Below are 57671 nucleotides of genomic sequence, written 5' to 3'. Positions count from 1 at the left end.
GCCGAGGTAGCGGGCGGTGAGGACGCGCAGGAAGTGCGAGTGGGCGACGAGCGCGATGTCCGCGTCCCCCAGCCCCTCGGCGGCCGACCGCACACCCGCGAGCACCTGGTCGGCGCGCTGCCCGACATCGGCGGGGCTCTCGCCGGGGTGCTCGTCGGAGCCGGGGTCGACGCCGTCGGTCCAGAGGTTCCAGAAGGGGCGGGTGCGGCGGATCGCCAGGGTGGTGATGCCCTCGTAGCCGCCGTAGTCCCACTCCCGCAGCTCGGGGGTGACCCGGGGGGCGTGCAGCCCGGCCAGCTCGGCGGTGCGGCGGGCCCGGATCGAGGGGCTGACGAGGGTGAGGCCGATGTTCCGGTCGGCGAGGAGCGGCACGAGGGCGCGGGCCTGGCGCTCGCCGGTGGCGGTCAGGGGGAGGTCGGTGTAGCTCGTGTGCTGCCCGGAGCGGGACCACTCGGTCTCGCCGTGCCGGATGAGGATCAGCTCGCCCATGGGGGTCCGTTCGCTTTCTGTACGGGTGGTGCGGGGTTGGTGCCGGAGGGTCGGGCGGTGCGGTTCGGTGCTGGAGGGTCGGGCGGTGCGGGGTTGGTGCCGGAGGGTCGGGCGGTGCGGTTCGGTGCTGGAGGGTCGGGCGGTGCGGGGTTGGTGCCGGAGGGTCGGGCGGTGCCGGGGCTGTGGGTGGGGCCACGTACCGTAAGTCCCTCACCTGATCGACTTCCCGTGGGGGGACCGCATGTCCGACAACTTTCCGCCTCCGCCGCCCGAACAGCCGCAGCCTCAGCCGCAGCCTTCGCCCGAGGCCGGGCAGCAACAGCACCCGGTGGGGGCGCCTCAGCCGTCCCCGTGGGCGGCCCCCGCCGCACCTCCGCGCAAGCAGCGTACGGGGCTGATCGTGACGCTCGCCGTGGGCGGCGGGCTCGTCGTGGCGGGGGCGGTGGTGGCGCTGGTCTACTCGGTGATGAACTCGCTCTCGGACGAACTGGCCCTGCGATCCGACCGGTCGGACGCCCCCTTCTCCACCCCGTACGACGAGGAGCCGGAGGAGGGGTACGAGGACGAGTACGACGCGGAGCCCGTCGAGCCGGAGCCGGAGGCCATCGTGCCGGAGCCGTCCGCCGAGAAGGACGTCACCATCACGAAGTGCACGCGGGACTCCACGATCGGCTGGCCGCACGCCGAGCTGAAGGTCGTGAACGAGTCCGGCGGGACGGCGAGCTACGTCGTGTTCGTCACGTTCGTGGACGGCAAGGGTGCCAAGGTGACCGACGGCATCGCGACCACCGACGAGCTCGCCCCCGGTAAGTCGGCCACGGTGAAGGCCCAGGGGCTCGGCGAGGTGCCCGCGGGCACGAAGTGCCGGATCGACCAGGTCGAGCGGTACCCGCTGTAACGATCCGCCGTTCCGGTTCGGACGATCCGCCGTTCCGGTCCGACGCCGAAGGGCCGCACCCCGGGGAGACCCGGGATGCGGCCCTTGTGCTGTCTGCCGCCTGCCGCCTACTTGCGGATCAGGCTGCGGAGCACGTACTGCAGGATGCCGCCGTTGCGGTAGTAGTCCGCCTCGCCGGGGGTGTCGATACGGACGACGCCGTCGAACTCCACACCGGTGTCGGTGGTGACCTTGACCGTGCGCGGGGTGGTGCCGTTGTTCAGCTCGGTGACGCCGGTGAAGGAGAAGGTCTCCTCGCCGGTGAGGCCGAGGGTCTCGGCGGTCTGGCCCTCGGGGAACTGGAGCGGGAGGACGCCCATGCCGATGAGGTTCGAGCGGTGGATGCGCTCGTAGGACTCGGCGATGACGGCCTTGACGCCGAGGAGCGCGGTGCCCTTGGCGGCCCAGTCGCGGGACGAGCCGGAGCCGTACTCCTTGCCCGCGAGGATCGCGAGGGGGGTGCCGGCGGCCTGGTAGTTCTGCGAGGCGTCGTAGATGAACGACACCGGGCCGTCACCCTTGGTGAAGTCGCGGGTGTAGCCGCCCTCGGTGCCCGGCGCGATCTGGTTGCGCAGGCGGATGTTGGCGAACGTGCCGCGGATCATGACCTCGTGGTTGCCTCGGCGCGAGCCGTAGGAGTTGAAGTCACGGCGCTCGATGCCGTGCTCCGTGAGGTACTTGCCGGCCGGGGTGTCGGCCTTGATGGCGCCGGCCGGGGAGATGTGGTCGGTGGTGACCGAGTCGCCGAGCTTGGCGAGCACCCGGGCGCCGGTGATGTCCTCGACCGGGGTCGTCTCCATCGTCATGCCGTCGAAGTACGGGGGCTTGCGCACGTAGGTGGACTCGGCGTCCCACTCGAAGGTGTTGCCGGTCGGGATCGGCAGCGCCTGCCACTGGGCGTCGCCCGCGAAGACGTCCTGGTAGGACTTGTTGAACATGTCCTCGCCGATGGCGTTCGCCACGACGTCGTTGACCTCGGCCTCGGTGGGCCAGATGTCGGCCAGGTAGACCGGCTTGCCGTCCTGGTCGACGCCGAGGGCGTCCTTGGTGATGTCGACCTTCATCGAACCGGCGATGGCGTACGCGACGACCAGCGGCGGGGAGGCCAGGTAGTTCATCTTGACGTCGGGGTTGATCCGGCCCTCGAAGTTACGGTTGCCGGAGAGCACCGAGGTGACGGCGAGGTCGTTCTCGTTGACCGCCTTGGAGACCTCCTCCGGCAGCGGGCCGGAGTTGCCGATGCAGGTGGTGCAGCCGTAGCCGACGAGGTTGAAGCCGACCTTGTCGAGGTACGGGGTCAGGCCCGCCTTGTCGAAGTAGTCGGTGACGACCTTCGAGCCCGGGGCGAGGGTGGTCTTGACCCACGGCTTGCGGTTCAGGCCCTTCTCGACGGCCTTCTTCGCCACGAGCGCGGCGGCGACCATGACGTAGGGGTTCGAGGTGTTGGTGCAGGAGGTGATCGCGGCGACGGTGACGGCGCCGTGGTCGATCTCGTACGTCGAGCCGTCGGGGGCCGTGACGGTGGTCGGCTTCGACGGGACGCCGTTGGAGGTCGCCGGGGAGTCGGAGGCCGGGAAGGACTCCTTGCCCGCCTCCTCGTCGTCGGAGACGTAGTTGCGTACGTCCTGGGCGAACTGCGCCTTGGCGTTGGCCAGGACGATACGGTCCTGCGGGCGCTTCGGGCCGGCGATGGAGGGGACCACCGTGGAGAGGTCGAGCTCCAGCTTCTCGGAGAAGTCCGGCTCGGCGGCCGGGTCCAGCCAGAGGCCCTGCTCCTTGGCGTACGCCTCGACGAGGGCGACCTGCTGGGCGTCGCGGCCGGTCAGGCGCAGGTACTTCAGCGTCTCGTCGTCGATCGGGAAGATCGCGGCGGTGGAGCCGAACTCCGGCGACATGTTGCCGATGGTGGCGCGGTTGGCGAGGGAGGTCGCGGCGACGCCCTCACCGTAGAACTCGACGAACTTGCCGACGACGCCGTGCTTGCGGAGCATCTCGGTGATGGTCAGCACGAGGTCGGTGGCGGTGGTGCCGGCCGGGAGCTCGCCGGTCAGCTTGAAGCCGACGACGCGCGGGATGAGCATGGAGACCGGCTGGCCGAGCATCGCGGCCTCGGCCTCGATGCCGCCGACGCCCCAGCCCAGCACACCGAGGCCGTTGACCATGGTGGTGTGCGAGTCGGTGCCGACGAGCGTGTCGGGGTACGCCTGGCCGTTGCGGACCATGACCGTACGGGCGAGGTGCTCGATGTTCACCTGGTGGACGATGCCGGTGCCCGGGGGGACGACCTTGAACTCGTCGAAGGCGGTCTGGCCCCAGCGCAGGAACTGGTAGCGCTCCTTGTTGCGGCCGTACTCCAGCTCGACGTTCTGGGCGAACGCCTCGTTGGTGCCGAACTTGTCGGCGATGACGGAGTGGTCGATGACCAGCTCGGCCGGGGCCAGCGGGTTGATCTTCGCCGGGTCGCCGCCCAGCTCCTTCACGGCCTCACGCATGGTGGCGAGGTCCACGACACACGGCACGCCGGTGAAGTCCTGCATGATCACGCGGGCCGGCGTGAACTGGATCTCCTGGCTGGGCTGCGCCTGGGAGTCCCAGCCGCCGATGGCCCGGATGTGGTCGGCGGTGATGTTCGCGCCGTCCTCGGTACGGAGCAGGTTCTCCAGCAGGACCTTCAGGCTGTACGGGAGGCGCGCGGAGCCCTCTACCTTGTCCAGCTTGAAGATCTCGTACGACTCGTCGCCCACGCGCAGCGTGCTGCGGGCGTCGAAGCTGTTCGCCGACACGACAGTCTCCTTCTTCAATGTGCGCGTTCTACCGCGCCGCGCCTCATTGGCAGCGGGCGCCGCGTTGTGCCGCCTACGGCCCCGACCATCCGCTAAGGTAAGGCTTAGTTAGGTATGCCTTACCGGGCGGCGGCTGCGGTGCGCCTCGGCAGATATCTCGATGTCGAGATAACTCTAGTACATAGCCGCCGCTCGGTCATGCCCAGGTGTCCTGGTGCTCTCCTACCCGGGCCGCCGGACGCGATGCCGGCGGTAGTAGGAGAACGTGACGGCCGCCGTCAGCGGGCCCCAGAGGAACAGCGGCTGGTAGAGGATGCCGACGACCAGATTCCCGGTGCCCGTCATCTCCTCGTGCGGATACGTCCACCAGAGGGGCACGGTTCCCCAGGTCAGGGTCAGCGCCGCCGCGCCCAGGGCGGCGGGGACGACAGCGGCCATGGGGCGCACCCTGCGCCCGCCGATCCACGGGATCCAGCGCGGTACGGTCCCGCCCCACGGGCGGACCAGGCCGATGGTCAGGAGGGCGACCAGCTCGCTGACCACGCTGAGGGCCAGCATCCAGACCTTGGCGTCGGCCGTCGCGAAGGGCTCGAAGCCCGCCTCGGTGTAGCCGGCGGGGTGTCCGAGCACCAGGGCGATGCGCCACAGCCCGCTCGGCAGGACCACCAGCGCGGTGAGGTGCGCGGCCCGGACCGCCCAGCGGGGCGGCGGCGCCACGGGTGTCGGCGAGGTGGCAGGAGGCTTCCGTAAGGTCATGCGACTCATCGTGGCCGCCCGTCCCCGCACGTTCATCGGCCTGTGCGGCGGACCTCATGAGCCTCCGGTACGAAGGGTGCGCGGCGGAGTCGGCCGGGCGGCGGAGGCACGGTCATCCCCCGGAAGGCCCCGGACAGCGGTCCGGCCCCTCCGCACGATCGCGGAGGGGCCGGACCTGGTGCGCCGGACGGACTACGGCGCGTCGCGGACCGTGCCCTCGAGGGGCGGGCCGAGCGGCTCGCCCTCGTCGTCGGTGGGCTGGAGCCGGACGTACTCGGCCGGCTCCTTCACCTGGTCACGGATGGTCGGGACGGTCAGCTCCGCGGACTGCTCGCCCGCCGGGACCGTCGTCCACAGCGTCCCGTACTCGACCTTCGAGAGCGGGATCGCCGGGTTCGGGACCTCCTCCACGAGCTGGGACAGCCACTCCTGGTCGACGTCGGCCGTGGACAGCTCCGGGCGGCCGCCGGTGACGGGGACCAGCTGGGCCAGGGTCCAGATCTCGATGTCCGCCTTCTCCGAGAGGGAGATGCGCCACGTCAGCGGCGCGCCCTCGGTGACGTCGGCGGCCACCGGCTCGACGGTCACCTTGGGCATCGGGTCGTCGTTCTGGGCGGTGACACCGCCGGCGTCCGCGCCGATGACCGTTCCCCGGACCGCCTTGACCAGGATGTCGTGGGGCTTGTCCCAGCCGTAGCGCTTGTTGCCCACGACCTTCACCTTGACGTCGATCCCGGCGGTGCCGGGGCCGACCTTGACCAGGCGGCCGGTCGAACTGCCGGTGTCCGGGTCGACGACGTACAGCCGGACGGCGCCGGCGTTCTTGCCGGTGGTGCGGACGGGCACCTTGTACGTGATGACGCCCGCGTCGCCCTCCTTGACGGTGAGGCGGCCGATGTCGACACGGGCGAGCGGCGCGGCCTTCACCGCGGGGGTGCCCGGCTTCCACGACCAGGCGTCCATCAGCCACGCCTTGCCGGATCGGGACCTCGGGGTCAGCTCCAGGGCGGCGACCTTGCCGAGGTTCAGCTTGGCGCGGGTCGCGGCGGTCAGCGGAACGCGGACCTCCTGCGCCCAGTACGAGGTGGTGCGGTCGGTGCCGGGGAGCCCGTCGATACGGACGCTGCCCAGCTTGGCCCGCTTGCCCTTGGTGTCCTTGACGCTCACGTCGAACCGGGTGCCGCTGGTGTTCGGCGGTACGGCGACGCGCAGCGCGAGGCTCTTGGCGCCCTTGACGGAGAGCGGCTTCTTCGGGGTGACACGGGCGACCGTGCCGGGCTTCTTCCAGTCCAGGGCGACCGCGCGGCGGCCGGCCTCGTGCTCGGGGCGCCACTGGGCGAAGTGCGGCGAGGAGCCGGGGTCCTTCTCGCTCATGCAGGCGGAGCGGCCGGGGGCGACGGCGTCGCACAGCTTGGCGCCGCTGACCTTCAGCGGGCCCTGCGGGTCGTCGGGGAGGAAGCCGGCGCCCCGGTTGCCGCCGACCGCGTGGGTCAGCACCCGGGCGGGATCGGCGGAGGGGGCGCGGCGGCCGGTGCCGTCGACGAGCTGGCGTACGCGGTCGTCACCGCCGACGAACAGCCGTGCGGCGGCGGCGATGTAGGTCGCCCCCGCCTTGTGCTGCTGGTTGGCGGAGAGCCGGCCGGCGGCGCCGGGCGAGCAGAGCGGGTCGGGCGACTCGGGCTCGTGCCAGAAGTCGTCGTCGGCCGGGGCCTTGGCCTGGCCCGGGGTCCACTCGGTGTTGAAGTAGTTGTGGTTGGCGCCGACCATGTAGACCGAGCTGTGCAGGGCCTTGCCCCGGCTGACGCCCCGGGTGCCGTCCGTGAACACCTGGCCCTGGAGGTCGGAGACGTCACCGTCGCAGCCCGGCAGGATCGTGAGCGAGGGGACGTCCGGCACCGGGTTCTGGCCGAAGATGGTGGGGCCGATGTGGACGGTGCCGCGGATCTTCCAGCGGGCCTTGGAACGGTAGCCGTCCTGGGCGGCCGGCGGCTTGTACAGGCTGTCCATCACCGCGCGGTTGACGCCTTCGCCGCCGCGCGAGTGCCCGACGAGGAGCACCCGGGACAGGTCGGTCTTCGGGCCCTTGCGTACGGCGGCGGGCGCGGAGGCGGGCTTGGCGGCCCAGTCGGCCCAGCGGCCGAGGTGGTTGCGGATCAGCGAGGAGCGGGCCTGCGCGCCGCCGTCCTCGGCGTTCCAGTCCTGGCCGTTGATGCCGTTGGCGGAGATCGAGACGGTCACGTACCCCTGGGAGGCCAGCAGTTTCTGGTCACGCAGATAGCCGCGGTGGCTGGGTATCGGCTTGCTGCCCTTGGCGCAGGGCCAGTCGATGGACGTCTCCTCGCTCTTGCCGGGGACGTAGCAGGTGGAGTGGCGGCCGTGCAGGAAGAGGGCGACGGGCCGCTTGCCGGGGGCCTTCTTCGGGGCGACGACGACACCGCGCATCTCGACCGGCGCGGGGAGGCCCGGGAGTCTGACGGAGGAGAGGCTGTACTCACCGGTGGTGGTGGCGTACTTTCCGGCCTTGCCCGGGTCGACGGTCCCCGCGGGCAGCTTGGGCGGGAGCTTCGGGGCGGGCGGCTCGGCCTTGCGACTCGTGCCCGCGTCCGGGGCCTCGTCGAGGCGGCGTCCGGCGGCCTGGACCTGGAGGTCGTTCAGGTCGGCGGTGCGGACCGCGTCCATCGGGAGCCGGAAGGTCCGGCCGTCGTCCTGCGGTTCGGGCACGCCCACGAGTTCGCCGTTCGCGCGGAACTCCACGCGGGCGTCGCCCATGGGGACCGGCTTGGGCGCGCGCCACTCCAGGTGGTTCCGCCCGTCCTCACCGGCGATGCGCCAGCCGGGCGGCAGTGCGTTCCCGGTGTTCTGTGCAGCGGTGGCGGTGGGTATCTCCGGCGGCGCCGGGGCGGCGTACGCCCCCGCAGGCGCCACCCCCGCCACTGTCAGCACCGCTATCGCGGTGGCCCATGCTTTCCGGCCACGTATCAAAGCTCCTCCTCAACCCTGGTCACCCGCACGTCCGTTCCGGTGGTCTGTTCCGGGCCGAACGCGCTCTCGGACTTCGAGACGGGGAGGCGAACCTGTGGGTTGCCTCTGCGGGCGGAGTGATCGGCGGGGCCGCTGTCGTAGACGGTCGGTAGGGTCGTGAGGCGGATACGTTCTGCGTGGCGGAGGGGTGGCGGAGTGAGGGTCAGGGAGAGCGATCTGCGGCTGGGCGACGGCCGCAGGCTCCATGTGTACGACACCGGCGGCGACGGCGGCCCGGACGACGGGCTCGTCGTCTTCTGGCACCACGGCACGCCGAACATCGGCTCACCACCCGCGCCGCTCTTCCCCGCCGCCGAGAAGCTGTCCATCCGCTGGGTGTCGTACGACCGTCCCGGCTACGGCGGTTCGTCCCCGCTCCCCGGCCGGGACGTCGCGTCGGCCGCCGCCGACGTACGGGCGATCGCCGATGCGCTGGCCATCGGCCGGTTCGCCGTCCTGGGTCATTCCGGCGGCGGTCCGCACGCACTTGCCTGCGGCGCGCTGCTGCCCGACCGGGTCGTCGGGGTGGCGACCGCCGCGGGGCTCGCCCCGTACGACGCCGAGGGGCTCGACTGGTTCGCCGGCATGGTGCCGTCCTCGGCGGCGTCCCTGCGGGCGGCCGCCGAGGGGCGTGCGGCGAAGGAGGCGTACGAGGCGGGCGCCGGGTACGACCCGGAGATGTTCACCGGCGCCGACCACGACGCGCTGGCCGGTACGTGGTCCTGGTTCGACCAGGTGGTGGGCCCGGCCCTGGAGGGCGGGCCGGACGGCCTGATCACCGACGACCTGGCGTACGTCGCTCCGTGGGGCTTCGATCCTGCGCGGATCGCCGCGCCCCTGCTCCTGCTCCACGGCGGGCAGGACCGGATCGCGCCCGCCGCCCACAGCCGCTGGCTCGCCGGGCGCTGCCCGACGGCCGAACTGCGGGTGCGCCCGGGGGACGGTCACATCTCGGTGCTCGACGCGGGGCCGGAGGCTCTGGAGTGGCTGGCGGCGCGGGCGGGGTGAGGGGACGCAAGGTGGGGTCGCGACGGCTCAACTCCCCTGCGGGCCGGGGCTTTGCGCGGCCCGCAGGCATATCCCCGCCGCTTCGGGACACCCGTGGGTCCTGACACAAGGAGGCCCAGATGGCGATCACCTTCCGCAAGAGCTTCCGGATCCTGCCCGGGGTGCGGCTGAACATCAACCGGCGCTCCTGGTCGGTCACCACCGGCGGCGGACGCGGCCCGCGGCGCACGGTCAGCAGCACCGGCCGGCGCACCACGTCCATGGACCTGCCGGGCCCGTTCGGCTGGCGGAGGACGACCCGTCGGCGCAGCGGCTGAGCCAGGCCGCCACCCCGTACGGCCGCGCGCCCCGCGCCCCATCGCCCCCACCGGGGGACGATGGCGGCGCGGGGCGCGTTCGCGCGTTCCGCGAGGGGAGCGGTGAGCCGCCCTCCCGGGAACGGTTGCACTCCCGTCACTCGAACGGCACACCCCCACAGCAGCCTCATCTCATATCTGAGATAACCTGCCGTCATGTCAGACGACTACCTCGCACGCATCGGCAAGCTCATCCGTGACGCCCGACAGCACCGGGGCTGGACACAGACCCAGCTGGCCGAGGCGCTCGCCACGAGCCAGAGCGCCGTCAACCGCATCGAGCGCGGCAACCAGAACATCAGCCTTGAGATGATCGCCCGCATCGGCGAAGCCCTCGACAGCGAGATCGTGTCGCTCGGCTACTCCGGGCCCATGCATCTGCGGGTCGTCGGCGGCCGCCGGCTCTCCGGCGCCATCGATGTCAAGACCAGCAAGAACGCCTGTGTCGCGCTGCTGTGCGCCTCGCTCCTGAACAAGGGCCGCACGGTCCTGCGCCGGGTGGCCAGGATCGAGGAGGTGTTCCGGCTCCTGGAGGTGCTGAACTCCATCGGGGTGCGCACGCGCTGGGTCAACGACGGGGTGGACCTGGAGATCGTGCCGCCCGCGCAGCTGGAGATGGAGGCGATCGACGCCGACGCCGCGCGCCGCACCCGCTCGATCATCATGTTCCTGGGCCCGCTGCTGCACCGTATGGAGCAGTTCACCCTCCCCTACGCCGGCGGCTGCGACCTCGGCACCCGCACGATCGAGCCGCACATGATCGCGCTGCGCCGGTTCGGCCTGGAGATCGCCGCCACGGAGGGGCTGTACCACGCGCAGGTGGACCGCTCGGTCTCCCCCGGCCGGCCCATCGTGCTGACCGAGCGCGGCGACACCGTGACCGAGAACGCCCTGCTGGCCGCCGCCCGCCACGACGGCACGACGGTCATCCGCAACGCCTCCTCCAACTACATGGTCCAGGACCTCTGCTTCTTCCTGGAGGCGCTGGGCGTACGGGTCGACGGGGTCGGCACGACGACGCTCACCGTGCACGGGGTCCCGCAGATCGACGTGGACGTGGACTACTCCCCCTCCGAGGACCCGGTCGAGGCGATGAGCCTGCTGGCCGCCGCGGTGGTGACGGAGTCCGAACTCACCATCCGCCGGGTGCCGATCGAGTTCCTGGAGATCGAGCTCGCGGTACTGGAGGAGATGGGCGTCGACTGCGACCGCACCCCGGAGTACGCGGCCGACAACGCCCGTACCCGGCTGGTGGACCTGACGGTGAGGCCCTCCAAGCTGGAGGCGCCGATCGACAAGATCCACCCGATGCCGTTCCCCGGCCTCAACATCGACAACGTCCCGTTCTTCGCGGCGATCGCGGCCTCCGCGCACGGCCAGACCCTGATCCACGACTGGGTCTACGACAACCGCGCGATCTACCTCACCGACCTCAACCGCCTCGGCGGCCGCCTCCAGCTCCTCGACCCGCACCGGGTCCTGGTCGAAGGCCCCACCCGCTGGCGCGCCGCCGAAATGATGTGCCCGCCCGCCCTGCGGCCCGCCGTGGTGGTGCTGCTGGCGATGATGGCGGCCGAGGGGACATCCGTACTGCGCAACGTCTATGTCATCAACCGGGGGTACGAGGAGCTGGCGGAGCGGCTCAACTCGGTGGGGGCGCAGATCGAGATCTTCCGGGACATCTGATCGGCAGGGTGTCGTGCCCCTTGGCAGCAAGGGGCACGACACCTCAATATGCCACCTGACCTGCGGATACCTACCTTCACGGCCTTTCGCTGATCTCTGTCATTTTTCAGCACCTTGTGCAGCGCATGTGCAAGATGATCTTGAATGATTGACGGCACGTCAGGAAAGACTGAGTAACCGTCAGCCTTTACGGAGGGTTACCGCCGAAACGGTCTCGCAACATCCGATGTCGGTCGCGTCGCGCCGACCGCGTCTGGGCGACGAGGCGAACCGCCATCCGCTCGACGTCTCCGGCCTCACGACGCAGCCTGGGTAGACCGCGCATCCGAGTCATCCGGCTGACCACTTCGCCACGCAGAAGAGGACCCGCACCACGCGGGCGCGGGTCCTCTGTCGTAGACGGGCGCCGTGTCACGGGCTGAGCCTGCGCCCACCTCGTCGGAGCACCCGCCGCGACGTCCGGGCCGGCGGGGTGTAGGGCCGCCCTACGATGAGCAGCGTGACAAGTCTCCGCGCCCCAGGCTCGCCTTCAGCACATAGCCGTGGGGACGGCCGACACCAACCGCCAGCTGACCGACGCCACCCGCCTGATGTACTCCTCCGACATGGCCGCCTTCATTGCCTGGTGCGCGAGCGTCGGTCGGCGGCCGCTGCCTGCTACCCCGGAGGCTGAGTACGCTGGCGCACTTGACCGTAACCCCGTCGCCGCGGACCGGCCGCCCGCTCGCCCCCGGGTCCATCAATCGCGTCCTGACCGCCGTCCGCCGCGCTGCGCGCCGGTCCCACGCGGACCGTGCGGTCCAGCCTGCCCCGGGAGGCACGCGGGACGAATCTGTCTCCCTCCCTCAAGGGCGCCCCGAACATCAGGGCCTGGGGCAGCTCCGCTACGTCGTCGAGCAGACTTTCGCCCTGCTCCACCAGTGCAAACGTCTCGCTGTCCGATGGGAACGACGCCTCGAACTCCAGGACACCTTGGTCTCATTGGGCTGCAGACTCATCTGCTGGAGGCGCCTCAAGAAGATTGAATCGCGAACTTGTGCTGCAACTCTAGGATTTACGGCTCACGGTTGAGTTGGCGTATGACGCGAGATCGTGGACCCAAACCTGTAGACGCCGGCTCCTGAGCATGTCCAAGAGAGAGAGGGTGTGCCGGTAGGTCGCTGACCAAGTGATGTCGGTGCCGCCATGGGGGGGCTCGGGTCAGGTCCACAGACCCTCGATGAGATGTGAACAGCCCTGCGGCCTGTTCATAGCTGAACCGCCGGCCGGGAACCATCTCGACGACCCGCTCGCGGCAGCACACACGTCCAATGCGGGAACGGATGGTGCGCAGGTCATCTACTCGTGCCGGTCGGTCGACTCCGGCAGGCACATCCCACTCGACGTCGGCGTAGGCGGACCACAACGGCCAGGATTCTGCATCCAGGAGTGCCGCGTAGACGATGGCGGCAGACGCCGACGAGTGTGAAGAAGCAGTAACAGCGAGGGACGACACCCCAACGAGGGTAGACCGCGTCTCACCATGATCGTGTTACGAGCTCATAAGGTTGTCCCATTGCGCAGAATGGTCACCACCGAAAGGCAGGTCAGCATGCTTTTCCGGCACCCTGGGTACGTCAGTGGCTTCATCCAGCTGCGCCCCGAGGCAGAACAAGACCTCGCCAAGTTACCGAAGTCCCGCCGGGAAGAGTGGGAGGCCGCGATCGAGGCCGCCGAAAATGACATCCTCCATGACACGGTCGAGCTGACCCGTGAGGAGCACCGCGGCACCTACGACCCGAAGTGGCAGTCGTGGAAGATGCCGGTTGAGCTCGGCATCGGGATTAGCGCCGTCGAGGACGGCGTGGCGACAGTGCGGCTCGTGCAGCGCCGCGTAGCCGGGTTCGAGACGATCTACCAGGTCGTCTCCTACCTGAGCGGCGCGAGCATCCGCCACCAGGTAACTGTCGGCGAGGTCGTAGCCACAGGCGAGAGGTCCCGCATCCACGCTTCCCTGCCGCAGCAGAGAACTACTGCCGCCCCCGGGGATGCCGCGTACAGCTTTGGCGCGTATGTGCGGCTCCTAGGCGAGGTCGAGGCATCCTGCCACGACCTCGTTGCGAAGTATCGGACGGTGAACGCCGAGCAGCATGAGGCGAGCTATCGGGAGCTTCGGCAGCTCGCCGCGTTCCTGGCAGAGCAGACCAGGCTCCTGGAGAAAAAGGCAGCCGCCTCTCCTGCCAAGCCGAAGTTCCGCGCGGTAAAGGACTGGTTCGACCTGACGCCCTCCGAGTTCGAGCAGGCCATCGCCGACCTGTGCCGTGAAGGCGGCTGTTACCGGGTCGAGACGCCCGGCGGCGCGGGTGACCTCGGCGCGGACGTCATCGCATACACCCCTGAGGGCCGTAAGGTCGTCATCCAGTGCAAGCAGTACCGCGGCAAGGTCAGCAGTCCGGAGATGCAGAAGTTCGCCGGCACGGTCTTCAGCGTCCACCAGGCCGACATCGCGCTGATGGTCACGACCGGGTTTGTCACCGGGCCGGCAGCTGCCTACGCAAGCGTCATCGGCATCCAAATCGTTGACTCCAACGTTCTACGCCGGTGGGCCGACGGCATCGATCAGCCACCTTGGAAGTAGAGGCGAACGGCAAATGAATCACTTGCGGCGGCGCGTGGTAGACGGGCCGCCGATATCCGCAAGCGCAGGCGGCGGCCCCCGCGGGTGAGGCGGGTGGCGACGTGCAGCAGCCGGTCGCGGATCTTCTTCGGCTCGGCAGCCGCGAGTTCGCCGTCCCGGAGCAAGACGCGGGTCCAGGCCAGCAGATCGATCGCTGTGAGACTGAGTTCGAGCCAGACGGCATTGATGCCGAAGTCTCGAGAGGGGAAGCGGCCGAATCCGGTGGTATTGCCTCACCGGATGTGGTCCTCGACGGTGGCTCGCCCACGGTGACGGACCTCGAGGAACTGGGCGGAGCCGCCGTCGGAGTGGGGGGGTCGGTGAGGAACACCTGATGCCGTAGGCCCTCGTCCTGGACGAACAGGGACAGTTGGGCTCTGGGGTGGGGCCGCTCGCGGCACACGATGCGGGTGCCGGCCGGGTAGCCGTTTAGGTCGACCATGCCGGTCAGCTCGGCGCCGTCCCGCATGGTCCCGTCCTGGTCCAGGGCGGGATGCCAGAGGCGCCCGGGCATAGCCCGGACAGCGCGGCGGACCGGCTCGGTGATGGCGTATCCGACACGGACGGCCCGAGGGAGCTTTTATATGGGTTCCATGCGCCGCTGAACAGTGCCAGTTCCAGTAGGTCGGGAGCGAGCGGCCAGTGCGTGGAGCCGGCCAGCTGGTCGGTGGCGCCGTGTGCCCATCTCAGGTACACGTCGTAGCGGTGCGGAGTCCACCCGCCGTCGCTCCACAGCCAGGCAGCGAGCTTCGCGGGTTCCTCAAGCCCGATCCCCTCCCCCAGTCGTGTCGTGTAAGCGCGCAGGACACGAGCTATGCGCTGGTCGAGGATGAGCGGGCGCGGCCCCGGCGCATCCACTACGGCGCCGCCGGCGAAGTAGAGGAACTTGGTAAAGAACGCAGGTCCAAGGCCTGCGATCGCGCCGCTCAGCCTGCGGTAGCCCGCCACGGCGCCATCGGTGGCCAGCAGCGCAATAGTCTGTGCCAGCACCGCCTCGACCTGGCCTGGGCCCAGGATCTCACCCAGCCGGTAGGCCCCGTACCCGTTGTCACCTTGTCCCCAGACGTAGCTGGCGACGAGTGTCTCGGTCCAGCTAGCCGTTGCTACCCCAGGCCGGGCCACCGCCAACACCTGGGCCCGGCTCAGCAAGGTTGGCTTACGTCCGACCTGCTCAGCCAACCCCGAGGGCCACGGCCGGATGCCGGCCCAGGACCCCGGGATGTAGCGAACTGCGTGCGCGCCTGTCCCGTCCGCGTACGGCGCCCCGTCTTCGGCCAGCCAGGCTCCCAGCTTTCCCACTGCATCCGAAAAAAGCGGACGCTCGAGCATCCGCGCGTCCAGTTCCCCGGCGCCCTCTCGCCACCCCATCCGAACCTTCTCCTTTGGTTCCACCAGTTCGCCGCGACAGCAGGCGTCACCAGTTCGTGACGGATTCTGTCGCGAAGAAGTGCACCCCCGCACGAGTGCGGGACGGTTCAGCTGATCTTGCGGGCGGAAAGTGGGCTGGACCCAGGTACGGCCCGGATACCAGGAACGTTGTCGGCGCGAAGTCTGGCGGCCACAGCGCCGGGACTGATCTCCCCGCCCTCGTACTGGCTCGTGGGGACCGCCGTTATCTGCGACACCGTCAGAACGCTTCCGACCGGCAGCCCAGAGAAGGCCTCTCGCATGTGGCGTGCGACATCGCGCCGGGACCGGGGCATCTGAACCGTCGCCGGCCTACCGACGGGGGTAGCCTCCCGCGCCCCCAGTCGGGGTGCCGGGAAGCCTACGACCGAGGAGTTGGGCGCGCCTCCATCCGGGCGTTGCCAGCGCTGGGAGAACGCCTCGGCCAGATGGTCAGCCCGGGCCAGGATGCTCTCCTCGTCCCACTGGGCAGGCAGGGAACGGTTCAACGAAAGTGCACTGTGCACGAGGATGTCGTTCCTCTTGCGCTCCCAGGGACCATTGGAAACCGATGTGTTCAGCCTGCCGGTGAGCAGAGTCAGATTTCCCACGGTGTGGAGGAGGGACTGCCGGCGCTCATGAGCCTCGACGCTTACGCGGCCTCCGCCCTCGGGAAGGGGCCAGTGTTCCTCCCAGGCCTGGGGCAGTAGGTGCTCGATCGTCAACTCCCCGTTGTGAACCTGTCGCTCGGTCTTGCCCGAATACAGCGAGTCCTCCAACTCGGCCAGCAGCAGCCGCATCCGGGTCCGCGTGAGTTGCTTGTACAACGGCTGAGACCGAAAGACATCTCGGATATCGCGATCGCGGGGCCAGAACCCGGAGTCGGCTTCCTGTCGGAGTAGAAAGTCCGCCACGACCGACGGGTCGTCCTTCGCCTTCAGTTCCTTGAGCAGTTCCAGGAAGAGCCGGTTGTAGTTCTTCGTCGTCAGGCGGCAGACGGTGCGTCGCACCAGGTAGGAGTCCAGGGTGGCCACCGCGCCGGCCCGGTCGTCCTCGTCGAAACGGCTTACCAGCCACAGGAGTACGGGCATCACGGTGTTGGCGTCCAGAACACCAACAGTGCGCAGAAAGCGGCCTTCCGGTGTCAGCGGCTGTTCCTCGGCCGTCAGCCTTCGGTAGGCACCTGCCCGCTCCACCAGGCGCCTCATCAGATTGACCAGGCCCATATCAGCGGCCTTGACGTACCTGCGAAAGGTCAGGAAGAGCTCTGGAGCCATCACCTCCTCGGCGAGTTCACCCGTGAGGTACTGCATGAGGAAGACGTCCAGACGAGGCCGCTTCAGCCTTCCCTGCCGCACCTCCTTGCGCCAGTCAGGCGTCTCTAGCTGCGCCCACAGGTCCCTGTACAGCTCCTCCACCGGGAGCCCTTGCTCCTCCGCCTGCTGGAAGACCAGGTTCTTGACCAGGTCGGATGCCTGCAACGGGGTGCCTCGGTCGTTCAGAGCCTCGAAGATGACCTGGGCGTTGTCCTCGGGCTTGAGATCGATAACGACCAACTCGAACTTGTCACGAAGCACGCGCACCAAGGCATCAAAGCCCTTGTCCAGCCTGCCTTCGTAGTTCAGCTCTTGCGCCCACTCGACCGTGCGGTTGCGAAAGAACCAGTACGCCTGGACGATCGCCGAGGCGTCTGGAGCGACGGGGAATGCGACGTCGACGGGCCGCCGGAGCCGACCGTCCATAACCATGCGGAACGAGTCACGGTCAATGTTGGTAGGCCACACCTTGTAGGCGGCATGCGGTTCGTCGGTCATGTCGTCGTCGTTGGCGGTCAGTTTGACGAGCGCACGTACGTACCTGTCCTGGACATCGAGCTCCCGTCCGACATCGCGGACCGCGGCAAGCAGAACCTGAAGTGTTGTCAGCCTCTGCTGTCCGTCGATGACCTGTCTGGCGGGCATCGACCCCGTAAGTGTCAGTAGCTGATCCAGCACGACCGCGCCAAGAAAGTGCGGATGAACCTCCTCATCAGCCATTCTTTGGTGGACCAGAGCGGTGACGTCCTCCCACAAGGGGCGCCAGTTCCGGTCCTCCGTCCAGACGTACGGCCTCTGGAAGACCGGCACGACGAGTCGCCGGTCCGGCCCGAACAGATCGCGCAGGGTCATCGATTTCGCTTCCACACTGTCCTCCAATAGGGGCTGTTCACACGGGCCGAGTACCTACCGTTAAGGTCCTTTCGGCCGATTCAGGGACTAGCGTCAACCTGCAGCCAGTGGCCCGCCCGCTCCGCCGACCTACGGAAGCGGCCTTGAAGCACACCGCGCAACCGAATCCGGCTCGAGATCGCGCAGATCACACGCAACCTCCCGGCCTGGATGCCGATACTCGCGTTGACCAACCGGCACTCGGGCCACCATCCTGCCCGCGCACGGCTACAGCCTGTGACATGGGTCGTCGCCACCCTCGGCAGCCCAGCACGAATGAGCGTCAGGACTCGGTGGGCTCGGTGGTCTCCTGTTTCGCCAATCTGTCCCGCAGCTTCCTCGCAACAGGTTTCACCTTGTTGTCCCAGAAAGGCTTGACATGAGGAGCGATGAAAATAGCGCCTACTACGGCCCCGCCGATGGCCAACTCTTTCCAACTGAGCTGAGGGTCATCGTCGCCACCATCACGGCTGTCGTCCACGATGGGCTCAGGCCCGAAAATTGCCTCCTCTTCAGCGGGAGACCCTCCGTCATCGAAGCCACCAGGATTCGCTTCCATATCGGCCCTAAGTGCCGCTACCGTATCCTCGCTCCAGGTACGAGTTTCCCAGTTCCGGTTGTACTGAGCGTAACCGCCCGTGCCGCGTGAATGGTATTGCTCCTTCGCGTACTGCTGCCCCTTCTCGGTGATCCCATAAGCGCCGGGGTTTCCGTCCAGGTAGCCGTACTCCTTGAGGAGCGCATTCATTTCTCGAGCCGTTCGGCCGAACTCCTCGCCCAACACCCGTGCCGATTTCCCCATGACTCAGCGCCCCCTCTTACACTTCGGCCGCACGCGGGCCGCCGCTGACGATATGGACGACGTTACTGGCAGCACACTGCACTGCGGGGCTAGTTCTGTCAGACGCGTACCGCCGTCGCTGGGACGCCGAGCAGGCCTGGCCTTCAACGGCCGCAGCGACTCCCCGAGCCCCATAGCGACGCCCTCACCGCGGCAGGACCTGCGCGAGCGGACGGCGCTCGCCGACCTACCTTCGTGAGTACGTTGGCTGTCTCCCGTCGGGCCAACTCGTCCACCCTTGAGTCTGCGCACGTCAAGGGCCGGAAACCCGCCCTGTTCCCGTAGCCGCAGGGATAGGGTGGCCTTCGGTGATGGTGCAACACGGTGACGCTGTCGCGAGAGGGTGACGCAGAGAACATGGCAGAGGTGCCCACGCAGATCGGCCGCTACGTGGTCGAGCGCGAGCTGGGCTCGGGGGGCATGGGAGAGGTCTATCTGGCCTATTCGCCCGGCGGGGACCCGGTCGCGGTGAAGGTGATCCGACGGGATCGCCTCGACCAGGCCACGCGCGCCCGTTTCGAGAAGGAAGCGCTCATCGCGCGAACGGTCGTGGGTACGAACCGGGTGGCACGCTTCCTCGATGCCGATCCGTACGCCGAGCAGCCCTGGATGGCTGTCGAGTACGTCCCAGGACATACGGTTCACGAGCAAGTACAGGGCCGAGGCACGCTCCCTACCCCCCTCGTCGCCAGCCTCGGCGCGCTGCTCGCCGAAGGGCTCGAAGCAGTTCATAAGGTGGGCCTACTCCACCGCGACCTCAAACCGCAGAACGTCATGCTCAGCGAGTACGGTCCGATACTGATCGATTTCGGTCTCGGGGCCTTCGTTGACGCTGACAAGGACAACCTGACGCAGGCCGGGATGATCATCGGCACCATTCGGTGTATACCTCCCGAGCAAGCGCTCGCCCGCACCAAGCCGAAAGAACCTGCCGATGTGTACGGGCTCGGCACAGTGCTGCTCTATGCGGCGACCGGCCACTACCCGTACGAGGGCGCGGACTGGCTCGGAATCGCCACTCAGGTGGCGGACGAGGAGCAGCTCCCAAATCTGGCCGGACTGCCTGATGCTCTTCTCCCGCTGATCACAGCGATGCTCGCGTACGCGCCGGCCGACCGTCCCATGCTGGCCGAGGTGACCCGGCAGTGTGTGGCCCTCGTAGAGGATGCAGGACTGTCGGCGGCACAAGCCCGCCATGCACTGGTAAGTGCGACGGCCTCCTCCGAGGACAGTGCCCGCGCGGCCGAGGAGAACGGCCCGTCCTCCTCGGTGTGGGAACGCATCGAACAGTTCGCGGCCCCGGTCGGCGAGACCGGCACTGCGGACGAGGATGACCAGGACAGCCCGCTCGACCGTCCTCTCCCGGTCTCAGAAGACTCCGGCGCTGAGGCGCCTGCCGATCTCACGAAAGACATCGTGCGGGAAGCCGAGAAAACTCCCGATCCGGAGCCACCGGCCCAGAAGCCGAGGCGAGGTCGGAAGCCGGCCTCTCTGACGGTTTCCGAGGACTTGCGGAAGCGGTACGCGATGCAGTCCGCGCTGTAGCTCGCCTTTCAGGCTCATCGTCCGCCGAAGGCAATGTCAGTGCACTGCGGTAAAACAACGGCAAATAATCGAGTCGCCGTACCTCACCTCCGGGCTTCTCCGGAGCGCATGTAAAACAGCGGTATGAAGGAATGGAGCGGTACGTGACCAGCGTGACGGAGACCGGTGACGGTCAGGGCGCGTTCGACACGGAGGACGCTGCGGATGAAGCCGTGGATTCCGCCGTTCCCGGCCCTACAGGTGCCGCCTCCCTGACCCGCCAGGCCAAGTACGCGCCGGGCGCGCAGGTCCGGGTCCGGGACGAGCAGTGGCTGGTCAAAACCGTTACGCCGGTGGGTGACGAGGACTGGATGGTCGAGGCGACCGGGGTCTCCTCCTTCGTCCGCGGGACCGACGCCGCCTTCTACGACAAGCTCGACTACATCGAGGCCCTCGACCCGAAGAAGACCCTTCTGGTCCCGGATGACTCACCGAACCACCGCAAGGCCCGCCTCTACCTGGAGGCGGTCATCCGCAAGACCGCGCTCCCGCAGACCGAGCACGGTCTCGCGCTGGCTGACAACTTCCTCATGGACCAGCAGACCCACCAGCTGCGCCCCGCTGAACTGGCCTTGTCGAAGGAGAATCCGCAGCCGCGGGTCCTGATCGCCGACGTGGTGGGGCTGGGAAAAACCCTGGAGATCGGCATCCTGCTCGCCGAGCTCATCCGCCGGGGGCGCGGTGAACGCATCCTGGTGGTCACTCCGGCGCACGTCCTGGAGCAGTTCCAGCGGGAGCTGTGGACCCGCTTCTCCATCCCGTTGGTCCGCCTGGACTCCACCGGTATCCAGCGCATCCAGCGGGACATCCCGGCCGGCCGCAACCCGTTCGCGTACTTCAAGCGCGCGATCATCTCCGTGGACACCCTGAAGAGCGACGTCTACGCGCACCACCTGGAGAACTCCCACTGGGACGCGGTGGTCATCGACGAGTCGCACAACCTGGTCAACCGGGGCACCAAGAACAACGACCTCGCCCGCGCCCTGGCCGAGCACACGGACGCTCTGATCCTGGCCTCTGCGACTCCGCACAACGGTGCGACGGAGTCCTTCGCCGAGCTGATCCGCATGCTGGACAAGACGGCGATCGCGAACACGTCGGAGTACGAGGTGAAGGACCTCGGCCACCTGTACATCCGGCGGACCAAGACCGACCGCGAGGTCCGTGACTCCCTCAAGGGCAAGTGGGCCGACCGTGGCCCGTCCATGCCTGTGGTCTGCGAGGCCAACCCGAAGGAGCGGGCGGTCCTGGAGGAGCTCGCCGCGCGGTGGACGCCGCGCGATCCGGCCGCTTCTTCGGTATGTGCGGACACGATGGTGGCCTACAACCTGCTGAAGTCGTTCTTGTCCTCACACCGAGCCTTCCAGGACTCGGTCGCGGCGCGGCGGAAGGTCCTGGGGGCTCCCCTCAAGGTCAGGAGGGGGCAGGATCCGACGGCCAGGGAGGCCGAGCGCCGGATCGAGCGCGAGGCCATCGTGGAGCTGGAGCGCCTTGCCGCCAACATCGGCGACGACGACTCCGCGAAGCTCGACGCCCTGGTGCGCGAGCTGAAGGAGATCGGTGTGGGTCCGGGGTCGGACATGCGGGTCGTGGTCTTCTCGGAGCGCATCCCCACCTTGAAGTGGCTCGCCGAGGTTGTCCCGGCCAGGCTCGGTTTCCGGGCCGGGACCAAGCTTGAGGAGTCCGTGACGGAGTCGAAGCCTTGGCTGGCCTACGGCGGCGCGATCCAGGTCATGCACGGCGAGGCCAGCAACGAGGACGAGCAGAAGGACATCGTCTCCAAGTTCGGGCTGAAGACAGACCCGGTCCGCATCCTGTTCACCGGCGATGTCGCCTCCGAAGGCGTCAACCTGCACCAGCAGTGCCACCAGTTGATTCACTACGACCTTCCGTGGTCGCTGATCCGCATCGAGCAGCGCAACGGCCGTATCGACCGTTACGGACAGAGCAAGGCCCCCCAGTTCCGGGCCATAGTCCTCACCGGCGATGTGGAGTGGCGCACGGGTGAGAAGGGCGAGCCGCTGCATCTGGACGACCGCCTGGTGGGCTCCAAGCTCCTGGCCCGTGAGGAGGAGGCGCACCGGATCGAGGGCTCGGCGGAGGCCGTCACCGGTATCTACCGGGCAAAGGAGGAAGAGGATCGCCTGACGCGAGACTTGATCTCCGGGCGGACGGTCGAGGAGTCCATCAAGAAGTCCAGCGGCGGCGCCAAGGCGATGCTCGGCCGGCTGATGGGCAACGTCGGTGCCAAGAAGCCGACCGATGACGTGCCCGTCGCCACGGTGCCGAGCCTTTTCGGCGCCGCAGGTTCCACGGCCGCCTACTTCGACGAGGCGTTGCGCCAGACGTACTTCCCCGACAAGCCGGAGAACGTACTCAAGCTACGCCGTGAGGACGATGGCACGATCGCCTTCGAACCGCCGCCGGACCTGGTGTACCGGCTGAAGTCGCTGCCCAAGTCGTACCTGACCGACCAGGGCATCCTGCCTACCTCGAAGAAGGAGGGCCGGCTGCGGCTCACCTTCGACAAGGGGCTCGCGGCCAAGCGTTTGGAGGTCGCCCGGGAGACCACCGAGAGCCAGTGGCCCAACGTCAGTTACGTGTCGGACGTCCATCCCGTCCTGGACTGGGTGACCGACAAGGCTCTGGCCGCCCTGCGCCACGACGAGGCGTTCGTTCTCGCTTTCGCCCCCGATCTCGAAGCGGCCGGGACGCTGGACGAGCAGCTACCGGCTGACCTGGCTGGTCCGGTGTATTTGATCCAGGGCATCTACTCCAACGCGGTGGGCCGCCCTACCGTCGTGGAGTGGATGGCCGTCGTCGGCCTGCCCACCGCACCGCGCGTTCTACGGATCGATGATGCCTTCCTTGCCGCGTGCAATGTCGGCCCGAAGATGCCCGGACGCGCCACCCCGGCCGACCGGGAGGGGCTCCAGACGCTGGTGCCGGCGGCCGTCGACGCGGCGACCGGGTTCCTCACCGACCGGGCGGCGGAGTACAAGGAGGCGGTCGACTCGGTGCTCGCCCCGTACGAGAAGCGGGTCGCCCAGTGGCAGCAGGACGCCCTCTTCGCCGCCTCGACCCGCTCGCAGAAGGCCAAGCAGGACGTGAACCTCACGGCGAGCCGTCGCAAGTCCATGATCCGGTCGCTACGGACCTCCGGAGCGCCGATGCTGCGCCTGCTCGGCGTCCTTGAACCGCTGTCCGCGACGCCTGCTGGCGTCACCGATGTATCCGCTGCGCCTGTTGCCGGAGAGACGATCGCCTGATGAGTACCGACTTCGACTCCTTCTCCAACCGCGGCGAGTACCTGTCCGCGTTCTACTTTGCCGAGCAGCTCGGCGACGGCCTCAAGAAGGGCGTCTTCGCCACCTGGGCCAACCGAGAGAGCGACGAGCACGACCCGCGCCCCACGCCGCGCGAGTCGGTGCGGACGCTGCGCTCGACGTACCTGGACGAGAAGTACCGCGGCTTCTTCGCCGAGCAGGCCAAGGCCGACGAGCAGGATGACGAGTACCCGGAAGCCGCAGCCTTCGAGGCCCGCCTCAACACCTACGGGGACGAGGAGTGGTGCGAGCGCGTTCAGGACTGGCACCGGCAGGTCCTCGCTGCGCTCGGCTTCCCCTCCGTCTCAGCGGAACCCACCGCACGGACCCTGACCGTGCACCGCGCCGGGCGCGAGCACGAGGTGACCGTGGCATGGCACAGCGACGGCATCGTAGCCCTGGACTGCGGCTGGTCGGCGAGCAACGACACGGCGCTCGATGCGGACGGGTACGGCCGCCTGCTCCACCCGCTGCGGGCGGGCAGCGGTGAGAGTTACGAGACCGGGCAGGCTCTCGCCACCTGGTTGTTCCAGAGCGAGCTGGGTGAGGAGGGTGGCGCGGCCCCGCGGTTCGTACTGCTCCTGTGTGGCGGCGTCATCGTCCTCGCCGACCGGCATGCCTGGGGCGAGGGTCGCTACCTCTCCGCCAACCTCGACGCCGCCCTGGAGCGCAACGATCGCCGTCAGCACGGCGAACTCGCCACAATCGCGGGCCTGTTCAGCCACGACGTACTCGCACCGGCCGAGGACGGCAAACCGCCGGCCATTGACGCGCTGGTCAAGGCGTCCCGCGACAACGCGGTCGGAGTCTCCGGAGAGCTGCGCGAAGGACTCCAGAAGTCCGTCGAGATCATCGCCAACGCGGTCCTGAAACGCTTGGAGGACTCCGGGCTCGACCCGCGCGACATCGAGCGCCCGGACCTGACGTTCGCCCGGCAGCTCACCCGGGAGTCGCTGCGCTACCTCTATCGCATTTTGTTCTTGCTGTACGCCGAGGCCCGTCCCGAACTGGGCATCTTGCCCGCCGACGACGGCTCCTACGAGGCCGGCTACTCGATGGCGCGCCTGCGTGAACTGGTGGAGCGCGACGAACTGTTGACCGAGGAGACGGCTCGTAACGGATTCCATCTACACGCCTCGCTGGATGTCCTCTTCAAGAAGGTCAACAACGGCTACCGGCCCTATGGCACCGAGCCGAACGACGGCCTGCCCGGCGACGACGAGGACACCCGCCGACGCAAGGCGAAGTACCGGAGCGAGGACCGTGGACTGCGCTTCGAGCCCCTGCGCAGCGAGCTCTTCGAGCGTGGGTCCGTCCGCCTCATCGGCAACGAGACCCGCGACCCGCGCAGCGACGAGGACAACGAACCACGCTGGCTGGACCTGCGGCCGCGCAACAGCGCCCTGCACGAGGTACTGCGTCTGCTGACCCTGAAGAAGGCCGAACGGCCCGGGGGTCGAGCGGGCTTTATCTCCTACCGCAACCTCGGCATCAACCAGCTCGGCGCCGTGTACGAGGGGCTGATGTCGTACACCGGCATCATCGCCGAGGAGGAGCTGTGCGAGGTCGCCAAGGGCGGCGACCCGGCGAAGGGCTCCTGGCTGGTGCCCTCGCAGCGGCTCAAGGAGTACCCCGAGAACACCTGGGTGACGTACGACGAGCGGGACGCGGTGAAGGGGCTGCGCGGCCCGAAGAAGTACCCGCCGGGCCGGTTCGTGTACCGTCTGGCCGGCCGTGACCGGGAGACGTCCGCCTCGTACTACACACCCGAGTCGCTGACGAAGGTCACCGTCGAGCTGGCGCTCAAGCACCGGCTCGACCAGGAGCGGGACGCCGACGGAAACGTCGTCAAGACGCGCGCATCAGAGCTGCTCAAGTACCGGATCTGCGAGCCCGCGCTGGGCTCGGGGGCGTTCCTCAACGAGGCGATCAACCAGGTCGCCGAGGAATACCTGCGGCGCCGGCAGGACGAGCTGGGTGTCTCCGTACCGACGGGCGACGCGCTGACGGAGAAGCAGAAGGCCAAGGCGTACATCGCCCTGCACAACGCCTACGGCGTGGACCTCAACGCGACCGGCGTCGAGCTGGCCGAGGTCTCGATGTGGCTGAACACCATGCATCCCGGGATGCGGGCCCCGTGGTTCGGGCTGCATCTGCGGCGCGGCAACTCGCTGATCGGCGGGCGGCGGGCCGTGTACGCGGCGAGGGACGTGGCCCCGCTGAAGGGCAAGGCCCCCTGGCTCAGCGCCAAGCCGCTCGCGCCGGAACCGCTGCCGTTCCTGAAGGATGGGGCCGGGCAGCCGCTGCCGGACGGGGCGGTGCACCAGTTCCTGCTGCCGACACCGGGATGGGCGGCGGTCACGGGTGCGAGCGGCGACGCGAAGAAGCTGCTCGTGCAGCTGGCCGAGGGCGGGGTGAAGGATCTCGCGGAGTGGAAGAAGGGGATCCTGAAGACGCCGGCGCGGCGGTTGAACAGGAAGACTGGCGAGCCGATCCTCGACCGGAAGTCCGGCGACGAGGCGGCCTCGCAGTACACGCGGCTGCGGGATGCCGCGCGGCGGGCGGAGTTCCTGTGGTCGCTGGTCGTGAAGCGGATGGAGCTGTCGGAGCGGGAGATCGCCCGCAGTATCGACGTCTGGGGCGCGGACACGAAGGACGAGGAGTTCGCCTTCCTGCGGCGGTCCGAGGGCGATGGGGGTAGTTCGGATGCCGCCGCCGTCCGGATGTCGAAGGAGAAGGTGTACGCGGACCTGTTCCGCGCGGCGGGAACCCCGTACTGGCGGCTCAAGCGCGTCATGGACGCGTGGTGCGCTCTGTGGTTCTGGCCGGTCGGGAAGACGGGGCTGCTCGACGGGGCGGATGACGCGTATGCAGGTGCGCCGGTGGTGGGGGGTGAGGGCGCGGGGAGTATCGGCGACCTGATCGAGGCGATGACCGCGACGGTGGTGCCGGGCGATGCGGTGCCGCCTGTCAAGGTCACGTCGGCGACGGAGGCCGGGGTGACCCCGCCTCCGTCCCCGCCCGCGCCCATGCCCACGAGCGCTCCCCGCTTCGTGGAGAACACCATGCTCTTCGCCATGGAGGGCGACCAGATCTCGATGTCCGACATAGAGGCATCCTCCGACGGCGTGGTCCATGTGGAGGTCAAGGAGGTCGGCCCGTCGAAGACAACAGTGAAGACCAGGAAGCAGCCCGCCCCTGATCAGTCCCGCCCCGCCCGTCGCCCGCTCATCGCGCTGAAGGACCTCGATGACTGGTTGGACTTCCTGGAGGCCATGCTCGGCCGTGGCCCGGCCCCGGACGCCGGATCGCTCATCGGGTCCCTCAACACCCTGGAGGAGCTCAGCGACTACGAGCAGCTCATCCAGGAGGAGACTGAGATGGACATGGACCAGTGGGAGCCGGAGGCGCGCTTCCCCTGGATGGGTGCGGTCCGTGACATCGCCGAGGACCAGGGCTTCCTGCACTGGGAGTTGGATTTCGCGCTGGCCTTTGCCGAGGGTGGCGGTTTCGACCTTCAGGTGGGGAATCCGCCGTGGGTGCGGCCGGAGTGGAAGGAGAACTCCGTCATCGCGGAGTTTGAACCCTGGTTCATGCTGACGGAGAAGCCAGCGGCGGCAGAGAAGCACCGGCGACGGAAGGCGGAGCTGGCGAAGCCTAAGGTGGCGGCATATGCGCTGGGTGAGGTGACGTCGACGGTCACGGTGGCGGACCACTTGGCGGCGCCGCAGGTGTATCCGCTGATCGCCGGGAGTAAGCCGGATCTCTATCGCGCCTTCATGTGCCAAGTATGGCGGCATACAGCAGCGTTCGGTAGTACCGGGCTGGTCCATCCCGACACGCACTTCACCGGTGTGAAGGAGGCCGCACTCCGGGAGGCTGCGTACCGCAGGCTGCGGATGCACGGCGACTTCGTCAATGCGGGAAACCGGTTCTTCCCGCCACCAGTTGGCCGGTCCAGCCACTTTGGCGTGCACATCTACGGCACACCCGGCGAGATCGACTTCCAGCATCTGTCGTGGCTCTTCTCCGTAGATGCGTTCCGGCTCTCGGGTGCGCACGACGGAAGCGGTGACGCACCAGGCGTCAAGTTCGACGGCGGCTGGGACGAGCGCCCCCACAGCAAGCGTGTCGTCCGAGTCACCACGAACACCCTGGCGCGGTGGCAAAAGCTGTCCGGGGAGCGGAATATCCCCGTGGAACGGGCACGTCTCCTCACCCCTGTGAGCACCGCCGAGGACCCAGCCATCGACGCACTGGCTGCGTATCCACGGCGGTTGGGTGCGTTGGCGCCGCAGATCACCATCGGGTTCGATGAGGGGGCTGCCAAGAAGTCGGTATACGGACCTCGTGAGGACACGCCGTTGATCGACTACAACAAGGACCTCAAGGATCGTGAGGACTATCAGACGGATAGCTGGAGGGACATCGTCCTTAAGGGACCGCAGCTTGGTGTCGCCAACCCCTTCTTTAAGCAGCCTAGCCAGGGCGGCGGCGAGGTACTCGGGCTCAACCACGTCGAGCTTGCGTCAGATGCGGTACCGGAGTCGGAGTACCGGCGGGTCGCGGACGAAGCCACGTACAGGGCTGCCCAGGACCAGTGGCTGGACCACGTCGAGCTGGAGCGACTGCGGGCTTCGGAGTGCGAGATCCGTGCGGTGCGTGAGGCGCTGGCCGAGAAGCTGAAGTGCCTGCCAAAGGAAGTCGAGTACGGCTCAGTGGACGCCGTGTTGGTAGCCCGGTCGACTAAGCCGTACACAAGCTTCTACCGGTGGGCGTGGCGTCGTCAGATTGCGCCTGACACGGAACGTGCGCTCTTCGCCGCGCTGATTCCGCCCGCCCCTGCGCACATCCACATGATCTATAGCGCAAGACTTCAGAGCAACAAGACGACTTGCCTGGTCGGAGGTTTCTGGGCAGCGCTTCCCTTGGACTATTTCCTGCGCACGACTGGGCGCGGAGACCTCCAGCTGGCCGAATCACATGCAATGCCCGCTCCCTCCTCCGACCACCCCCTAGCCCCCGCCCTCCTTCTCCGCACTCTCCGCCTCAACTCCCTCACCACCGCCTACGCCGACCTCTGGCAGGAGCTCCACGACCCCACCTGGTCTGCCTACGAGCCCTGGGCCCGCCCCTGGCCGCACATGACGACCGAGCTCCACGCCGTCACCCCCACCTGGCAACGCGACACCCCCCTCCGTACCGAATACGCCCGCCGGGCTGCCCTCGTGGAGATCGATGCGCTCGTCGCCGTCTGGCTCGGCATCGACGCGGACACGCTCGTCACCATGTACCGGGCCCGCTTCCCGATCATGCAGGACTTCGACTCGGTCACCTGGTTCGACTCCGCCGAGCGCAAGATCGCCGGGAATCGGTACACCTTCGGTCACGGTCAGACCAGCGACCACTGGAAGGCCTTCGAGAAGTACCAGGCCGCCCAGAGGAACGACGCCCTTTCCGAGGCCGAGAAGCCACCCGCCCCCACCGGCTATGCCGCCCCCTTCTACAAGGCCAACCGCGAGACCGAGATGCGTGAGGCCCACGCCTACTTCCAGAAGCGTCTCGACGCCGCCGTCGAAGCCGGCAAGTGGGACCCGGTCACGCAGGAGGTACCCAAGCCGTGAGGCCGACGCTCGAGGCGCAGGGGCTCAAGGAAAGCCTGCTGCAGTACCTGTCCACCACGTACGCGCTGACCGACGAGGGCGCGCGGCAGGCGCTGCACCGGTTCCTGGGCGACGAGAACTCCGGGATGTTCCGAGGGCCATTCCTCCGCCTGCGCACACCGTTCGTCGCGGCCGACGCGTCCTGGACCAGGTATCTGGACTGGCGGCGGACCGACGGCTGGACACCGTACGCGCATCAGGCGAAGGCCTTCGAGCGGCTGTCCTCGGCGGGTGGCCGTACGCCGAAACCCACGCTCGTGACGACCGGTACCGGCTCCGGCAAGACTGAGTCGTTCCTCTATCCCGTACTGGACCACTGCGCCCGCGAGCGGGCGGCCGGCCGGGCCGGGGTCAAGGCCGTGATCCTCTACCCAATGAACGCGCTCGCCACCGACCAGGCCCAGCGCATCAACGAGCTCCTATGTGAGCACGAGGCGTTGAAGAAGGTGCGGGCCGGGCTCTACATCGGCGACAAGGCGTCGACGCACTACGACCGGGTCTACACGCGCCGGTCGGACATGCAGATCTCGCCGCCCGACATCCTGATCACGAACTACAAGATGCTGGACCTGCTGCTCCAGCGGGCCCAGGACGCCCCGCTGTGGGCGGACGCGGACATCCGGTACGTGGTCGTGGACGAGTTCCACACCTACGACGGTGCGCAGGGCACGGACGTCGCGATGCTCCTGCGCCGCCTCGCCTCGGCGGTCGGTGTGGCGGAGAAGGGCCGTCCGCTGGGGCGGATCTGCCCGGTGGCGACCTCGGCAACGCTCGCCTCCGACAGCACGGACCAGGACGGGGTCCGCCAGCTGCTCGACGTCGCGACGCAGGTGTTCGGTACGGAGTTCGACGCGTCCTCGATCATCGGGGAGCACCGGCAGACGGTGGACGAGTTCGTGCCGCCTTCCGGCTTCGATCCGATGCTCCCGATCCCGGTCCCGGACGAGTTGGCCACCCTCCCTGACCCCTCGCTAGGCGAAGAGCAGTTCCTCGCGCTCGTCGAGGCCGTCACCGGCACCCGCGAGACCGACCCGCTCGTGCTCGGCGGCTTGTTGAAGAAGCACATGCTGACCTCGGCGGTGATGCATGCCCTGGACGGGCAGGTGCGGACTGTGCCCGAGGTGCTGGACCTGATGTGGCGGCGGGGCGCGTTCTCCTGGGGGCAGGCGATCACCCGGCAGCCGGAAGTGGCGGCGTCCGCCCTCGCCCGGCTCTTGGCGCTGCTCTCGGTGGCTCGTGATCCGGCATCCACACCCGAGCGGCCGCGGCCTTTCGTGCAGGTCGAGGTGCATCAGTGGGCGCGCTCGGTGTCGCGGGTAGTGCGGGGTGTGCTGCCGTGGCCCAAGGCCGAGTTCCAGTGGGACTCGGCCGGTTCCGCCCATCACTCGGGCGAGCAGCCGACCCGTACCGCCCCGGTGACGACGGCGACCGCGGGCGCGGCCGCGAACCTGTTTCTGCCCGCTGTCTACTGCCGTGACTGCGGGCGTTCGGGCTGGGCGGTGTTCTCCCCGGAGACCGACGACGCGGACGTACAGGTCGACACGCACAAGGTTCGGCGTGCCTCGGTCAGCCAGGACAAGATGCGGGTCCGGAACCTGATAGCGGCCACCGAGAAGGAGGCCCAGGAGGGCTCTGGTGCCGCCCCGATGGACGAGGCCGGGCGCGGTGCGGGCCGCGGCAGCACCGCCCTCGCGGCCACCAACGCCGGGCAGTTGCGTGTACTAGACGGGCCGAAGCGCCGCCTGCGGCTGCCCGATCCGGTCGAGGACTACGACCAAGAGACCGGCGCGCCCCGGTTGGCGGGCTCCGACTCGGCCTTCGTCCTCGTCTACCTCGGGGACACAGCGACCACCGCCGCAGAGGACGACTGGTGCCCGGCCTGCGGCTCGCACAACGCGATCCGCTTCCTCGGCACCGGTGCCGCCGCCCTCGCCGCGGCTTCGGTTACCCAGCTGTTCACCGGCGGCGAGATGGACAGGGCGCAGGGTGAGGACAAGACCCTGATGTTCAACGACTCGGTGCAGGATGCCGCACACCGGGCCGGATTCGTGGCCAGCCGTTCGTACACCTTCTCCTTGCGCGCACTGTTCAAGAAGCACCTGTCGGAGGAGACGCCGACCGCGCTGCACGATCTGATCGCCGACGTGGTCGCGGCGACCACCGACCGCGAGACCCTTGCCGCCGTCGTCCCCACCGACCTGCACGACTTCAAGGGCGTCAAGCGGCTCCTGTCCGGTCAGGGACGAGGCGGGGACAGGAAGACCTGGGAGCTGATCGGCGAGCGCTTCGCTTTCGAGGCGCTGATGGAGTTCGGCTTCCGCTCCCGCAACGGCCGCACCCTGGAACTCACCCGCACCGCCGCCGCCCACGTGCGCATCGAGGACCCCGCCGCCGCGATCGCCCTGGTCAAAGCCGCGCACACCGAGCCGTACGGGCACGGCGGCGGGCTGCCGGTCATCGAGCAGGACGACGCCCGCTACCTCGGGTTCCTGCGGATCTTCCTGGAGCGGCTGCGGACCCGGGGCGCGATCGGTCACAAGTGGCTGGAGGGGTACCTCTCGGAGGCCGGTACCAGCCGGTACTTCATCTGGGGCAAGCGGCCTCCCGGTATGCGCGCCTTCCCCAAGGGCATCGCGGCCCCGGTGTTCCTGCTCAGCGCACCCAAGACGAAGAGCGAGTTCGACTTCGCGACCGGCCGTCTGTCCTGGTACGAGCGGTGGGCACAGCGCACGCTCGGGCTGCCACGAGAGCAGGCCGCGGAGTTTTGGTCGCGGCTCCTGCCCGCGCTGGTCGAAGCGGGCCTGCTCTCGGTGCGCACTCCGACCGACAGCAGCCTGCGCGTCTACGGTCTGAAGCCGGGCGCGATCGACGTACAGCTGTTGAAGGACGCCGAGGTGAACGAGGCGTTTGTCCGCTGCCCGAACTGCTTCTGGGAGCAGACCGTCCACCCCGGCCTGCTCGCGCAGTGGGACGGGCAGCGCTGCCCGTCCTACCGCTGCCGCACCGGCCATCTCGTCGCGGGCGACCGACCCGAAGGGCTCGGCAAGCATCAGCGGGACCGTAACTACCGCGAGGACTACTACCGCAGGCTGTACCGGAAGGCGGGCACGTACCAGGTCATCACGGCTGAGCACACGGGCATGCTGACCCGGCCGGAGCGGGAGCGGGTCGAAGCGGCGTTCAAGGACGGCAGCGGGTTCAAGGATCCCAACGTGCTGTCCTGTACGCCGACGCTCGAAATGGGCATCGACATCGGCGACCTGTCGGCCGTCGTGCTCGCCGCGCTGCCGAGGCGCGCTGCCAACTACGCCCAGCAGGTGGGCCGGGCCGGGCGCCGTACCGGAAACGCGTTCCTGCTGACCATCCCCGACCGCAGCCGCCGAGACCTGTACTACCTGGAGCAGCCGCGCGAGATGATCGCCGGGCAGATCGTGCCGCCGGGCAGTCACCTGTCGGCCATCGAGATCCTGCGCCGCCAGTACCTCGCACACCTCCTCGACCTCGCCGCGCGGGGCCGGCTGTCGCGCACTGACGGCCGTCCGCTGCCCGCAGTCGTACGGGACGCCCCGGCCCTCTTCGGCCCGTCCGGATACCTCGCCGATCTCGTCGAAGCGGCGCTCGCGAACGCCTCGAACCTGGTCGAGGGGTTCCTGGACCTGTTCCCCGTCGGCGTCAACGAACAGGCTGCCGACGACCTGCGGGCCTTCGCCGGGCGCGGGCTGCGCAGCGCGGTGGAGCGGGCCGAGCGACAGTGGCTCCACGCCGAGGAGGTGCTGCGGCGGCGACTGCGGTACATCGCGGAGGCCCGCGACGAACTCCACGACACCGAGGACGAGCAGCGCGACCGTAAGGCCGAACTCGACGCCGAGCACCGGGCGCTCGGCAAGCGCTTGAGCAAGCTCGGGCTCATTACCGCCCAGCAGGCCTTGTGTGATCTCGGGCTGCTGCCGAACTACGCGCTCATCGACTCCGTCACCACCCTCAACGCGACGCTGTACTGGGTCGACGGTATGGATCCGAACACTGGCCGGGACCGCTTCGACTCCAAGATCCGCTCCTACGACCGGCCCCGGCGCTACGCCCTGTCCGAACTCGCTCCCGGCAACACGTTCTACGTCAACGGCTACAAGCACGAGATCACCGGCATCGACATCGGCAGCCCCTCTCAGCCGGACTGGAAGGCATGGCGGTTCTGCCAGGAGTGCGGCTACGTCCGCACCGAGGACGCCATGGACGACCGCTCGCCATGCCCGCGCTGCGGCAGCGCCGGGATCGCGGACGACGGTTCCTGCCTGCACCAGGTCATCGAGCCCACGACCGTCACCTCCCGCGACAAGCGCGAGGACGCCCGTATCGGCGACGACAAGGACGACCGGGAACAGCGCTACTACACCGTCATCGACGCGGTGGACATCCCCCGGGAGGAGATCAAGCACGGCGCGTCCTGGCGGCACGCCCACCACACCTTCGGCGTCGACTACTGCCGCAAGGCGGTGATTCGCCGCATCAACGTCGGTCCGATGCGGTTCGACAGCCAGAGCGAGGACGAGCTCGCCGGGCAGGACGTCCGCATGGCCCCGTTCCACGTGTGCACCGCGTGCGGGGCGGCGACCGCCGACGGCAAACCGGTCTTCGACCACGCCACCGACGCCTTGGACTCCTCGGCCGCCCGCAACCCGAAGGTCAAGCACCACCAGCCGTGGTGCCCGCTGCGGCGTGGGAAGAAGGCCGCTGCTGTGCCCCAGCAGCCGGTGCTCCTCGCCCACCAGCTGAACACCGAGGCGCTGCGGGTGCTCCTTCCGGCGGCCACCGTGCTCGTCGAGGAGAAGATCTACTCCTTCAAGGCTGCACTGCGGCTCGGCGTCGATCGGCAGTTCGGCGGCGACCCCGCGCACCTGGACACCACGCTGGCCCGTATGCCCGACCAGGCTACCGGCGAGAAGCGCCACTTCCTGGTGCTCTTCGACCGGCTCCCCGGCGGCACCGGATATCTGGACCGGCTGACCGACCCCGGCGACTTCAAGGAGATGCTCCTCAAGGCCCGTGCCGCGCTCCTCGCCTGCCCCTGTCAGGACGAGGGTCTGCGGGCCTGCCACCGCTGTCTGCACCGCTACACCGAGGAACGCCACCAGGACGTCGTCTCACGCCACGAGGCCCTGGAGATCCTCGGTGACCTCCTCGGCCCGGTCGACGAGAACGGCGAGCCGCTGCGCGACGCCGACGGTAACCCCGTCGACGGGTGGGCGGTCACCAAAGTGGCGTCGACCGAACTGATCGGCCTGGACAAGCAGGTCGAGTCCGACCTGGAAGCCCGCTTCCTGGCCGCCCTGCGCAAGTGGAGCGAGAACCAGGACGACGCCGCACTCGACGAAAGCGGAACGAACAGCGGCTACCTCCGCTTCACCGGCCCCACGGCCAGTGCGGGAGAGGCCGCCGATACCGAGTCCGTGCGCTCGACCGGCTGGCGGCTCACCGCCCAGCGCAACATGGAGCACACCCGCACCGACTTCACCTTCGAATCCACCGACGGCCCCCGCCGACTCGTCACCGTCTACCTCGACGGCCACCGATACCACGCCAGCCGCAAGCACAACCAAATCGCGCCCGACTGCACCAAGCGCAACCACTTGCGGGCCGACGGGCACATCGTCTTCCAAATCACCTGGGACGACCTGGAGCTCTTCGAAAAGGGCGACGCCGCCAAGGCGCAGCCAGTGTGGCCGCCCTACCGGCGCATCGGCCAGGACACCGCCAAGGAGTGGTACGAGGAGCTGGGCGGCGACCGCGCCCACTACTCGGCCGCTGTGTTCACCAACCCCATCGACACGCTCCTCGCCTACCTGCGCCAGCCCTCCCGTACCGCATGGGGGCGACGGGCCAAGGCGCTGGTCGGCGGGCTGATGAGCACGCCGGAGCCGCTCGTACAGCAGGCCGAACGGGGCCAGGCACGCGAAGCCGTACGTGCCGCCCTCACCGCCCTCGGCCGCGGTCAGGCGCCGGGGCCGGAAGCCGGGGAGGGCGACGGAGCGATCCTCGTCCTGCACGCCGTGGACGAAAACGGGCTGCCGCTGATCTACACCGTGGACGCCTCCGGCCAGGAGCCGGGGTGGAGCGCCATCGCCGTACTCAACGACCGCACCGAGAACCTGGGCACCGCCGAACACAAGCTGATGTGGCGGTCCTGGCTGTACTGGTCGAACCTGTTGCAGTTCCTGGCCTTCGCCGGCGGCGACGGCATCCAGCTCGCGAGCAGCCAGGCCGCCGACTACCCGGTGGAGGTCCTCACCATCGGCGGCGGCGTCGGCGAACTGGAATCGCTGATCGTCCAGCGGAACCCGGCTGTCGGCGAGGGGAGTTCGGTGGTGGAAAGCCGCACCGCGGTGCTCGCCGGTGCGGCCGACGCCGAATCGACGGAAGAGTCCTCCCTGGAGAAGATAGTCGCCGGCGTCCTGCGGGACCGGGCTTGGGACGAGGACATCCTCGAGCTCCTGGAAGAGGACGAACCGGAATCCGACCTCACCCGGCTGGCCAAGAAGATCGCCGCCAAGGGCAAGAAGGCCCCCGTGTTCGGCTACGAACTGGGCGAACGCGGCTGGCCGACGGACTTCGCCTGGGACGACTCCCAAATCAAGATCGCCGTCGTCGTGGCGCCGGACACACACGGATCACAAGCCGAAGAAGAGCGCCGCAAACGCGACGAGGCGTACGCCGACGACGGCTGGACCGTACGTACCGCCACCGACTGGCTCGACCAACTCGACACCCTCCTGACACTCCTCCCCGACACGGAAGGCTCCCACTCCTGATGACCGCCCGGCTCAGCCTGTACGAGAAGGCCGAACACGAGCTGTACAAGCTCGACCGCTCGGTCAAGGGAAAGTTTTACGACTTCTGCCACCGATTCCGGCAGAACCCCGACCACCCCGGCCTCGACCTCAAGCCCCTCAAGGGCGACGGACGGGTCTTCCGCGCGAAGATCGACCAGTCCTACCGCGCCCTCCTCGCCAAGGCTGGCGTGGACGAGCAGGGCCAGGAGCGATGGCTCGTCGTCGCGGTACGCCACCGCAAGCACGTCTACGAAGAACTCTCCGTCGCGATCAACCGCGTCACCGGTGAGATCGAGTTCGTCGACCTGTCCGTCGTCGGGCAGAGCGTGCTGCAGCGCGCCGGCGTCACCCTCACCCCGGTAGACCCGACGCCCGAGGCCGAGCTCCAGCAGCCGGCGCCGACCCCGGAGGTTCACGAGTCGGTCGCCGTAAAGCCCGCCGCACCGCTCCTCTCCGGGATCACCAGCGAAGACCTGCGGTCACTCGGTGTCGCCGCACAGCTCATCGACCTCGCACTCGCCGTCACCGAGAGCGGCGAGCTCGACCAGCTGGTCTCCCGCGCCCCACTCCTGACCAAGGACATCCTCTACGGCCTGGCCGCCGGGATGTCCATCGACGAGGTCCGGCGCGAGATCACGGCCCCCGTCGAGGTCGAACTCGCCGACACCGAACGTGACGACCTCGGCGCGGCGCTGGCCCGCACCACCGTCACCACCATCGACGACGACCTCCGCGTCGTACTGGAGGAAGGCGACTTCCGGGCCTGGAAGGTCTTCCTCCACCCTGCCCAGGCCAAGCTCGTCGACCGCCGTTACAACGGTCCCGCCCGGGTCTCCGGCGGCCCCGGAACCGGCAAGACGATCGTCGCCCTCCACCGGGTCAAGCACCTGGCCCAGCAGCTCCCTCCCGGCCACAACAAGCCCATCCTGCTCACCACCTTCACCACCAACCTCACCGTCGACCTCCGCGCGCGCCTCTCCTCCCTCCTCGAACCCGACCTCGTCGCCCGCGTCGAAATCACCAACATCGACAAGCTCGCGGCCCGCGTCCTCAACGAGAACTCACTCAGCGGCACCGGCAAGCAGCGCATCTACGACAGCGTCGCGATCGGCATCCTCCAGCGCCTCCTGTTCGAACTCGACGAGAAGCGCTGGGAGCCCGAGTTCCTCTACGAGGAATGGGAACAGGTGATCCTCGGCCAGTCGCTCGGCAACCGCAAGGCCTACTTCGACGCCCGCCGCGCAGGCCGCGGCCGGTCCGTCAGCCGCCCGGAACGCGCCCAGATCTGGAAGATCCTCGAGCAGTTCACCGCCCGCCTCGACAAGGAGAACCGCGAAACGTGGGGCCAGGCAGCCGAACGTGCGGCCCGCTTCGAGATGGAACGCGCCGCCAAGATCAAGGCCCGGCAGGACCGTAAGGACGAGGTCGGCGGCAAGGACCTCATCCACCGCGACGACAGTTCCGGCATGCGCTACATCGCCCACCGCTACCAGCACGTCGTCGTCGACGAGGCCCAGGATCTGCGCCCCGCCCACTGGAAGATGCTCCGCGCCATGGTCGCCCCCGGCCTCGACGACATGTTCATCGCCGGCGACACCTACCAGCGCATCTACGACCAGCAGGTCACACTCGGCACCGTCGGCGTCAACATCCGAGGCCGCTCCTCCCGCCTCACCCTCAGCTACCGCACCACCAAGGAGATCCTCGCCCGCGCGATGCAGGTCGTCGACGCCAAGGGCAACGCTCCCGCATACGACGACCTCGACGACGGCACCGACACCCTCGCCGGCTACCGCTCCGTCCTTCGCGGCCCCGTCCCCGAACTCGCCCCCTGCGACACCTGGGACGACGAACTCACCCAACTCGCCGCCACTCTCCACGCCTGGCGCGAGGAACTCACCTCTGGCGACGGCAACAACCCGCGCCGCGACCCCCGCGGCAACATCGCCGTCTGCGTCGCCGACCGTGACTCCGTCAACCAGGTCATGTACTACCTCGCCACCGAGGCCGGCATCACCGTAGCCGAACTCACCAAGGACGGCGTCAAGGGCGACGGCGAAGTCCACGTCGGCACCATGCACCGCTTCAAGGGCCTCGAATACCAGAAGCTCGCCATCGTCGGCGCCCGCGACGGTGTCATTCCCCGCACCGCAGTCATCGACCGCTACCGCGAATCCGACCCCCAGCGCTACGCCCGCGAGGAACGCAAGGCCCGCTCCCTCCTCTTCGTCGCCGCCACCCGCGCCCGCGACACCCTCCGCATCAGCTGGCACGGGACGTCGAGCCCTTATATTTCCCAATAGTGAAGGAGACGTCGGCACCGTCCACCCCGGTTCGCCCTGCCGGTGCGACCGGCGTCACCAAGAAGGGATCTCCCATGGTTTGCGGTCCCGGCTCCGACGGCCACAACCGCTGGCGCAGTCCCTGACCCGTCGTAGGAGAGCCCATGCCGTACTCCGAAGCAGACGACACCCGCAAGGTGCAGACCGCGGTCACCTACGGGGCCGAGTCGGATCAGCCAGTGTTCCTGCCCTACGCGCATGACAACTTCGACCGGTTCATGCGCGGCCGGACACGTGATGACTTCTACTGCGGCGTTCTGCTCGGCGGCTGTGGCGCCAAGTTGTCCCCGAAGCGGTACATGGACAAGAAGTGTCACTTCGCTCACCGGCCCCCTGTGCACTGCCACCGTACGGAGGTCGGTGAGAGCAGTGCCGATCACCTTTACATCGGGCAGGCCATCGCGGACTGGCTGAAGCAACAGGGCCGAAAGGCCTCCCGTCCCGCCTACAAGCCCCATGGACACCAAGTCCGTGATGTCGTCGATGTGTCGCACGATGGCGGACGCCAGCTCGTACGCGTTCAACTCGCCAGGCGTTCAAAGCATGAATGGGAGGATGAGGACGCAAAGCTGCGGCTCAGGCACGTCAACCTCGACTGGTTTTTCGGACCGGACAGTCTCGTCGCCAACTGGCAGATGGAACGACAGGGATACGCCCTTCGCGTGCAGTGCCGGTCCGTCGGGGCGTCCCGAGTGGTGGAGGTCGGGGCACAGTTCCCCGAGATGCCGGTGGAGTGGACGTCGCTCTCGGAGTGCACGCTCACTCCTGACGGAATTCTCACTCCGGGTCCTATCCGCATGCCGGACGGCATAGTGCCCCGCCAGGCCGTTACCTCAGAGCCCCGCCTCGCGATTCCCTCCACTTCTTTCCTCATCACCGAAGCCACACCGACACGCAACACCGTCACCCATCGCTGGTTCGACACCACCCTGCGCGTCACAGCCCGTCTGTCACTCCCCGCACGTGCCGCTTCACCCGAAGGACAGCACACCTATCGGCCGACGAGCGCGTCGCTCTCCATCGACGGAGACGGCACGTGGGTGGTCCAAGCCCAGTCCTTGGAGCAGGCGCAAGCAACTGTGCACGCCTGTCCGAGAGCCAGCACATCCTCCCCCGCCGCACCGCCCAGCCCGTCGGCCGAGCGACAAGCGCTGCCTCCCGAAGCCAATCTCGTCGCATCCTTCCGAGCCACGATGGAGAATGCGGCAAGCAACGGCAAGGGCGTGACAACGACAGGTCTGTGCAGGGAAGCGGCACTCCGAGACTGTGTCCTCTCAGCGGAGCAATGGGTCAGGTTGCTCCTGGCAGTGGAGCAGCCCCGGACGCCTGGCAAGCCCGTTCTGTGCGCCTTGATCAAGGGGCGCGACGGAGGCCCTGCACCATTCTTCCGAGAGGTGCTGCACGGTATCGGCTGGACGAGAGACTTCTCCAGCAGCGATCTGCTCGACATTTGGCTTCGTGAGCGCCGCCGCGTACTCGCGGCCTACGGATCGGAACGTCGGGCGATGCTGGCCTCCTTGCCTGCCCCTTCGCCCGTCCTCGCGCGGGAGCACCGGCCCCCCGCCCGTACCAAGGCCACCCCGATCAAGGGTGACCCCGCCTTCGACGCACTGCTTGACATTGCCCATGAGGCACAGCGGAGCACTGACCTCGATACCCTCGAGCGCAGCTTGTGGCTTGCGGAGCAAAAAGCGCCATCGACTGATGCTCACGAAGTCCTGAACACGCTCACCGACTGGCTGGTAGATCAACGTGCTGACGCGTTGTACGACACCTGGGAGAGGCTGTCTGCCCTAGTCGACGCTCTCAACCGGGACGGCGACGACCTCCATGCCGATGAATTGCGTCGGATTCTCCGGAACGCTAAGGAGCTCGCCGAAGAGGTTGGCGCGGATCTTGCATCTGCCGAGTACGGCGACATCACGCGGTGGCAGCAGCACCTGACTGAGCTCAGCGCTCGCCTTACCCTGACGCAGATACGCGGCCACGCCGTCGCCGTCCGCGTAGCGCTCCGGCAGAACGCCCGCGCGGGGCGCACGACAACGTGGGGCGGACTGTCTCGGAAGATAGGGGCTCCCCTCGCTGCTCTCCACCCCGACGACAAGGTCGCCGTACTCGTCGAGGCCGACCGCGAGACGAGAGACGACAAGCCGCTCCTGTCCACGCTGATAGCCGCACACGGAGGCGTCCGGCCTCATGCGCTCTACCCACAGGTCCTCTTCATCCTGGATCGTCTAGTTCCCCGGCCCTCAGCGCTCTTCATGCACTGGCGAATGGCACTGCACCAGCACTCAGAACTACGGTGACGTTCGCATGAACCGATCCGGATGGCCGTGCAGAGGCTGCCCGAGCGGATCGACCTGGTCCTCTACCGGACCTTCGACGGTGCCCTTCTGGGCTGTTGCTCGTGGATTCCGTGACCGGCTTCCCGAGTGCTTCCTCGTCTCGCCGAGGCCGGATCGGGTTACGGCGGTCGACCGCGTTCTGACGGTTCCGGCGGATCCTTCACTGCGGATGGCGGGGCCGTGCCGAGTTTCTGCGTGGCTTGTACGCGGATCTGAACGAGGCGCTCACGGCTTGGGGTGAGGTGGAGGTGGCGCCGCTGCGGCACTACATCGCTTACCGACGGCTGGTGAACGTGGCGTCGGTGATCTTCCGTCCGAAGCACGAGGCGATCCTGGTGTACCTCAGACTCGACCCGGACACGGTCGAACTGGAGGAGGAGGGCTTCACCCGGGACATGCGCGGCGTCGGGCACCTCGGGACCGGTGACCTGGAGGCCCGCGTCGTCTCGGCAGCCGACTTGGAGAAGGCGGCACCGCTGATCCGCCGGGCGTTCGAGGCGGCCTGACGTAACAGGGGGGCGGCTGGTGCATCGGTTAGTCGATGCTCCAGCCGCCCCTCTGGCGTCTGTGGGCCGCCGGCCCTGGCCTCTCTTCGATCTCACGCTCATGCCTCCGGTCCGGCCAGCTCGAAGTCGACCTTCGTCAGTTCGGCCCGCAGCCGCTCCTCGGCGACGTCGGCGTAGTGCGCGGACAACTCGACGCCCACGAAGCGGCGTTCCTCGCGCAGAGCTGCGACCCCGGTGGAGCCGCTGCCCGTGAACGGGTCGAGGACGGTGCCGCCCTCGGGGCAGACCTGGACGAGCTGCTGCATGACCTCGACCGGCTTCTGGGTGATGTGAACCCGGCCCTTGCGGGACTGGGAGGCGATGTAGTGGCCCGGCAGGTAGAGGTCGCGGGTGTTGTCGAGGGATCCCTTGACGCCCCAGATGATGAACGCCGAGTCCTACTTCGGCCCGCCCTTGTGGGGCCGGCTGGACGGCTTAATCCACGGAATCGTGCCGCTCCAGGTCCACCCCGCCATCTGCAGGGCGTCGGAGGTGGTCGGCTCCTGTCGCCAGTCGGTGAAGACCATCGCGACCGCGTGCTCGGTCGAGGCCCGGTACGCCTCGGTGAGCAGTTCGGTGAGCCAGGAGCGGTAGGAGCGCTGGTCGCGGTTCTCGCCCGGGAAGTTGGCGAGGTCGTGGGCTGAGTTGCTCGTGACGTACTTGGCACGTGCGGTGCGGCCGGTTCGATCGGAGCTGGTGCGGCCTCCGGAGTTGTACGGCGGATCGGTGATCACCGCCTGGACGCTCTCGTCCGGGAGGGACTTCAGGACGGTCAGGGCATCGCCTCGGTGCAGCGTGTAGCTCATGGGGGCCTCTTTTCGGGCGCGGCGGAGTCTGGACCTGCTCCGGGCAGCACTCAACGGCGTGCATCCGGTGCGAGGTTGCAGCGGAGGTTAACGGCGAATTCCGGCCGCGCCTAGCGAGGTGGCTCCCTGCTTCGGGCCCCTGGATGGCAGTCGTTTGGTGCGGCCGGAATCCCGGTCTACTGTCTCGCCGTGTCACCAGGAAGGAGCGCTGCTCCACCTCCGTTGAGCTGTGCTTATCCGTGCAGTCTCGTCCAATCGGGCGGCGTCGGAGGCATGTTGCCCATCTGTCCGCGAGCGCCGTGAGGAGGCCCCTGTGATTTGCCTGAGATTACGAGCGCGGCTGGCTGCCGCGTGTGACCTGAAACCGGCATCCGGCAGCTACCAACTTCTCTGACCCGGGCCCGCCGAGAGGCGGATGCACATCGGCGCGGTGCCGACGGCTTTGCACGAGAAGTCGGCACCGCGCCTCCTACGAACACCGAGGAGCCGCTGCGATGCAGCATGCCCTGACACACCCGCGCCCCGTCCCGCCCCCGTCACCTGGTCGGCACCGCCGTCGTGCTGAAGGGCGGCGATGAAGAAGACGACCGGAGCCCTCGTCCGTCTGTGCGCCACCGGACCACTGCTGTTGGCGCTTCCGATCCTTGGCATCGGTGCCGGGACTGCCTCGGCCTCGTGCTCGACCGGCGGTGCACAGAGTGTGGACACCTCCGCAGTCGCCAAGCAGGTGAAGGTAATCCTGGACGGCGGCGACATCTGACATGCAGATGCCGCCCCACCCTGTCCGACCTGCTGCTCAATCGGTCAGGCGCCGGACGCACCACAGAGGCCGTGCCGGGCCGTCTTCTCACCACACCTGCGGCTGGGACCGGACAGGCCGACCAGGCGGATGCCGACGCACCGCGCGGCCGAAAGCCTTGGGAGCGTAGGGAATTCCGTGCGGGTCGGCTAAGCGACGGGAGCGCGAACAGCAACAGCCGCTGCAGCACGGGCCGATGTCTGCCGGTACCGCACGGTTCTCGGTATCGGCGGTCACTGCCGTACGCAGGGCTCAGGCCGACGGAACAGTCACGATCGTCACCTGTCCGTCCATCAGACATTCGATGAGCACCGAACCGCCGAGCGGATGAATCCAGAAGTGCGGCCCGGCGTCGAGGATGTCCTGCGCGTGCCGCACTGCGACATCCGCAGGCATGGTCACGGTCGGCATCACATAGTTTCCCCAAATGATGGCGACTCGCTCCCCCCTCTGTACGTACGAGGAAAGAAGCTCCGAAGCCATCTTCGTCCAGTGCTCCTCGTCGTCCCACCAGAGGCGCTCTTCGAACGAAACGGTTTCGAAGTCGATCACGTCACCGGTGGCAGCAGGAAACCTGCTCAGGGTGGCCGATGCCAGTTCGTGGTTCTCTGCGAGATCCAACTTCACGACCTGGCGACCGTCATCGTCGCGGCGGTCGTTCATGAAATCCGGAAGGTATTCCGGGTGACTCGCGTAGGAGCTACTGCCAGTCATACGTTCCGCCTCAACCACGTCGAGATACTCCCACCGGGGACCCTATCGCCCATTTGCGGACCGCCGCACCCCTGCCCCTCATCCCGTTGATGTGAGTACCGATTCTTCCGTCAGTGTCCAAGCGGAACGACCTGTAGGCCCCACCGCTGGTAGCAGTGGACACAAAGAATTCCGACGTACCGGATTCACCGGTGACGGTCACAATGAATCCATGGGCGCTCCAGAGGGTGACCCATCAAATGGTGTGAAGCCGCCTGTACCGGGCGGGAACGAAAAGGGCGCGTGCTCCGCCGTCTTCGGCGGAGCACGCGCCCACTGCACCGAATGCGGTGCGGGTCATCGCGGCGGGGGTTGTGCGCGACGTCCGTTTCCCGGTCCCGTCCTCGGGGCGAGGGCGGGACCGGACCGCGCTCCGGTGGTCGGGAGGGGTCAGCTCGCCGGCGCGGTTCCGCGGCCGGTGACGGAGCGGAGGATCACGGCGAGAGCGACCAGGACGATGCCGAACCAGACGACGCTCGACACTCCCACGTGGTCGGCGAACAGGCCGCCGATCAGGGCGCCGAGGGCGATGCAGGTGTTGTAGGCCATCGTGTTGAGCGACATCGCGGCCTCGAACTGCTGGGGTGCGGCCGAGAGCGTCATGTTGATCTGGCTGAGCTGGACGACACCGAAGGCGAGGCCCCAGAGGGTCATCGCGATGATCACGCCGACCTTGTTGGCGCCGATGGTCAGCAGCAGGACGAGCGAGGCGACCATGATGAGGCCGCCCACGATGAAGCTGCCGCGGAGGCTCTTGTTGACGGTGTGTCCGCCGATGAAGTTGCCGACCGCGCCACCGATACCGAAGACGATGAGGACGACGGTGATGAAGCCGACGGTGGCGGAGGTGCTCTCCTCCAGGTAGGGGCGGACGAACGTGTAGGCGCCGAAGTGGCCGAGGACGAAGAACACGACCATGATCAGGACCACCCGCAGCTGCACGTTCTTCAGCGGCAGGGTGAAGACCTCGCGGACCGAGACCGCGTTGGCCGAGGGCAGCGACGGGACGGTGACGGCGACCGCGATGAAGACGACGGCGCTCAGGGCGGACCAGATGAGGAACGTGGTGCGCCAGTCGCTGGCGCTCTCCAGCAGGGTGCCGAGCGGGATGCCGACGACGGTGGCGATGGAGATGCCGGACATCACGACGGCGGCGGCCCGGTTGGCGTGCTTCTCCGGGACGATCCGCATGGCCATGGTGACACCGATGGCCCAGAAGACACCGCTGGCGAAGCCCATGATCAGGCGGGTGCCCAGGATCAGCGGGTAGTTCGGGGCGATCGAGGTGATCAGGTTGCCGATGGCCAGCACGGCCAGCAGCGTGACGAGCAGCTTGCGCCGGTTGACGCGCCGGCTCCACGCCACGATGAACGGAACCCCGAGGCCGGCCGCGATGCCCTGCGCCGTGACCATGAGACCGGCCGCGCCGACCGAGACGTTGAGGCTCTCACTGAGCGGGGTGAGAAGGCCGATCGGCATCAGTTCCGTGGTGAGGAAGACGAACAGGCTGGCGGTGATGGCGGCCACGCCCAGCCATCCCCTGGCCGGGGACACCTGATTCTGCGACGTGGCGGGTGGGTTGGTCTCTTCTTGAATGGTCATGTCATCTCTCCGGATGTGGTCAGGCGTGGGTACGCGCATGCCTCGGGCCGCCGGGATCCGGCGGGGAGTCCATGGCGAGGGACGGTGCGCCCGCCGTTATCCGCTGCGTTCCTGTTCCAGAGCGGGTTGGTCGGGGACTTGCGAGACGGTGGTACCGGGTGGGGCGGGGGAGGTCTCCCCCGGCTTCGGCCGCGGAGCGCGCGGCTGGCCGAGCACGATGGCCGCGAAGATGACGGCCATGCCGACGATCTGCAGGACGGACAGCGTCTCGTCCTTGACGAGATAGCCCAGCAGCGTCGCCACGACGGGGCTGCCCAGGGCGAGGAAGGAGACCGCGACGGCGGGTAGCCGCCCGATGCCGCGGAACCAGACCATGTAGCTCAGGACCGCGCCGAAGGTGATGAGGTAGGCGAATCCGATGATGTTGGAGCCGGTGAACGTGTCGGGGAGGTCTTCCAGTGCCAGCCAGAACGGCAGCAGGACCAGGCCGCCCGCGGTGAGTTGCCAGCCGGTGAACGTCAGCACTCCGACGTCCTCCGGCCGGCCCCACCGTTTGGTCAGCGTGATGCCCAGGGCCATGCACAGTGCTCCGCCGACCGCGGCGAGCACTCCGAGGGTGTCGAGGGATGCCGTGCCCCTGAAGACCAGGAGCACCACCCCCGCGACGCCCATGGCCCAGGCCAGGGCGTGGATGGCTCTGATCCTCTCCCCGAGGAAGAGGGCGGCGAGGACCACGACGAACATGGGCTGGGCCGACATGATCATGGCGGCGATGCCGCCCGGCAGCCGGTAGGCCGCGAAGAAGAGCAGGAAGTTGAAGGCGCCGATGTTCAGCACGCCCAGGATCAGGGCGCGCCACCACCAGACACCGACGGGAAGCTTCCGCCCGAGGGCCAGCAGGAGCAGGCCGCCGGGCAGGGCCCGCATGGTGGTCGCCAGGAGCGGCCGGTCCGGTGGCAACAGCTCGGTGGTCACCAGGTAGGTGCTGCCCCAGACCGCCGGAGCCAGGCCGGTCACAGCCGCCGTGAGTACGTTCTGTCTGCTCTTCATCTTGCCTCGAATCCCGCAGGAACCATCAGGGCCCCCGACGTCCGTACAGCCGGCTCAGTCGAAGATCGGGTCGCGGTCACGGCCGCGCTTCAGCTCGAAGAAGCCGTCGATGCTCGCCACGGCCAGCACCCCGTCCCAGAGCGTTCCGGCGGCCTCGCCACGGGGGGCGGGGGTGAGCACGGGGCCGAAGAACGCCAGCGGCTTCCCGTCCGGGCCGGGTACGTGGATGACGGGGGTGCCGACCTCGGAGCCGACCGGGTCCATCCCCTGGTGGTGTTCGGCGCGCAGCGGCTCGTCCCAGGAGGTGTCCTCCCCGGCCTCGATCAGGTCGGCGGGCAGACCCGCCTCCGCCAGGGCGGCGCTGATCATGTCGGGGCCGAGCCCGGCCTTGTCGTGGTGGATCAGCCGGCCCATGGCGTTGTACAGGGGGCGCAGCACCTCGTTGCCGTGGCGCTGCTGCGCCGCGACGCACACGCGCACGCAGGCCCAGCCGTCGATCATGCCCTGGCGGTACTTCTCCGGGACCTCGCGGCCCTCGTTGAGGACCGACAGGCTCATGATGTGGAAACGGGTTTCCAGCGGCCGGACCTGCTCCACCTCCAGCATCCAGCGTGAGGTGATCCACGCCCAGGGGCAGCGGGGGTCCACCCAGATGTCGGCGACGGTCGTCTCGGAACGCGGTGGCGTGGTGCTCATGGCGGTCGCTCGTCCTTTCGGTGTCGCGGCACGAGGGCGCGCGAAGGCATGCCTCGGCGGTGTGCGCCCAGGTGCGGGAGATGAGGGGGCTGTGGCGGGAGCGGCTTCCGGGCATGCCGGAGGGGCCCTGATCACGGGCTCGCCCGGCTGAAGGGGCCCGAGGGCGTTCCTGCCGTGTGCGGTCCCCACCAGTGTCGGGCCGGGGGTATCAATCAGTCCAACACATGCTTGTCACCCGATGGATCTCGTATCACGATGGATCCATGGAGCTCCAGCAGATGCGTTACGTGATCGCGGTGGCCGAGACGAACAACTTCACGAGGGCCGCCCAGCGCTGTCTGGTGGTCCAGTCCGCGCTCAGCCACCAGATCGCGCGCCTGGAGAACGAACTGGGTGCGCGGCTCTTCGAACGCACCAGCCGCCGGGTCCGGCTGACCCCGGCGGGCGCGGCCTTCCTGCCCGTCGCCCGCCAGTGCCTGGATGCGGCGGAGCGGGCCGCCGCCGAGGTCGCGGCGGCTGTCGGGGAGGTGCGCGGGCGCCTGGCGGTGGGGCTGATCCCCACCGTCGCCGCCGTGGACATTCCCACCGTCCTCAAGAAGTTCCACCAGCTCCATCCGAAGGCGCGGATCAGCCTCGGTGTGGGAGCGAGCAACGAGCTCGTCGAGCAGGTGAAGCTGGGCGAGATCGAGGTGGCCTTCCTCGGCATCCCGGTCACGGCCCGCCCCCAGGGCGTCCTGGCGCGGGAGCTGGCCCGGGAGCGGCTGGTGGCCGTGGTCTCCCCGGACCATCCCCTCGCCGGCGAGACCTCGGTCGACCTGCGCCGGCTGTCGTCGGAGGTGTTCGTGGACCTGCCGGCGAAGACCGCGGGCCGGGCCCAGTCCGATCTGGCCTTCACCGCCGCCGGCCTCACCCGCGAGGTGCCGTTCGAGGTGACCAACGCGGACTACCTGGCCCGGCTGGTCGGCGCGGGCCTGGGTGTGGCGCTGCTCCCGCCCGCGTACGTCGCCGGGCTGACCGGCCTGGTCACGATCGAGGTCACGGACGCGCCGTCCCGGGCCGAGTACGTGATCTGGGGCCGCGAGAGCCTCACCCCGGCGGCCACCGCGTTCCTGGAGCTGCTGGGCATCGGGCCGGAGTGACCGCGGCCGGGGCGCCCCGGCCGCGGTGGTGGCTCAGGCGTGGGCCGTCAGGGCGGGTGCGGTCAGGGCGGAGCCGAGCAGCTCGCGGTGGATCTCCGAGGTCGGCGAGGACCGGTTGAGCGTGATGTAGTGCAGGCCGGGTGCGCCCTCGGCGAGCAGCTTCTCGGCCATGGCCACCGCGAAGTCGATGCCGATCCGCCTCCCCTCCTCCCCGCCACCCGCCGCGTGGAGGCGCCGGGCCAGGTCGTCGGGGAAGGTGGCCCCGCTCAGCTCGGCGAACCGGGCGATCTGCCGGGGGTCCGTGGCCGGCATGATCGCGGGGATGACCGGGGTGTCGCACCCCGCCGCCACGACCCGGTCCCGCAGCCGCAGGTAGTCCTCGGCCCGGAAGAACATCTGGGTGACCGCGTAGTCCGCGCCCGCGCGGCACTTGGCCACGAAGTGCCGTACGTCGGACTCCCAGTCGGCGGAGCGCGGATGGCGCTCGGGGAACGCGGCCACGCCGACGCTGAACGCCCCCGATTCCCGTACCAGCTTCACCAGTTCCCAGGCGTGGGAGAAGCCGTCCGGGTGCGGGATCCAGGGCGCGTTCGGGTCGCCCGGCGGGTCCCCCCGCAGGGCCAGCACGTCCCGGACGCCGGCGTCCGCGTACTGGCCGATCACATGCCGCAGTTCGGCGACCGAGTGCGCCACCGCCGTGAGGTGGGCGACCGGGCGCAGGGTGGTCTCGGCCGCGATCCGGTTCGTCAGCTCGACCGTACGGTCCCGGGACGAGCCCCCGGCCCCGTAGGTGACGGAGACGAAGCTCGGGGCGAACGCCTCGATCCGGCGGACCACCTCCCACAGGCCGGCCGCGCCCGCCTCGGTCCTGGCCGGGAAGAACTCGAAGGAGAAGGAACGGGTTCCGGCGGCGAGCAGCTCGCGCAGGCCGCTCACACCGGCTCCCCGGGCCAGGCGCCGGTGTCCGCCGCCGCCTCGGACCCGTAGGCCCGCGTCAGCCGCTCCGACAGGTCCCAGGGGAGCAGCTTGTACTCCTGGGTGCCGGAGGATTCCAGGACGATCGTCGCCAGGGCGCAGCCCAGTTGGGCGGCGCGGCGGTGCGGCAGCCCCCGGGAGAGTCCGGCGAGGAAGCCGGCCCGGAAGGCGTCGCCCACCCCGGTGGGATCGACGGCCTGGTCCGTCGCGACGGCGGGCACCTGTTCGGCGGGCCCGCCGGCGGTCAGGATCGAGACGCCGTCGGCGCCCCGGGTGACGATCCAGACGCCGACGCGGGCCAGCACCTCGGCCTCGCTCCACCCGGTCCGCTGTTGCAGCAGCGCGCTCTCGTACGCGTTGGTGAAGAGGTACCGGGCCCCGTCCACGAGCGTCCGGGTCGACTCCTGGTCGAGCCGGGCCAGTTGCTGCGAGGGGTCCGCCGCGACCGGGATGCCGGCGGCGTGCGCGGCCCTGGTGTGGCGGACCATCGCCTCCGGTACGTCCGGGCCGACCAGGACGAGGTCGAGGGCGCCGACCCGGTCCACGGTCTCGTTCAGGTCGATCTCCTGGGCCTCCACCATGGCGCCCGGGTAGAAGGAGGCGATCTGGTTGTGGTCGGCGTCGGTGGTGCACATGAAGCGGGCGGTGTGGCGCGCGGTGCTGAGCAGGACCGATCCGGTGTCGGTACCGGCGGCCCGCAGCCAGGCGTCGTACTCGGCGAAGTCCGTGCCGGCGGCGCCGATCAGCACCGGGGTCAGCCCGAGGCGGCCCAGTCCGAAGCAGATGTTCGCGGCCACGCCGCCCCGGCGCACCTGGAGGTCGTCGACGAGGAAGGACAGGGAGATCGTGGCCAGGCTCTCGGGGAGGATCTGCTCGGTGAAGCGCCCCGGGAAGGTGGCCAGATGGTCGGTCGCGATGGATCCGGTGACGGCGATGTCCATGGTCACATCCCCGCGGCGGCGCGGAGGGCTTCGGCCCGGTCGGTGCGCTCCCAGGTGAAGTCGGGGAGCTCGCGGCCGAAGTGCCCGTACGCGGCGGTCTGCGCGTAGATCGGGCGGAGCAGGTCGAGGTCGCGGATGATCGCTGCCGGGCGGAGGTCGAAGACCTCCTTGATGGCGTTCTGGAGCGTGGTCACGTCGGTCTTGGCGGTGCCGAAGGTCTCGACGAAGAGTCCGACCGGCTCGGCCTTGCCGATCGCGTAGGCGACCTGGACCTCGCAGCGGGTGGCGAGCCCGGCGGCCACCACGTTCTTGGCGACCCAGCGCATCGCGTACGCGGCGGAACGGTCCACCTTGGAGGGGTCCTTGCCCGAGAAGGCGCCGCCACCGTGGCGGGCCATGCCGCCGTACGTGTCGATGATGATCTTCCGGCCGGTGAGCCCGGCGTCGCCCATCGGGCCGCCGATCTCGAAACGCCCGGTCGGGTTCACCAGGAGCCGGTAGCCCTGGGTCTCCAGCTTGATGCCGTCCTCCACCAGACCGGCCAGCGTGTGCTCCACCACGTGCTCGCGTACGTCGGGGGTCAGCAGGGCGTCGAGGTCGATGGAGCCCGCGTGCTGTGAGGAGACCACCACGGTGTCCAGGCGGACCGGGGTCTCACCGTCGTACTCGATGGTCACCTGGGTCTTGCCGTCGGGGCGGAGGTAGGGGATGGTCCCGTTCTTCCGGACCTCGGTCAGGCGCCGTGCGAGGCGGTGCGCGAGGTGGATCGGGAGCGGCATCAGTTCCGGGGTCTCGTCGCTGGCGTAGCCGAACATCAGGCCCTGGTCACCGGCGCCCTGCTTGTCGAGCTCGTCGCTCCCGTCCTCCTGGGAAGCCCCCTCGACCCGCTTCTCGTACGCGGTGTCGACGCCCTGCGCGATGTCCGGCGACTGCGCCCCGATGGAGACCGAGACACCGCAGGAGGCGCCGTCGAAGCCCTTCGCGGACGAGTCGTAACCGATCTCCAGGACGGCCTCGCGCACCAGCGCGGGGATGTCGGCCCAGGCGGACGTGGTCACCTCGCCGGCCACATGGACCTGGCCGGTGGTGATCAGTGTCTCCACCGCCACCCGGGCCCGCGGGTCCTGGGCGAGGAGGGCGTCGAGGACGGTGTCGCTGATCCGGTCGGCGATCTTGTCGGGATGGCCCTCGGTCACCGACTCGGAGGTGAACAGACGTCTGGACACGGCGTGGTGCTCCTGTCGTACGGGCGGGCGTGCGGGGACGGGACTGCGGTCCGGCGGACCTGGGGCCCGCCGGGGCCTCCCCCTGAAAAGGAGGCCCCGGCGGGTGTCCGGGATCAGGACAGGCGGTGCACGGAGAACTCGACCTGCACGTCGAAGACGGGCTGGGTGGTGGAGAAGACCACCTTGTGGTCGAAGCCCCCGTCGGCCACGAGCTTCTCGAAGTACTCCACGTCACCCATGGTGCTGAAGAAGAGGATCATGCGTCCCTTCTCCGTCAGGTGGGCGCGGGCCGAGCGGAAGAAGCGGGTCAGCGCCTGGTAGCCGGCGTCGGTGCCCGCGACGTCCGCGTAGTCGCTGGCGGCGAACCACTGGAACGGCGGGTTGAAGATGATCAGGTCGAAGCGGCCCTCGACCGCGTCGAAGACGTCGCTCTCGCGCGACTCGACGCGGTCGGCGACCCCGTTGAGCTCGGCGTTGGCGCGGACGGCGGTCACGGCGTGCGGGTTGAGGTCCACCGCCAGGACGTCGGCGCCCTTCTTGGCGGCGATGAGGGCCAGCGAACCGCTGCCGGTGCCCATGTCGAGGACCCGGTCGCCCGGCTGGACCTCGGCAAAGACCGCGCCGCCGAGCATCGGGGAGACGGGGCAGGGGGTCATGACCTGGGAGGGGACGCGCAGGGTGAGGCCCAGGAACGGGTGGGTCTGCTCACCCTCCTCGCCGCCGCCCTGCGAGGACATGGCCTCGCGCAGTCCCTTGATCTCCTGCACCCGCTCCGGGGAGACGAGCGGGCGGTAGGACTCGGCCTGGGTGGCCGACTGGTGATCGAGCTTCGTCATGGTTCGTATCCATTCCTGTGTCGTACGCGAGGGATCGCGTCCGGTCGGGTGGAGAAGGTGGAGAGGGTGGAGAGGGTGGAGAGGGGGTACGTCAGACGGGCCCGGACCCGGCCCGGAGCCGGGCGTGCGCCACGGCCAGCCGGCCGCCCACCTCGGCGGTGTTGATCAGGACGGCCGCGTTGGCGCGGGACGTCCGGCCCTGGGTGGCCGCGTCCACGGCGCGCATGACGTATTTGGTGACGGCCTGGCCGCGGACGCCGTCCCGGTCGGCGGCGGCGATCGCCTCGGTGATGACGGCGTCCACCTCCTCGCTGTCGATGGCGTCCTCGGCCGCGATCGGGGTGGTGATCAGGAACGAGCCCTGGCCGCCCAGGGCCCAGTGGTTCTCGATCGCCCGCGCGATCACCTCGTCCTCGTCGACGCGGGACGGGCTGCGGAAGCCGCTGGAGCGGCAGTAGAAGGCCGGGAAGTCGTCGGAGCGGTAGGAGACCACCGGCACGCAGTGGGTCTCCAGGAACTCCAGCGTCAGGCCGAGGTCCAGGATCTTCTTGGCTCCGGCGCAGACCACGGCCACCTTGGATCGGGTGAACTGGACGAGGTCCGAGGAGATGTCCATCGAGGTCTCGGCGCCCCGGTGCACCCCGCCGATGCCGGCGGAGGCGAAGAACGGGATGCCCGCCAGTTCGGCGGCGACGACCGAGGACGCGACGGTCAGCGCGCCGCGCCGGCCCTGGGCCAGGACGACGGGCAGGTCCCGGCTGCTGACCTTGGGGATGTCCGATCCGGTCGCGAACCGCTCGATGTCCGAGTCGGTCATCCCGACCAGGATCTTGCCGTCCTCGACCGCGATGGTGGCGGGCACGGAGCCGCCCCGGCGGACGGCGCTCTCCACCGCGTGGGCGGTTTCGGCGTTCTGCGGGTACGGCAGGCCGTGCGTGATCACGTTGGACTCCAACGCGACGACCGGCCGCCCCTCGCTCAGCGCGTCGCTCACTTCGGCGCTGACGACGAACGGGATGTGCGGGTGGGTGGTCACCGTGGTCCTCTCAGTGGGATTCGGAGCCGTGGTCGGCCATGGCCTCGAAGGCGATCGAGACCTCCTTGGCCTCGCAGCTGAACGCCGAGGTGACCGTCTCGGTCAGGGCCTCCAGCAGCCGGGTCCACTGCTCGGGTCGCAGCGACACCGGCGCGTGCTTGATGCTGACGTGCGCCGCGATGGCCTCCTGGGTGACGGCCAGCCGTCTGCGTACGGCGGCGACCAGCTCGTCGACCCCGCCCTCGCGCAGCACGGCGTAGTGGTCGGCCGCCAGCTCGACGACCGTCGGCGGCGCGGAGGAGAAGCCGCTGCTGCCGTCCAGGAACGAGTAGTTGTCGCCCTGCGCCTTGAAGATGGTGATGGGCGCGGCGATCCGACGCTCCCTCAGTTCGCGGAAGGTGTAGCTGAACTCGAAGGTCAGCGAGACCACCCGCATGATCCGGAGGACCCAGTCGCGGTCCATGCCCGGCATCCGGGCGGCCACGAACTCGGCGAAGCCCAGCTCGTCGCCGGCCTCGGCCAGGCAGCGCGCCGCCAGTTCGCCGTCGATCCGCCCGGTGAAGACCGAGAGCAGGATGGCGACGAAGGTGGGGTCGGTGTACGAGGCGGTCCGCCGTTCCGGCCCCTCCGTGCGCACCTCGGGGGCGCCCGGGGCGATCAGGAAGACATGGTCGACGGTGTGGCCGGCCTGCTCCAGCTGGTACGCGGCCTCGAAGGCGACCCGGGCTCCGAAGGAGTACCCCCACAGCGTGTAGGGCCCCTCCGGCTGCCGGGCCGTGATGGCCTTCACGTCCTCGGCCGCCATCTCCCGGATGGTGCTGTACGGGGTCTCCCCCGGGTTGATGCCGTGCGCCTGCACCCCGAGGAACGGCCGGTCCGTGCCGAGCCGCTCACCCAGGAGGCGCAGGTTCATCGGGTAGCCGCCCAGGCCGGGCCAGCAGTGGACGGGGCGTCCGGAGCCCTCCTGCTGCAGGGGGACCAGACGTGAGGTGCCGCTCGCCGGATCGCCGGCGATCCGGTGCGCCAGCCCCTCCACGGTCGGTGAGGTGAAGATGACCTCCAGGGGCAGCCCGGCCCCGAACGTCCGGTTGATCCGGTTGATCAGGCCGACGGCGAGCAGCGAGTTGCCGCCGCAGGCGAAGAAGTCGTCCTGCACGGAGACGCTCTCCTGCTTCATCACCTGCTTCCACAGCGCGGCGACCCGGCGTTCGGTCTCGTCGCGGGGGGCCACGAAGGGACGGTCGGCCGTTCCGACGTCCACCTTGTCGGAGGCGGCGAGGGCCTTGAGGTCGATCTTGCCGTTGGCGGTGGTCGGCAGGGCGTCGAGGACGACGACCTTGTTCGGGATCATGTAGTCCGGCAGGTAGTTCACGAGGTCGTCGCGGATCAGCTCCGCGGGCCCCCGCATGTGGACCACGTCCTCCCGCATGCCCTCGTGCCGCCGCTGCTCCTGGCTCACCCGGCCGCCGACGAAGAAGTACGAGGCTCCGCCCGGCCGGCCGAGCTCGCGCAGGACGGCGTCGATCCGCCGGGCGGAGGGCAGGTCGTCGCCGCTCTGCGAGCTGTAGCCCGAGGACATGAAGCCGATGTCGAGGTCGTTCATCGACAGCCGCTGGAGCGTGCGGCCGAGGTCGATGTAGCGCCGCCACTCCTGCGGGGAGCGGCTGATCACCGAGATCCCGAAGCCGGCCCGGTCGTAGACCGCCTGGTTGATCGCGATGACCTGCTTGCGCAGGACCAGGTCGCCGGAGACGAGGCGCAGCCGGTCGCCCTCGTACACGTACTGACCGGCCGGCCGGTCCACCCCCTTTCCGGGGTGGATCTGTACGTACAGGTCGATGTCCTCGTCCGGGCGGGGGCCCCGGTAGGGCACCAGGTCGAAGGCGCCGAGGTAGTGGTCCTCGTCGGCGACCCGCAGCAGGTCCTTGGTCTCCGGGACGAACGGGGCGGCCTCGATGTCGAGGCCGTGACCCGGCAGGACCTCCTCCAGGAGTCCGATCATGTGGCCGGCCTCGATCTCCAGGACCTCCTGGATGTTCTTCTTGTAGACGGGCTCGATGGCGCCGCGCCGGCCGAGGAAGTGGGCCCGGATCCGCGGGACTTGTCCGTCCTCCGCCGTCCCGCCCTCCCCCGGTATCAGCACCAGCCGGTGGTCGATCGGGTGGTAGTAGTGGATGCCCGGGGTGATTCCCGGGAAGCCGGTGATCTCCAGGTACAGCTGGGTGGCGTAGAGCGAACCGGGCGAGGCGTAGGCGTACTTGGGGAGCAGCCGCTCCGGGCTCAGGTGCTGCCCGAGGTTCCGCAGGATCGCGCCGAGTCCTTCGGTGTCCAGCTCCCGGAGCTCCCGGCCGCGTACGGCGGCGGGGCGGCGGGCCAGCAGTTTCAGCAGGTCGGCCTCCGCCACCGGGGCGTCGCCCTCGTAGAAGCGGTAGGTCTTGCGGGCGAAGGCGAGGGCGCGCTGGGCCGGTGTGGGCTCGCGGCCGGGCAGGTCCAGGGCGGGGAGGCCGGCGAGTTCGGCCGCGGGCCGTACGCCGGGGTTCGACAGCTGGGCCTTGACCTGGAGCTTGCTCTCCTTGGACTGGTGGTGCGCGCCGTGGCTGCCCTGGTCCATCAGGGCGGCTTCCTTCGGGTCGAGTTCGACGCAGGCGATCAGGTTCTGGAACCCTGTCCTGGCGTCGCTCTTGACCAGCACGACCGCGTGCCGGACCCAGTCGTGGGTCTCGATGGCGAGTCTGATCTCGTCGAGCTCCACCCGGAAGCCGCGCAGCTTGACCTGGTTGTCGGCGCGGCCGGTGAACTGGACGGTGCCGTCGGCGTTCCAGTAGGCCAGGTCGCCGGTCCTGAAGAGCCGCCCGGGGCCGAACGGGTTGTCCGTGAACCGCTGTTCGGTCAGGTCGGGCCGGTGCAGATAGCCGCGCGCGACCTGGATGCCGCCGACGTACAGCTCGCCGATCTCGCCCACGGCCAGTTCGGTGAGGCCGGGGCTGAGGATGTGGTAGTCGGTGGCGTCGACCGGGGCGCCGATGGAGATCGAGTTGGGGCCCTCGCCGACGGCGGACCTGGCCACGGTGAAGGACGACGAGTTGATCGTGCACTCGGTCGGTCCGTACAGGTTGACCAGGGTGCACCCGGGGAGGTTCTCCAGGAAGGCCCGGGCCAGCGGCTTGGAGAGGGCCTCACCACCGGTGAAGACCTGCTCCAGCGAGTGGCAGGAGCCGAACTCCGGTGTGTCCAGGAGCGCTTGGAGCAGGGTCGGGACGCACTGGAGGGTGGTGACGGCGTGGGTCCTGACCGCTTCGACCAGGCGTTCGGTGTCCCGGTGGATGCCGGCGCCGCCCATCACGACCCGGGAGCCGACGGCCGGGGCGAGGATCTCCCACTGGGCGGCGTCGAAGCTGACCGGCGTCTTCTGCAGGACGACCCGGGTGCGGTCGATGCCGTGGGCGGACCGCAGCCAGGACATCTGGCTCGCGATGCTCCGGTGCTCGATCATGACGCCCTTGGGCCGGCCGGTGCTGCCCGAGGTGTAGATGACGTACGCGAGCGAGTCGGGGGCGACGGTGACGTCCGCGCCGGGGTCGCTGTCACGGGCGTCCTCGACCCGGACGATCACGGTGTCCGCCGGGGCCAGCGCGGCCAGGCGCTCGACGAGGTGGCCCTGGGTGACGATCGCCTTGGCGCCCGAGTGCTCGATCATGTAGCGCAGGCGCTCTTCGGGATACTCCGGGGCGAGCGGCAGGTAGGCGCCGCCCGCGAAGAGGATGCCCCACACCCCGGCCATCAGGTCGGACGAGGGTTCGATGAACACCCCCACGCACTGGTCGGCGGTCACGCCGATGTCCCGGAGGTGTCCGGCCAGTCCTCGGCTTCGCCCGACCAGTCCGGCGAAGGTCACGTGCTCGTCGCCGCTGATCACCGCTGTGTCGTCCGGGCGTTCGGCGGCGGTACGCAGGAGCATTTCGGGTAACGACAGGCGGGTGGCCGGCTTCCGGTCAGACGCGTCGGTGGTCATGTGAGTCCCCTGGGTGTGCGTGTATGCCGTGAGGTGGGCGGGGTTCGGTGGTGATCCGCCCGTGAGGAACACCCGGCGGTCTGTGGGGAACAGCCGAGTGTTCCGGGGCCGTGCCGGGGAGCTGACGGGCGGTCAGCGGTCCGCGCCGGCCCTCCGGCCCCTTCGCAGTGCGTCGGCGACCTCCAGCATGCGGCGGGTCTGGTAGCCGATGGCGGCGAGGTTGTCCTCGGTGACGTTCTCCGCCAGCCGGCCCGGAATCGCCTGCGGGCCGGAGACGGAACTGACGCCGTAGGGGTTGCCGTTGCTGGGCGCCGACATGATGTCGTCGGTGATGCCGGGCGCGACGATGATCCCGCCCCAGTGGTAGAAGACGGTGTTCAGCGACAGGATCGTCGCCTCCTGGCCACCGTGCTGGGCGCCCGTCGAGGTGAACGACGACATGACCTTGCCCGCCAGGCCGCCTCGCGCGTTGAGGGGCCAGGCCAGCTCGATGAAGTGCTTGAGCGGCGCGGCGATCATGCCGAACCGGCCGGGGCCGCCGATCAGGATGGCATCGGCCCAGTCGAGGTCGTCGGCGGTGGCGGCGGGAATCTCCGCGATGGCCCCGGCGTTCTCGCTCCACGCCTCGGTCCACTCGGTGAACTCGGGGGCCAGGGAGGCCTCGACGTACTCGGGGACCCGGCGCAGACGGACATCGGCCCCGGCCTTCGCGGCGGCCTCCTCGGCGGCCACGGCGAGCTTGTGGACGTTGCCGGTGCCCGAGTAGTAGACGATCGACAGCTTCGTCGTCGGCGAGGGTGTGTCGGCGGTGGACACGGAAGTACTCCTTACTGCGATGGTCGGGGGGCCGGAGCGGCGGGGTTCCGGGGTGCGGAGCCCCGCCCGCTCCGGCGGAGGAGGGGGATCACGCCGGGATGTCGGTCCCGAAGTAGCGGTCCCCGAAGTCACCGATGCCGGGAAGCATGAACGCGTCCTCGTTGAGGCGCTCCTCGATGGAGGAGGTCACGATCCGCACCCCGGGGTGACGGTCGTGGACCGCCTT

At 68.9% G+C, this 57671-nt stretch carries 34 protein-coding genes and 2 pseudogenes (2 of these 36 running past the window's edge); 14 read left to right on the top strand and 22 right to left on the bottom strand.

Annotation, left to right across the window (positions count from 1 at the left end):
- Nucleotides 1-489: the 5' portion of a histidine phosphatase family protein gene (locus tag IE264_RS18835; protein WP_015612150.1), read on the bottom strand. Its footprint begins 129 nt before the window's first position; the window shows 489 of its 618 coding nt (coding positions 1-489); the start codon lies at nucleotides 487-489; its stop codon lies off the left edge, out of view.
- A 241-nt stretch (nucleotides 490-730) separates the two neighbouring features.
- Here IE264_RS18835 and IE264_RS18830 point away from each other — a divergent pair, with 241 nt between their 5' ends.
- The gene (locus tag IE264_RS18830) at nucleotides 731-1387 is read left to right on the top strand and encodes a hypothetical protein (protein WP_015612149.1); all 657 of its coding nucleotides are present in this window, start codon (nucleotides 731-733) and stop codon (nucleotides 1385-1387) included.
- A 107-nt stretch (nucleotides 1388-1494) separates the two neighbouring features.
- Here IE264_RS18830 and acnA read toward each other — a convergent pair whose 3' ends face one another.
- From acnA to IE264_RS18815, 3 genes are all read right to left on the bottom strand, one after another.
- The gene (gene acnA, locus IE264_RS18825; protein WP_032753584.1) at nucleotides 1495-4209 is read right to left on the bottom strand and encodes an aconitate hydratase AcnA; all 2715 of its coding nucleotides are present in this window, start codon (nucleotides 4207-4209) and stop codon (nucleotides 1495-1497) included.
- A 222-nt stretch (nucleotides 4210-4431) separates the two neighbouring features.
- Nucleotides 4432-4965 (bottom strand): hypothetical protein, encoded by a 534-nt coding sequence (locus tag IE264_RS18820; protein ID WP_051821678.1) that lies wholly within the window; start codon nucleotides 4963-4965, stop codon nucleotides 4432-4434.
- 192 nt (nucleotides 4966-5157) lie between these two features.
- Nucleotides 5158-7947: a hypothetical protein gene (locus IE264_RS18815; RefSeq protein WP_032753579.1), complete on the bottom strand. Its 2790-nt coding sequence runs from the start codon at nucleotides 7945-7947 to the stop codon at nucleotides 5158-5160.
- A 195-nt stretch (nucleotides 7948-8142) separates the two neighbouring features.
- On the opposite strand from IE264_RS18815, the gene IE264_RS18810 reads away from it, so the two are divergent.
- From IE264_RS18810 to IE264_RS18800, 3 genes are all read left to right on the top strand, one after another.
- Nucleotides 8143-8994, top strand: coding sequence for an alpha/beta fold hydrolase (locus IE264_RS18810; protein WP_032753578.1), 852 nt, complete (start codon nucleotides 8143-8145; stop codon nucleotides 8992-8994).
- 119 nt (nucleotides 8995-9113) lie between these two features.
- Nucleotides 9114-9311, top strand: a complete 198-nt coding sequence (locus tag IE264_RS18805; RefSeq protein ID WP_015612144.1) for a DUF4236 domain-containing protein — start codon at nucleotides 9114-9116, stop codon at nucleotides 9309-9311.
- Nucleotides 9312-9506: 195 nt separating this feature from the next.
- Nucleotides 9507-11036 carry a helix-turn-helix domain-containing protein gene (locus tag IE264_RS18800; protein WP_015612143.1) on the top strand — a complete coding sequence of 510 codons (1530 nt, stop codon included), beginning with the start codon at nucleotides 9507-9509 and terminating at the stop codon, nucleotides 11034-11036.
- 1054 nt (nucleotides 11037-12090) lie between these two features.
- Here IE264_RS18800 and IE264_RS38680 read toward each other — a convergent pair.
- On the bottom strand, nucleotides 12091-12531 hold the full coding sequence (locus IE264_RS38680) for an SRPBCC family protein (RefSeq protein WP_078657334.1): 441 nt from the start codon (nucleotides 12529-12531) through the stop codon (nucleotides 12091-12093).
- Between the two features lie 69 nt (nucleotides 12532-12600).
- Between IE264_RS38680 and IE264_RS18790 the strand changes: the two genes are divergently transcribed.
- Nucleotides 12601-13653: a restriction endonuclease gene (locus IE264_RS18790; RefSeq protein ID WP_051821677.1), complete on the top strand. Its 1053-nt coding sequence runs from the start codon at nucleotides 12601-12603 to the stop codon at nucleotides 13651-13653.
- Between the two features lie 44 nt (nucleotides 13654-13697).
- On the opposite strand, the pseudogene IE264_RS37990 reads toward IE264_RS18790, so the two are convergent.
- The 4 genes and pseudogenes from IE264_RS37990 to IE264_RS18770 form a co-directional block, all read right to left on the bottom strand.
- A pseudogene (locus IE264_RS37990) lies at nucleotides 13698-14251 on the bottom strand (transposase); the annotation flags it as partial.
- Entirely contained in the window at nucleotides 14140-15021 is an 882-nt protein-coding gene (locus IE264_RS18780) for an 8-oxoguanine DNA glycosylase OGG fold protein (protein WP_373301924.1), read from the bottom strand. The gene IE264_RS18780 and the pseudogene IE264_RS37990, both read right to left, overlap by 112 nt.
- 146 nt (nucleotides 15022-15167) lie before the next feature.
- Nucleotides 15168-17261 (bottom strand): DUF262 domain-containing protein, encoded by a 2094-nt coding sequence (locus IE264_RS18775; RefSeq protein WP_158706483.1) that lies wholly within the window; start codon nucleotides 17259-17261, stop codon nucleotides 15168-15170.
- 307 nt (nucleotides 17262-17568) lie between these two features.
- Entirely contained in the window at nucleotides 17569-18087 is a 519-nt protein-coding gene (locus IE264_RS18770; protein ID WP_158706482.1) for a hypothetical protein, read from the bottom strand.
- A gap of 396 nt (nucleotides 18088-18483) precedes the next feature.
- Between IE264_RS18770 and IE264_RS18765 the strand changes: the two genes are divergently transcribed.
- The 7 genes from IE264_RS18765 (at nucleotide 18484) to IE264_RS37980 (ending at nucleotide 40719) form a co-directional block, all read left to right on the top strand.
- A complete protein-coding gene (locus IE264_RS18765; protein WP_032753942.1) occupies nucleotides 18484-19671 on the top strand; it encodes a serine/threonine-protein kinase in 1188 nt (395 codons plus the stop codon).
- Between the two features lie 143 nt (nucleotides 19672-19814).
- The gene (locus IE264_RS38425; protein ID WP_267884096.1) at nucleotides 19815-22979 is read left to right on the top strand and encodes an SNF2-related protein; all 3165 of its coding nucleotides are present in this window, start codon (nucleotides 19815-19817) and stop codon (nucleotides 22977-22979) included.
- Complete coding sequence (locus tag IE264_RS18755) at nucleotides 22979-28660, top strand: hypothetical protein (RefSeq protein ID WP_032753573.1); 5682 nt, start codon at nucleotides 22979-22981, stop codon at nucleotides 28658-28660. The genes IE264_RS38425 and IE264_RS18755 overlap by 1 nt, the downstream gene beginning before the upstream one ends.
- The gene (locus IE264_RS18750; RefSeq protein ID WP_190167669.1) at nucleotides 28657-35505 is read left to right on the top strand and encodes a DEAD/DEAH box helicase; all 6849 of its coding nucleotides are present in this window, start codon (nucleotides 28657-28659) and stop codon (nucleotides 35503-35505) included. Before IE264_RS18755 ends, IE264_RS18750 begins: the two co-directional genes overlap by 4 nt.
- Entirely contained in the window at nucleotides 35505-37829 is a 2325-nt protein-coding gene (locus IE264_RS18745) for a UvrD-helicase domain-containing protein (RefSeq protein ID WP_032753571.1), read from the top strand. The genes IE264_RS18750 and IE264_RS18745 overlap by 1 nt, the downstream gene beginning before the upstream one ends.
- A 143-nt stretch (nucleotides 37830-37972) precedes the next feature.
- Entirely contained in the window at nucleotides 37973-40174 is a 2202-nt protein-coding gene (locus IE264_RS18740) for a hypothetical protein (RefSeq protein WP_051821675.1), read from the top strand.
- A 239-nt stretch (nucleotides 40175-40413) separates the two neighbouring features.
- Nucleotides 40414-40719, top strand: a complete 306-nt coding sequence (locus IE264_RS37980) for a DUF5655 domain-containing protein (protein WP_229887628.1) — start codon at nucleotides 40414-40416, stop codon at nucleotides 40717-40719.
- A gap of 98 nt (nucleotides 40720-40817) precedes the next feature.
- Here the strand turns inward: IE264_RS37980 and IE264_RS18730 are convergent.
- Nucleotides 40818-41564, bottom strand: a pseudogene (locus IE264_RS18730) (DNA-methyltransferase).
- A gap of 574 nt (nucleotides 41565-42138) precedes the next feature.
- Between IE264_RS18730 and IE264_RS18725 the strand changes: the two are divergent.
- Complete coding sequence (locus IE264_RS18725) at nucleotides 42139-42324, top strand: hypothetical protein (protein ID WP_032753565.1); 186 nt, start codon at nucleotides 42139-42141, stop codon at nucleotides 42322-42324.
- 291 nt (nucleotides 42325-42615) lie between these two features.
- Here IE264_RS18725 and IE264_RS18720 read toward each other — a convergent pair whose 3' ends face one another.
- The 4 genes from IE264_RS18720 to IE264_RS18705 all read right to left on the bottom strand — a co-directional run bounded on the left by IE264_RS18720 (nucleotide 42616) and on the right by IE264_RS18705 (nucleotide 46464).
- Nucleotides 42616-43095 (bottom strand): hypothetical protein, encoded by a 480-nt coding sequence (locus IE264_RS18720; protein WP_032753563.1) that lies wholly within the window; start codon nucleotides 43093-43095, stop codon nucleotides 42616-42618.
- Nucleotides 43096-43506: 411 nt separating this feature from the next.
- A complete protein-coding gene (locus IE264_RS18715; RefSeq protein ID WP_015612127.1) occupies nucleotides 43507-44718 on the bottom strand; it encodes an MFS transporter in 1212 nt (403 codons plus the stop codon).
- A gap of 96 nt (nucleotides 44719-44814) precedes the next feature.
- Nucleotides 44815-45768 (bottom strand): EamA family transporter, encoded by a 954-nt coding sequence (locus tag IE264_RS18710; RefSeq protein WP_032753561.1) that lies wholly within the window; start codon nucleotides 45766-45768, stop codon nucleotides 44815-44817.
- Between the two features lie 54 nt (nucleotides 45769-45822).
- Nucleotides 45823-46464 (bottom strand): mycothiol-dependent nitroreductase Rv2466c family protein, encoded by a 642-nt coding sequence (locus IE264_RS18705; RefSeq protein ID WP_015612125.1) that lies wholly within the window; start codon nucleotides 46462-46464, stop codon nucleotides 45823-45825.
- A 263-nt stretch (nucleotides 46465-46727) separates the two neighbouring features.
- On the opposite strand from IE264_RS18705, the gene IE264_RS18700 reads away from it, so the two are divergent.
- On the top strand, nucleotides 46728-47603 hold the full coding sequence (locus IE264_RS18700) for a LysR family transcriptional regulator (RefSeq protein ID WP_032753559.1): 876 nt from the start codon (nucleotides 46728-46730) through the stop codon (nucleotides 47601-47603).
- Between the two features lie 33 nt (nucleotides 47604-47636).
- On the opposite strand, the gene metF is transcribed toward IE264_RS18700, so the two are convergent.
- The 8 genes from metF to upp all read right to left on the bottom strand — a co-directional run.
- Nucleotides 47637-48539 carry a methylenetetrahydrofolate reductase [NAD(P)H] gene (gene metF / locus IE264_RS18695; RefSeq protein WP_015612123.1) on the bottom strand — a complete coding sequence of 301 codons (903 nt, stop codon included), beginning with the start codon at nucleotides 48537-48539 and terminating at the stop codon, nucleotides 47637-47639.
- The gene (locus IE264_RS18690) at nucleotides 48536-49519 is read right to left on the bottom strand and encodes a carbohydrate kinase family protein (RefSeq protein ID WP_032753937.1); all 984 of its coding nucleotides are present in this window, start codon (nucleotides 49517-49519) and stop codon (nucleotides 48536-48538) included. The genes metF and IE264_RS18690 overlap by 4 nt, the downstream gene beginning before the upstream one ends.
- A gap of 2 nt (nucleotides 49520-49521) precedes the next feature.
- Nucleotides 49522-50745: a methionine adenosyltransferase gene (gene metK / locus IE264_RS18685; protein ID WP_015612121.1), complete on the bottom strand. Its 1224-nt coding sequence runs from the start codon at nucleotides 50743-50745 to the stop codon at nucleotides 49522-49524.
- 113 nt (nucleotides 50746-50858) lie between these two features.
- Nucleotides 50859-51581, bottom strand: a complete 723-nt coding sequence (locus IE264_RS18680; protein ID WP_015612120.1) for a HemK2/MTQ2 family protein methyltransferase — start codon at nucleotides 51579-51581, stop codon at nucleotides 50859-50861.
- A gap of 91 nt (nucleotides 51582-51672) precedes the next feature.
- Complete coding sequence (locus tag IE264_RS18675; protein WP_032753554.1) at nucleotides 51673-52617, bottom strand: pseudouridine-5'-phosphate glycosidase; 945 nt, start codon at nucleotides 52615-52617, stop codon at nucleotides 51673-51675.
- Nucleotides 52618-52627: 10 nt separating this feature from the next.
- Nucleotides 52628-56629: an amino acid adenylation domain-containing protein gene (locus IE264_RS18670; protein WP_032753553.1), complete on the bottom strand. Its 4002-nt coding sequence runs from the start codon at nucleotides 56627-56629 to the stop codon at nucleotides 52628-52630.
- A gap of 132 nt (nucleotides 56630-56761) precedes the next feature.
- Nucleotides 56762-57445: an NAD(P)H-dependent oxidoreductase gene (locus IE264_RS18665; RefSeq protein WP_015612117.1), complete on the bottom strand. Its 684-nt coding sequence runs from the start codon at nucleotides 57443-57445 to the stop codon at nucleotides 56762-56764.
- Between the two features lie 88 nt (nucleotides 57446-57533).
- A protein-coding gene (gene upp, locus IE264_RS18660) for a uracil phosphoribosyltransferase (protein ID WP_032753936.1) crosses the window boundary here: on the bottom strand, nucleotides 57534-57671 show its final stretch. 501 nt of this gene lie beyond the right edge of the window; the window shows 138 of its 639 coding nt (coding positions 502-639); its start codon lies beyond the right edge, outside the window; it ends in the stop codon at nucleotides 57534-57536.

It is taken from the genome of Streptomyces microflavus, from assembly GCF_014650075.1.
Lineage (GTDB): Bacteria > Actinomycetota > Actinomycetes > Streptomycetales > Streptomycetaceae > Streptomyces > Streptomyces microflavus.
Note: the sequence above shows the minus strand (reverse complement) of the source record. Positions and strands in the feature narration are given on the sequence as shown.

What these genes read in the sequence shown, in the direction of transcription:
- IE264_RS18710 (WP_032753561.1), bottom strand. Translation starts at nt 45,768, where the DNA reads ATGAAGAGCAGACAGAACGTACTCACGGCGGCTGTGACCGGCCTGGCT.
- IE264_RS18705 (WP_015612125.1), bottom strand. Translation starts at nt 46,464, where the DNA reads ATGAGCACCACGCCACCGCGTTCCGAGACGACCGTCGCCGACATCTGG.
- IE264_RS18780 (WP_373301924.1), bottom strand. Translation starts at nt 15,021, where the DNA reads ATGCTCGAGCGTCCGCTTTTTTCGGATGCAGTGGGAAAGCTGGGAGCC.
- IE264_RS18670 (WP_032753553.1), bottom strand. Translation starts at nt 56,629, where the DNA reads ATGACCACCGACGCGTCTGACCGGAAGCCGGCCACCCGCCTGTCGTTA.
- IE264_RS18700 (WP_032753559.1), top strand. Translation starts at nt 46,728, where the DNA reads ATGGAGCTCCAGCAGATGCGTTACGTGATCGCGGTGGCCGAGACGAAC.
- IE264_RS18770 (WP_158706482.1), bottom strand. Translation starts at nt 18,087, where the DNA reads ATGGGGAAATCGGCACGGGTGTTGGGCGAGGAGTTCGGCCGAACGGCT.
- IE264_RS18725 (WP_032753565.1), top strand. Translation starts at nt 42,139, where the DNA reads ATGAAGAAGACGACCGGAGCCCTCGTCCGTCTGTGCGCCACCGGACCA.
- IE264_RS18765 (WP_032753942.1), top strand. Translation starts at nt 18,484, where the DNA reads ATGGCAGAGGTGCCCACGCAGATCGGCCGCTACGTGGTCGAGCGCGAG.
- IE264_RS18745 (WP_032753571.1), top strand. Translation starts at nt 35,505, where the DNA reads ATGACCGCCCGGCTCAGCCTGTACGAGAAGGCCGAACACGAGCTGTAC.
- IE264_RS18790 (WP_051821677.1), top strand. Translation starts at nt 12,601, where the DNA reads ATGGTCACCACCGAAAGGCAGGTCAGCATGCTTTTCCGGCACCCTGGG.
- IE264_RS18805 (WP_015612144.1), top strand. Translation starts at nt 9,114, where the DNA reads ATGGCGATCACCTTCCGCAAGAGCTTCCGGATCCTGCCCGGGGTGCGG.
- IE264_RS18680 (WP_015612120.1), bottom strand. Translation starts at nt 51,581, where the DNA reads ATGACGAAGCTCGATCACCAGTCGGCCACCCAGGCCGAGTCCTACCGC.
- IE264_RS18690 (WP_032753937.1), bottom strand. Translation starts at nt 49,519, where the DNA reads ATGGACATCGCCGTCACCGGATCCATCGCGACCGACCATCTGGCCACC.
- IE264_RS18830 (WP_015612149.1), top strand. Translation starts at nt 731, where the DNA reads ATGTCCGACAACTTTCCGCCTCCGCCGCCCGAACAGCCGCAGCCTCAG.
- IE264_RS18715 (WP_015612127.1), bottom strand. Translation starts at nt 44,718, where the DNA reads ATGACCATTCAAGAAGAGACCAACCCACCCGCCACGTCGCAGAATCAG.
- IE264_RS18820 (WP_051821678.1), bottom strand. Translation starts at nt 4,965, where the DNA reads ATGACCTTACGGAAGCCTCCTGCCACCTCGCCGACACCCGTGGCGCCG.
- IE264_RS18800 (WP_015612143.1), top strand. Translation starts at nt 9,507, where the DNA reads ATGTCAGACGACTACCTCGCACGCATCGGCAAGCTCATCCGTGACGCC.
- IE264_RS18740 (WP_051821675.1), top strand. Translation starts at nt 37,973, where the DNA reads ATGCCGTACTCCGAAGCAGACGACACCCGCAAGGTGCAGACCGCGGTC.
- IE264_RS18755 (WP_032753573.1), top strand. Translation starts at nt 22,979, where the DNA reads ATGAGTACCGACTTCGACTCCTTCTCCAACCGCGGCGAGTACCTGTCC.